Below are 56,438 nucleotides of genomic sequence, written 5' to 3' on the forward strand. Positions count from 1 at the left end.
CTGATCAACCTGCCGCTCTCCGCGATCGCCGCCTGGATGCTGGTGCGCAGCTTCCGCGAGGACTCGGTGCGGCGCAGCCAGGACATCGACTATCTCGGCGCGGGACTGCTGACGCTGGGCGCGGGCGCGCTCATCCTCGGCCTGCTCGAGGGCGGGCAGGCGTGGGCGTGGTCCTCCCCCGCGAGCATCGGCATCTTCGCGGGCGGCGGGCTGGTGCTCGTCCTCTTCGCGCTCGTGGAGCGACGCGCGACGAATCCGATTCTGCCGCTGTGGGTCTTCACCCGCCGGGTAGTGGTGGCGAGCAGCCTGGTGTCGGTGCTGATCGGCGCGGTGCTGATCGGCCTGACCTCCTATGTGCCGACCTTCACCCAGGGCGTGCTCGGTACCGGCGCGCTGGTCGCGGGACTCACCGTCGGCGCGCTCACCCTCGGCTGGCCGCTGGCGGCCTCCCAGGCGGGAAAGGTGTACCTGCGCATCGGCTTTCGCGGCAGCGCGCTGATCGGCAGCGGGCTCGCGACGCTGGGAGCCGCGTCCACTCTGCTCATCGACGAGCACTCCACGCTGTGGCAGATCGCCGCGTCCTGTTTCGTGATCGGCACCGGCATGGGCCTGGTCGCGACGCCGACCCTGATCGCCGCGCAGACCAGCGCGGAATGGCATGAGCGCGGGGTGGTGACCTCGGCCAACATGTTCGCCCGCTCGATCGGCAGCGCCGTGGGCGTCGCGGCGTTCGGCGCGATCGTCAACTCCCGGGTCGGCGAGACCGACCATCCCGCACCGCACGTCCTGGCCTCGGCGGTGCATCTGGTCTTCGTGACCGTGGCGGTGATGGCGGCGGTCATGCTGGTGGCCTCGGCCATGATGCCGAGCCGCCGCACCGACGGCACGATTTGAACTTCGGCGGTCACTCCGCGGCGCGGCGGCCTTCGATCTCGGCCAGAGCGCGATCACGCTGCGCGGCGGGCAAACCGGCCGCCGCCGCGCGCACGGACTCGACGGCGTCCGGGGAGAGCGCGGTCAAGGTGGTGTAGAACTCGGCCCACAGGTCGTTGTCGGCGGTGGCGCGCAGCATGTCCGCGAGTTTCGGCTCCGGCACCAGGCCGACGAAGCGTTCGAGCTGCGCGACTTCGTCGACCAGGAACGCCGTGCGGGTCAGCGCGAGGCCGTCCAGCGCCGCCGCGGTGACGCGCGCCGCGTCGTCGGAGACCGAGGCCATCAGGTCGCCCAGGGTGATCCAGTCGGCGCGCTCGGCGAGTACCTCGGCGACGTCCGCGACCGTGGCCGAGGGCAGCCCGGCGATGATGGTCGCCGCGCGCCGGGCGTCGAGCTGGGCGGCGATGTCGGCGAGGAAGTCGGCGGGCAGGCGTTTGGCCACCTCCACCGCGTGTCCGGGGTCGAGCACCGCCGACATCTTGGCGGCGAGCAGCGCGTTGTGGTGGTGGCCGACCAGCTTCGCGAGGATGGGCGTGGGAATGATCTTGGCGGCGCCCGCGATTCGGCGCAGCCCGACAGACTGGTGGTCGAAGAGCATGTCGGCGATCTGCATACGGAAAAGGCGCAGATCCGTGTCGGGCACCTCGGCCAGATATCCGAGATCGTCTACCGGGACTCGCAACGTCCTGGCCAGCTTGATCAGCTGCGGGTCGGTGGCCGCGGCGGTCACATCCGCACCGCCTTCTTCACCGCGCCGCGCAGCATCCGCGGCACCAGATCGAGCAGGGAGTTCGCCGCCGCCTGAAGGTCGTAGAACTCCTTGTGCTCCGCGCGCTCGACGGTCTCGGCCAACTCCGCCTGACGGTCCGGCGGCAGCGCCGCGATGGCCGGGGGCAAATCACCGTCTATCAGTTCGGCCAGCGTCTTCTGCGCCATCGCTACCTCCGTGCGTCGGACGGAATCGGACTTGCGAACCTTCGATCAACGGTAGCGAACAGGTGCCGAAATACGGATCGCCCCGCGCGGTGCGGGCGCGGAGCGATCGGTCCGATTCAGGACGGACGGCGCCTACTGGCCGACCGAGACCTCTTCCTTCTCGCGGGCGCCGCCGCCGAGCTTCTCCATCACCAGGTAGCCGCCGCACACCAGCACCGCCCACACCGCGCCGACGACGATCGCGGTGCGGCCGCTCTCGGTCCAGAACAGCAGCACCACGACGAGACCGAGGAAGGCGAGCGCCACGATCGAGGTCACCGGCGCTCCGGGCAGCCGGTAGTCGCTGGCGGGCAGCAGGCCGCGGGCGACCTTCGCGCGGTAGAGCAGATGGCAGACCAGGATCATGCCCCAGACGAAGATGATGCCGATGGTCGAGACCGAGGTGATGTAGGCGAATGCCTTGTCCGGCGAGATCACGTTGACCACCACGCCGATGACCATCGCCGCGGCCGAGGCGGTGATGCCGACGTAGGGCACCGAGCGTCCGCTCAGCTCGCCGAACCGGGCGGGCGCTTCCTGGCGCAGCGACAGGCTGCGCAGCATGCGGCCGGTGGAGTAGATCCCGGAGTTGCACGACGAGAGCGCCGCGGTGAGCAGCACGAAGTTGATGATGCCCGCGGCGGCCGGGATGCCGATCTGCTCGAACACCTCCACGAACGGGCTCTTGCCCGCGTGGAAGGACCGCCAGCTCGCCACCGACATGATGACCAGCAGCGCGCCGACGTAGAACAGGCCGATGCGGAAGGGCAGGGTGTTGATCGCCTTGCGCAGCGTGGTGCGCGGGTCGCGCGCCTCGCCCGCGGTCACGCCGACCAGCTCGACGCCGACGTAGGCGAACAGCACGATCTGCAGCACGAGCAGGGACTGGCCGAAGCCGTTCGGGAACACGCCGCCGTCGGCCCACAGGTTGGTCACCGTCGGGTCGGTCGCGCGGCCGATGCCGAAGACCAGCACGCCGATGCCGATGCCGATCATGGCCAGGATCGCGGTGACCTTGATGGCGGAGAACCAGAACTCGCCCTCGCCGAACAGCCGCACCGAGATCATGTTGGCCGCGAACATCACCGCCAGCACCACCAGCGCGGTGATCCACGGTTCGATGTCGAACCAGTACTGCACGTACTTGCCCGCGACGGTGATCTCGGCCATGCAGGTCGCGACCCACACCGCCCAGTAGGTCCAGCCGGTCACGAAACCGGCGAAGCGGCCGAGGAACTCGTGCGCGTACTCGGCGAAGCTGCCGGAGACCGGGCGGTAGGTGAGCAGCTCGCCGAGCGCGCGCATGATCACGAAGATCGCCAAGCCCGCGGCCAGATAGGCCAGGATCAGCGCCGGGCCCGCCTGTTCGATGGCGCCGCCCGCGCCGTAGAACAGGCCGGTGCCGATGGCGCCGCCGATCGCGATCATCTGGATCGTGCGCGGGTTCAGGCCGCGCGAGTAGCCCTCCTCGCCCGGTGCCGCCGAGTCGGAGACCGCCGCGTCCGCTGGTAGCCGACGGTCGGAGCCTGTCATGAATTGCGGTCCTTCCCTCATCCGAAAGATCAGCACGTCACGGTACCGGCGGCCGCCGAGCCGCCGACGGGCACGGTCCGCCCGAAGTCGCTGTTGCCCGCTTGCCCAACCTCTGTCACCATCGATGTCATCAATGATGACAACAGCGGTGACGAGAGGGTGAGGATGCCGGACAACAGCGCTCGACCGACCCGGCTGACCAGGGATCGCATCGTGGCGGCGGCGGTGCGGATCGCGGCGCGCGGGCGTCCCGACGGGCTCACCGGCCGCGCGCTCGGCGAGGAACTCGGCGTCGACCGCTCCGCCGTGTGGCGGCACTTCGCGGACAAGGACGCGCTGCTGCGCGCCGTCGGCGACCGGCTGCTGACCCTCGCCTACGAACAGGTGCCCGGCGGGCTCGATCCCAAGGCTCGGCTGGAGGCGCTGGCCAGGGCGGTCGTGGCGGTCTTCGTGGGGCACCCGTACGTCGGCTCGGCGATCGCCTCGCGCACGACGAGGGGGCCCGGCGAGTTCGCGGTGGTCGACATGATGCTCACGGCGTTGGCCGAGCTCGGCCTCTCCCCCGACGACGTGGTCCGCTACCAGCGCATGCTCGCCGTCAGCGTCTTGTCCTACGCCGGTGTAAGCGCGGGTTACGCGGTGTTGCCGCAGAAGGTCCGCGATGCCGATGAAAGGGCTTGGACGCGTGAGTATTTCGCCCTCGACGCCGAGGAGTATCCGGGCATCGCCGAATACTCCGCGCGGCTGGCCGACGTCGGGCCGGACGCGGTGCTGGACACCATGATCGAGGCTTTCTGGACCGCGGTCGACGCGCGCACCCTGTCGAACACCAACGAGCGGAACGATTCTCATGACTGACCAGCCCACCCCCTCCCGGCTGCGCCGTTACGCGCCGCGGATCGTCCTGGTCCTCGGTGTGCTCGTGGCCGTGGCGATCGGCGCCGTCTTCGCCGCCACGCCGCTGCTGCGCATTCCGGGGCCGACCACGCTCGCGCACCTGCTGAGCGATCCCCCATCCACGCAGGGCGGCCTGTTCGAGAGCCGGACCGTCCCGGCCGCACCGACCCCGCGCCCCTTCCCCGCCGCACCGGCGCCGCTGCCGGACACGGTGCCGTGGAAGGGTTCTCGCGTTCCGGTCGCGGAATTCCTCGCGGCCACCGGCACCAACTCGTTCCTGGTGGTGCGTGACGGCAAGCTGTCCACCGAGTGGTACCGCTCCGGCGTCGGGCCGACGACCAAGCAGTCTTCCTGGTCGGTGGCGAAATCCGTTGTGTCCCTGCTGGTCGGCCGCGCCGTCGAAGCGGGCGAGCTGCGCGAGGAGGACCGGCTCGTCGACATCCTGCCCGAGCTCGCCAACGGCACCGAGTACGACACCATCACCATCCGTCAGCTGCTGGACATGGCCTCCGGCGTCGACGTCTCCGAGAACTACAACCCGTACTGGCCGCTGACCGGCACGGCACGCATGTATCTCACCGAGGACCTGGCCGATTTCGTCAGCGACCACCGCGCCCTGCGGTTCGCACCGGGTAGCCGCGGCGATTACCGCAGTGTGGACACCCAGCTGCTCGGCATGGCGCTGGCCAAGGTCGCAGGCAAGCCGCTCGGTGAGCTTCTCGCCCAACAGATCTGGGCTCCGATCGGCGCCGAGGACGACGCGCTGTGGAATCTCGACAGGGCGGGCGGACAGGAGAAGGCGTTCTGCTGCCTCAACGCCACCGCTCGCGACTTCGCCAAGATCGGTCAGCTGGTGCTCGACGGCGGCCGGGTCGGCGCGACCCAGGTGATCCCGCCGGCGTGGATCGAGCGGATCTCCACGCCCGCGCCGCTGCCCGTCATCGACTGGGGCTACGGCGCGCAGTGGTGGCACCCGACGGGCGCCGAACCCGATCTCATGGCCATCGGCGTCTACGGCCAGTACATCTACGTCGACCCGCCGAGCCGCACGGTCATCGTCAAGCTCAGCGACCACGGCACCACCCAGGACGAAGCGGAGACGATCGCGGTCTTCCGCGCCCTCGCCGCCGCGGGCTGACGCGCCGGAAATATGTCGGTGACGCGGGGCGTTCTGCAGTTGGCCGTCTACTTCGGAGGAGCCGCATGATCGACGTCCCGCTGTCCGTCCTGGACCTCGCGCCCGTGCAGACCGGCGCGAGCCCCGGCGAGGCGCTGGCCGCCACCACGCAACTGGCGCGGCGGACCGAGGCCTTGGGCTATCGACGGTTCTGGGTGGCCGAGCACCACAACATGCCGGGCATCGCCAGCTCCTCGCCGAGCGTGGTCATCGCGCACTTGGCGGCGGCGACAACGGCGATCCGGGTGGGTTCGGGCGGGGTCATGCTGCCCAACCACGCGCCGCTCGTGGTGGCCGAGCAGTTCGGCACCCTCGACGCCCTGCACCCGGGCCGGATCGATCTCGGCATCGGCCGCGCGCCCGGCACCGACCAGGCCACCGCGCTGGCGCTGCGGCGCACCAGCGAGGGACTGTCGGCGGAATCGTTCCCCAGCGAGCTGGCCGATCTGCTGCGGTACTTCCGCGGCGCGGGTCCCGGCGGCATCACCGCGACGCCGGGCCGCGGCGCGGAACCGGAGATCTGGTTGCTCGGTTCCAGCGGGTACAGCGCGCAGGTGGCGGCGGTGCTCGGTGTGCGTTTCGCCTTCGCCCACCACATCAGCCCGAACAACACCGAGGCCGCGCTCGCGCTGTACCGCAACAGCTTCCGGCCCTCCGAGCATCTCGAGCAGCCGTACGCCATGGTGGCCTTCTCGGCGATCTGCGCCGACACCGACGAACAGGCCGACGCCATGGCGCGTCCGCGCGATCTGGCCTTCCTGTCCCTGATGTCCGGGCGGCCGCGGGCGTTGCCCACGCCGGAGGAGGCTGCGGCTTTCCGTCCCTCCGAGCGGGAAAGTCACTTCATCGAACAGCGTCGCGCCGGTCAGGTGATGGGCTCGCCGGAGACGGTGCGCGGTCAACTCGACGATCTGCTGCGGCGCACCGAAGCCGACGAGCTGATGCTCAACACCCTCGTCTACGACATCGAGGACCGCGCCCGCTCCTTCGAGCTGATCGCCAAAGCCGCTGCTGTTTGACGGCTTTCAGTGCAACGGGAAACCGTGACCGGCCAGCGCCTCGCGCAGCCGGTCGCGGCCGTTCAAGCTCCGGGCCGAGGCCAGACGGTCCAGCACGCGCTCGGTCCAGGAGTGCGCGAGCCCCTGCTCGGCGTAGAACTCGGCGATCCGTTCCTCGTACCGCGCGACGTGCTCGCGCTGGTCCGCCAGCTCGTAGGCTTCGTGGTGCAGCACCGCGGCCTGCGGCAAGCGCGGCTTCACCGCGGCCTGCTCGACCGGGTCCGGATGGCCGACCACCAAGCCGAACACCGCGAAAACCTGTGGCGGCAGGCGCAATTCGGCGGCGACCTGTTCGGGCTTGTTGCGCAGCGCACCGATGTAGACGGTGCCGAGCCCGAGCGATTCCGCCGCGACGACCGCGTTCTGCGCGGCGAGTGCGGCATCGATGAAACCGACGTAGCTGGATTCGAGGTAGTCCGCGCCGTCCAGCGGGGCGTCGCGGTCGTCGGCGAGCTGGCGCAGCCTGGCGAAGTCGGCGGTCCACACCAGCAGCACCGGCGCCTGCTCGATGTGCGCCTGCCCGCCCGCCAGCGCGGCAAGGCGTGCCTTGCGCGCTTCGTCGCGGACCGCGATCACGCTCCACACCTGGAGGTTGGACGAGGTCGGCGCGGATTGCGCGGCGGAGATCAGCAGCCGCAGCGTGTCGTCCGACACCGGATCGGGCAGGTAGCGGCGCACCGACCGATGTTCGTGCAGCACCCGCAGGACCGGATTCCACTGGGCGGGTTCGACCGGGGCCGCGTCGCGGTAGCGCTGGCGCAGGGCATCGGTCGGTGTCGGCGCGATCTGGGTCATGCCCTCATCTTGGCGACGGACCGGCTGCGCGTCTGCGGTAACCCTCACTGTGAGCCGAACAGCACCCCGGCACTTCGGAAGGAGGGGTACGGTTGGTAAGGCATACCTAAATACCTACTCTCGGGAGGTTACCTTGGCACGCCCCCGCACTACCCTCACCGTGCTGCGTACCGAATGGCTGACCCCGCATCTGGTCCGCGTCCACTTCGGTGGACCGGGCTTCGCCGCGTTCCAGCCCAGCGAGTGCACCGACTCCTACGTCAAGTTCATCTTCCCGCGCGACGGCGTCGAGGTGCTGCGCACCTACACCGTCCGTTCGGTGGACGTCGAGGCCGGAGTGCTCGCCGCGGACTTCGTCTTCCACGGTTCCGAGGGCATCGCGGGCCCCTGGGCGGCCTCGGTGCAGCCCGGCGAGACCATCGACGCCTACGGTCCCGGCGGGGCGTACTCGCCGCGCGCCGACGCGGACTGGCACCTGCTCGCCGGTGACGAAGCGGCGCTGCCCGCGATCGCGGTCGCGCTGGAGGCGATGGCCGACGATGCCGTCGGCCATGCCTTCGTCGAGGTGTCGGGACCGGACGACGAGCTCGAGCTGGACAAGCCCGGGGGCGTCGAGCTCACCTGGCTGCACCGCGGCGCGCGGCCGACGGGCGAACTGCTCGCCGAAACCGTGCGGGCTACGCCGTGGCGGGACGGCCAGGTCCAGGTGTTCATCCACGGTGAGGCGCAGGCGGTGATGCACGACCTGCGCCGCTACATCCGCAGGGAACGGCAGGTGCCCGCGGAGTGGGCCGCGTCGATCTCGGGCTACTGGCGCAGGGGCCGGACCGAAGAGGGTTTCCGCGAGTGGAAAGCCGATCTGGCCGCCAAGGAGACGGTCGGGTCGGCGCGCGCCTAGTCTCCCCAACCGCTCATGCCAAGGATCGCGTCCCAAGTCAGGTAGGGCAGCTCCGGATGCCGCTGCCGGAGGATTTCGCCCGGCAGCGAGCCGGGCGGCGCCTTGCGCGGATTCGCCAGCGCCTGTGTTTCGACGGAGTCGGCGAGTGCCCGGCTGCCGCCGAGCCTGGGGTAGCGCGCGTGCACCAGGTCGGCGTAGCCGGGTGGAAAATCGGCCGGACTTGCGCCGATGTCCAGGCCGATGCCCTCCACCGCGATCCAGATCTCCGGTCGGCGTCGGCGTCGGTAGACGGGCGAATCGCTGAGGCCCGAGGTGTGCGCGGCGATCGCATCCCACACGTCGTCGACCCGGTCGTCGGTGACGCCGTTGTCCTCCAGGAAGCGGGCGGCGTAGTCCGCGCCGTCGACCTCGAAACGCTGGTCGCCGTTGGCGATCTCACCGAGGCCGATGTCGTGCAGCGCGCAGATCAGATACATCAGCTCCTCGTCGTAGCCGGTTCCGGGCGCGAGACCGTGCTGGGCCGCGACGGCGCGGGAGAACAGAAATCCGCGCACGCTGTGATTGCGCAGGTGCGGCGCCAGCTCGCGGTCGATCAACTCGCTCGCCTTGCGTGCCAGCGGCGTGGACGGCAGCGCGAGCGGATCCGCCTGTGCCAGCGCGTGATCGGCGGACCACGCGAACGCGACGGCCGCCGAAGCGGCGCCGAGGGCGGTGCGACGTGACATGGACATGGGTCTCCCCTGGTTCGATGAAATACGCCGTCGCGCCGCGAAATACGGCGCACGGATGGGGATTCAGCGCGCTGCGGCGCGGAATCTGTTGCGGTAGTCGGTCGGCGTGACGCCGAGCCGTTTGAGGAAGGTGCGTCGCATGGTCTCCTCGGAGCCGAGACCGCTGCGGCGTGCGACGGTCGCCACGCCGTCGTCGCCCGCCTCCAGCAGGCGCTGGGCCGACTCGATCCGGGCCCGCTCCACGTACTGGGCCGGGGTCATGCCGATTTCCTTGCGGAACAGCCTGGTCAGGTGACGTTCGCTCACCGCGGCGCGCGCCGCGAGCGCCGCCAGGCTGTGGTCGGCCGCGGGGTCGGCGACGACGGAATCCACCGCCGCGCGCAGTCCGCCCGCCCGCGGCGTCGCGATGCCGGTGTGCAGGCTGAACTGCGACTGGCCGCCCGGGCGGCGCAGGAAGACCACGAGGTGCTTGGCGATCGAGCGCGCCGCCTCGGCCCCGTGATCCTCCTCGACCAGCGCCAGCGCCATGTCGATGCCCGCGCTCACACCCGCGGAGGTGACGATCCGGCCGTCGCGCACGTAGATCGCGTCCGGTTGCACGGCGACGCGCGGAAATCGTTGCGCCAGTTCGGCACACGCCAGCCAGTGCGTGGTCGCCCGCCGTCCGTCCAGCAGACCCGCCTCGGCGAGCACGAGGGCGCCGGTGCAGACCGACGCCACGCGGCGCGCGCTCGGCGCGGCGGCGCCGACCGATCGCACCAGGGCCGGTGGCAGTGGACCGTCGACCGCGTAGCCCGGCACGAGCAGGGTGTCGGCGTGCGAGGCGAGTTCGTCGATCGAGCCCTCGACTCCGAGCGGCACGCCGACATCGGCGCGCACCGGCGCGCCGTCCGGCGAGGCGAATCGGACCCGATGCCCCGCCCAGTGCAGGACCTGCACGGGTCCGGCGACGTCGAGCAGCAGCACGCCCTCCGCGATCGCCACCACCACGTCGCCCCGGTCCTGTTCCATACAGCCAGTCTGGGCGGGGGCGTGCCTGTCCACAAGGACACGTAACCCTCGGATCCGGACCTAGGCCCTGTCTCGTTCGGCTTCCAGGTGCGGGCCCCGATAGCGTCCGTGCCAGTCGATCCATTCGTCGGCGTGCAGCCATCCCGGCGGTTCGGCGATCTTGTCGCAGCCCCCGCGGTAGATGTCGCCGCACACGAAGGCGATCGGCCGCCCGTCCGCGCACGCTGTCTCCAGCCCATTGCCGAACCGATCGACAACTACCGCATCCGTCACGCCGCCACCCCATCCTCGCGTGACCACACGCCGAAAGCGATTCTCGCGCAGAGGAAGTCGACGCCACCTGCGCCAGCCATCCGGGGTTGAACTCGTCGGCCGAGGCCGAACCCGCCGAATCGGTTCGACCGGCGAACCCTCAGCGATCCACTGCGGCGGGTTCGCCTATCGGGCTCTGCGCGGGGCGATGGACGGTGCGGAAGCCGGGGAGGTGGCGGTCGACGGCGGGGATCATCAGTTGGATCAGCGGGCCGATGCCGAAGGCGTAGACGAGGGTGCCGAGGCCGACGCTGCCGCCGAGGAGCCAGCCGGTGACGAGGACCGTCACCTCGATGGTGGTGCGGATCGTCCGGACGGACCAGCCGGTGCGGCGAACCAGGCCAGTCATCAGGCCATCGCGCGGGCCGGGGCCCATGCCCGCGCCGATGTAGGCGACGGTGGCGGCGGCGTTGAGCACGACGGCCGCGAGCATGGCGGCGATCCGCACCGGCAGTGACTCCCACGTGGGCAACAGCCACAGCCCGACGTCCACCGACAACCCGATCACCACGATGTTGCTGACCGTGCCGAGCCCGGGGCGCTGCCGCAACGGAATCCAGGCGAGCAGAACCACCGCGCCGGTCACCGCGGTCACCGCGCCGAAGCTGAGCGGGACGTGCTCGGCGACGCCCTGATGGAAGACGTCCCACGGGTCGAGCCCGAGCCCGGCGCGCACCATCACCGCCATGGAGAACCCGTACATCCACAATCCGCTGTAGAGCGCGACCAACCGCCGAAAAAGCATTGGCTCAGCATGACGATCACTGGCCTGGAAAAACAGAGCCAGTCGCCAATAACTGGCCCACTATGTGTCCCGTACTACCAGTCCACCAAATCACCCCGCGCGCGCTCCCCGAACTGCCGCGGGTTGGTGTAGGCCGCGCACAGAGCCTGCGCGCCGTCGCCCGGATGTGTGATGCGCCGGGCAGCGCGACACTTCCGGGATCGACTCAGCGGAGCCGGGGCGCCCGGCTCGAGACGCACGCCGATGACCGTTGACGCCAGTCGCTACGGTGCGTCGCGTTGGTCGGTGGTGTCGGAAGTCGCGGCCGGAAGATGCTGCGCGCACACCGCTTCGACGAACTCGCCGACCGTTTGATCGGGCATGCGGCGCGCCAGGTCGGCTTCGGTGATGATGCCGACGAGGCGGCCGCGCTCGGTCACCGGCAGCCGCCGGATCTGGTAGCGCTCCATGAGCGCGAGCGCGTCGCCGATATCCGCACCCGCGTCGATGGTGTGCAGTGCTTCCGCGCCCTGAGCCAGCTCACCGGCCGTCGTGGTCCGCGGGGTCTGGCCGAGGGCTATGCACTTCACGACGATGTCACGATCCGTGACTATGCCGACTGGACGACCTTCCCCGTCGCAGATCGGCAGCGCGCCCACATCCAGTTGGTGCATCCGCTGAGCCGCGGTCTGCATGGTGTCGCGCACGTTGAGACAGGCCACTTCGGAGTGCATGATCATCTGCGCGGTCGTCATCGCAGGTCTCCCTTCTTGCCTCGAGATGTAGACAGGCAGTCCGCAGGTCGCGGTGCCCAGGACCTCGATAGGGCATACCCCCGAATCGGGTACTCACCGGTCGCGGACGGCGATGTTCCGAAGCGGGCATGCGTTTCCCTATGCCGACCAGGCCGTATGCCGGCGCGGGGCGCGCATGGTCGTTTCACATCGAGCGGATCGGAAGCCCGTAGCTGGCTGGTACCCGCGAGCATCCCCGATGATGGTCGACTGGCTTCGCAGTCGGCTCGCAGCGGCCTGATAGGTCCGCGTTCAGTCCCGGTTGGCGGGCGGGTTCAGCTTCGACGCCAGCACCGCCGCCTGGGTACGCCGCTCCACACCCAGCTTCGTCAGCAGCCGCGACACATAGTTCTTCACCGTCTTCTCCGCCAAGAACATTCGTTGCGCGATCTGCCGGTTGGTCAACCCCTCGCCGAGCAACCCCAGCAGAACACGCTCCTGATCGGTCAGCCCCGCCAGCGGACCCGACTTGGCCTCGGCCTCCTCACGCAACTTCGCCATCAAGGCGGCCGCGGCCCGATTGTCCAGCAGCGATTTGCCCGCACCGACATCCCGGATCGCATCCACCAGGTCCGTCGTTCCGATGTCCTTGACCACATAGCCACTGGCACCAGCCAAAATCGCGTCCAGCATGGCCTGCTCGTCGGTGAACGAGGTCAACATCAAACACCGCAACTCCGGCCGCTGATCGAGCAACTCACGACACAACTCGATGCCATTACCGTCGGGCAACCGCACATCCAGCACCGCGACATCCGGCTGCAACGCCGGAATCCGCGCCAATGCCTGGGAGATACTGCCCGCCTCCCCCACAACGTCCATATCGGACTCGGCGCCGATCAAATCGGCCACCCCGCGCCGCACGATGTGGTGATCGTCCACCAAGAACACCTTGATCATGTCCATCCACCTCCACCAGCCATGCTCTCAGCGTACGAAGCTATCCGCCGGATCGGGCCGAAGTTGGACCTCGGTCTGGTGACCGAAGGTCCTCGAGCCAGCCGGGCGTCGGGTCAGACACCTGCCCCGCGCCAGTTCAGCACCTCGAGCGCCACCGCGACGGACACGACGTTGTCGTCCAGTGGTCGCGGGAGGAGCTCTTGGGCACGGGCGAGTCGACGCAACAGCGTGTTGCGGTGCGTGTACAGGCGTGCCGCGGCGCGTGCGGCGTTGCATCGTTCCTGGATGAAGACCAGCACGCTCGCGCGCAGATCCGGATCGGCGAAGGCGAGGTCTCCCAGGGTGTTCCGGACGAATTCGTCGGCGTGGTCGGCGTCCTGGGTGAGCAGGGAAACCATTTGAACTGCCTCGAAACTGACCACGCGTTGCGCTGAATGCAGGCGCGCCACCATGCGCTGGGTGGTCAGCGCGTCCAGGTGGCTGCGCCGGAAACCGTCGAGCCCTTGTCCGAGGGGACCGATGGCGACGCGGACCGCCGGGATCGTCTCCATCGCCGCCTGTAATCGGCTCGGGTCGGGGGCGTGGGGGCCGGGAATCCAGACCCACAGGGTCGCGGCGCTGGCGATCACGGTCAGCGGACGCGAGGCTCCGGCCGCGCGGGCGAGGGCTTCGGCGGCGCGTTCCAGGTCACCCGGATCGGCGGTGGGGTCGGGGTTCCAGACGACGGCCGCGGTGTGGTGCTGATCGAGGTTGTAGCCGAGGCGGGCCTCGGCGCGCTGACGCGTGATAGGGGCGCCGTCGAGGATCAGCGCGACGGTCTCGCGTCGCTCGGCGTGGTTGCCGCGGGTCAGCTCCTCGCGCTCGAGCCGCATCTGGGCCCAAACGGCGGCGATCGTCGTGTCGAGGAACCCGAACACCGACCGGGCGGAAACGTCGAGCAGTTCGCACAACTCCTCGTGGTCGGACGTCGCTTCGAAAGCGAGGGCCATCCACTTCCGCCATGCGGTGTTCTGGCCCATCCGATAGGCGTCCAGCGTCGACTCGTTGAGTCCGCGGCGCACCAGGTCCCGGGCGATACGCAGGGGTTCGGGATCGAGGTTGGGCGACACCGGCATCCCCGGATCGCGGATGTTCGCCGTCACCCAGTGCAGGAGGTTGGCGCGGTTCAGCCGACTCACCGTGGCACGTAGCTCGGGGTCGTCGGCGAACGCTCGCATGTTCACCGCCGACAGCGTCGCGTTGTCCATGTCGGTGATCCACTCCGGTGCGGCGTTCAGGGCGGCCTGAGCGCATCGGCTGATCAACTCACGCACGCGTTCGGACGGTTCTGGCCAGGACATGCGGCCATCGTACGACGTCGTCGATGGTGCGGATAGCACCACATATCGATGAATCTGGTGCTGATCGCCCTTGCGACAGTGAGCCCAGTCACAGGATTCTGTTTGACGGATCACCTACCGAAACAATCACGGAGTTCACCAATGCTTCGCTTTCCCGTCACAGCAGAGTTCGACCACGTCGACGTGTTGGTCGTCGGCGCCGGAATCTCCGGCATCGGCATGGGCCGCTATCTGGCGACCGAGCAACCGGGGCGGACGTTCGCGATCGTCGACGGTCGCGACGCGATCGGTGGGACCTGGGACCTGTTCCGCTATCCGGGCATCCGGTCGGACTCCGATCTGCACACCTTCGGATACGAGTTCAAGCCGTGGACCAGCGACAACGCGATCGCCGACGCGGACGAGATCCTCGACTACCTGCACGAGGCGGTCGCCGAGAACGATCTCGCTCGCCGGATCCACCTGGGGCACAAGGTGTTACGCGCGGACTTCGCGTCCGAGGACGCCCGGTGGACGGTCACCCTGCGGCGCACCAGCGACGGCGAGCAGTTCGACGTCACCTGCGACGTCTTGTTCAGCGCCGCCGGTTACTACGACCATTCCGGCGGGTACACACCGCGATTCGAGGGCACCGAGGACTTCGGCGGTCTGATCGTTCATCCTCAGCAGTGGCCGCGGGATCTCGACTATTCCGGCAAGAAGGTCGTCGTCATCGGTAGCGGCGCGACAGCCGTGACGCTCGTCCCGGCGATGGCCGACCGCGCCGCCCACGTCACGATGCTGCAGCGCTCCCCGTCCTATGTCGTGCCGGTCCCGCGCCGCGACCCGATCGCCAACGCATTGCGACGCCTGCTTCCGGACGCCGTCGCCTACCGGATCACGCGCCGGATGAACACCGCCCGCCAGTCGCTGATCTACCACGGCAGCCGCCGCTACCCGGCCCTGGTCCGGCGCCTGATCCGCGGTCTCAACGCCCGCGCCCTGCCCGCCGGGTACGCGGTCGACACGCACTTCAGCCCGACCTACGACCCGTGGGATCAGCGGATGTGCATGGTCCCCGACTCCGACCTGTTCACGGCGATCTCGCGGGGCGAGGCGTCGGTCGTCACCGATCGCATCGCGCGGTTCACCCCGCGGGGACTTCTGCTCGAGTCGGGCACCGAACTCGAGGCCGACGTCGTCGTCACGGCCACCGGCCTGCGATTGCTGGCATTCGGCGGGATCGAGCTCCATGTCGACGGACGACAGATCGACATCCACGACAGCCTCATCTACAAGGGCATGATGCTCGCAGGCGTCCCGAACTTCGCCTTCGCCATCGGGTACACCAACGCGTCGTGGACGCTGAAAGTCGACCTGGTCTGTGACCATCTGTGCCGGATGCTCGCCCACATGGATCGCCACGGCTACACCGCCGTCACCCCGCTCGGGGACCCGGCCACGCCGCGGCGACCGCTGTTCGACATGGCCGCCGGCTACATGCAACGCTCGGTGCGGCTGTTCCCGCAGCACGGCTCGGACGGACCGTGGAAGCTCGCGCCCAGCTACGCCGCCGATCGCGCCCGGTTGCGCAACGCTCCGGTGGAGCATCCGGCATTGCGTTTCACCACGGCACGCGCCGCGGCGGACGGCCCGGCCACCGAGGCGGCAGCGATCGCATGAGCACGCCCGCCTATCTCACCGTCGACGGTCTGCGCAACCGCGTCCGCGTCGACGGCGATCCCGACCACCCGCCCGTTCTCTTGCTGCACGGCATCGGGCGCAGTCTGGAGGATTGGGCGCCCCAATTCCAGCGGTTGGGCGGTGCCCACCGGGTGATCGCGGTCGATCTCCCCGGCTTCGGATTCTCCGACCGTCCACATGAGCCCATGACGCTACCGGTGCTCGCACGCGGGGTGGCCGACCTGCTCGACACCTGGGGTGAGCGGCGGCCGGTGCACGTCATCGGGAATTCGCTCGGTGGTGCGGTCGCGTTGCGGCTGCTCGCGTCTCGCCCCGAACGCGTGGCGAGCCTGGTTCTCGTCGACAGCGCGGCCTTCGGCTCGGAGGTCACCGCCCTGCTCAGACTTCTGGCCCTGCCGCGCATCGGCAGGATCGCCACTCGCCGCACGACCCGCGCCGCCGCCGTCTTGACCGAACGCGCCATCTTCGCCGATCCGTCGTTGGCGACCAGGGAGCGAATCGACCACGCCCTCGCCATAGCCCGCCAACACGACCGTGGCACCGTCATGCACGAGACGGCGCATGCGCTCGCGACCGGTCGGGGAGTCAGAGCCGAGTGGCGAGCCGAGCTGATGGCGGAGGTGGCCGCGCATCCCCGCCCCACCATGATCGTCTGGGGAGATCGCGATCGGATCCTTCCCGCGCATCACCTGACAGCGGCCCGCCGATTGATCCCGCACGCCGAGACCTTCCTGTTCGAGGGAATCGGCCACATGCCGCAGATCGAGTGCCCGGACGAGTTCGCCGCACTGGTGCTGGACTTCCTCGCCCGCACTACCAATCGCTGACCGCACCCGATCCCGCCGACCAGGCCCGGTAGCGCCGCTCCACCGCAGTGAAATCACAACCAATCAACCGAAGGGAATACCTATGTCCGTTCTCGACGAAGTCGCGGTGCTCGGCGCCGGAGTACTCGGCGGGCAGATAGCCTGGCACTCGGCCTTCAAAGGGAAAACCGTTGTCGTCTACGACATTTCCCAGGAGGCGCTGGACCGATGCCGGGTCGCTCATGAGCAGTACGCGGCGATCTACCTCGCCGAGGTCGGCGCGTCGGAGAGCGACATCGCCGACACTCGCGCGCGGCTGACCTACACGACCAGCCTCGCCTCGGCGGTGTCCGCCAAGGATCTGGTGATCGAAGCCGTCCCCGAGATCCCCGAAGTCAAGACCCAGGTGTATCGCGATATGGCGGGTTTGCTGGATCAGCACACGCTCATCGCTACGAACTCCTCGACCCTGCTGCCACGCGATTTCGCCGAGGCCACCGGCCGTCCCGACAAGTACTGCGCGCTGCACTTCGCCAATCTGATCTGGGCACTCAATGTCGCCGAGGTCATGGCGCACCCCGGCACGGCCGACAGCACACTGGTCGCGATCACCGAATACGCGATCGAGATCGGGATGCTGCCGATACCGGTCGGCAAGGAACAGAACGGCTACGTCCTCAACACCTGGTTCGTGCCACTGCTGCACGCCGCACAAACGTTGGTCACCAACGGCGTCGCCACCCCGGAAGACGTCGACCGATCGTTCCTGATCGCGAATCCGGGAGCTTCGCGCGGCCCGATGGCGATGCTCGACGTTGTCGGCATGAAGACCGCGCACGACGTGATGCGCTATTGGGGCGGCGTACACGGCGATCGGCAAATGATCGCCAACGCCGACTATCTCGCGCAGAACTTCCTCGACCGGGGCCTGCTCGGCATACAGACCGGCCGGGGTTACTACAGCTACCCCGACCCCGCCTACAGCGATCCCGGATTTCTTGCCGTCCCCGACATCTCCGACGCCGTCGAAATCGCCACTCGCGCTCGGCTCACCTAGCAGCGACGTCAGGACGGCTGCGGCGACCAGCCAACCCCATCACCTCGTCCCGACCCATTCTCGATCGAGAGGTACTCCGACAATGTCGACGAAGACAGTGCCAACCCTCGCACCAGCCGGTGAGCGCGTCGTACGCCCCGATCCGGTTCGCCGAGTCCCTCGAAAACGTGGGCCGCACGGCACGAGGAAGGTGAACGGCGTGACGGGCAGAAACCTGGCGAGTGTAGTCGCCGTCCTCGCTCTGCTCGTCGGCATGCTTTCCGCGTGCGGCAAGAGTGACAGCACCGAGTCGGGCGAGCGCTCCGCTGCCGAGTTCGCGGCGGTGGCTGTCGATGCCTACACCTACGCGTACCCGCTGGTGACGATGGAGTACACCCGACGGGGGTTCACCAACGTCGCGTCTCCCGACGGCAGCCACGCCCCGCAGGGGCAATTCGTCCGCAAACGCGAATATCCGGACGCGCAATTCCGGGGTGTCACCGCCCCCAACGCCGACACCCTGTACACCACGGCATGGTTCGATGTAGCCAAGGAACCGTGGATTGTCAGCGTGCCCGATATGGGTGACCGTTACTACCTGTTGCCGATGCTCGACGGCTGGACCAACGTGTTCGCCTCTCCGGGCAGCCGCACCACCGGCACCAGGGCCCAAACCTTCGCGATCACGGGGCCGAACTGGAAAGGCACCCTGCCCGCCGGTGTCACCGCGTACAAGTCGCCGACCGACATGGTGTGGCTACTCGGTCGTATCTACTCCACCGGCACCCCCGAGGACTACGCGGCCGTGCATGCGTTGCAGGATCGGATCACCGCGGTGCCGCTGTCGTCCTACGGGCAGCCGTACACTCCGCCGCTCGGCACGGTCGACCCGGCGGTCGACATGAAGACCGCCGTCCGCGATCAAGTCAACGCGCTGGACGGGGCGTCCTTCTTCGAACTGTTCGCCGACCTGCTCGCGACCAACCCGCCGTCCTCCGACGACGCCGCGATGCTCGCCACACTGGGCGAACTGGGCATCGTGCCCGGCCGGGACTTCGACGCCACCACACTCGATCCGGCGGTGACCAAAGCCATCGCCGACGCACCGCAATCCGCGCAGGCCAGAATCATGGCCTGGACGAAGGACGGCGTGGCCGCCGGTGACATCTCGTTCCAGAACGGCTGGCTGTTCACCACCGAAACCGGCCAGTACGGCACGAACTACGTCCACCGCGCCTACATCACCGCCATCGGACTGGGTGCCAATCTGCCACAAGACGCCATCTATCCCGTGTCGGAGGGACCGAGCCCGACGCAGACGTACAGCGGCGCCAACAAATACGTCATGCACTTCGACAAGGGACAACTGCCGCCTGCCAAGGGCTTCTGGTCGCTGACGATGTACGACGCCAACTACTTCTTCGTCGCCAATCCGCTCAACCGATACACCTCGAGCGCGCGCGACCCGCTGAAGGTGAATCCGGACGGTTCGGTCGACCTGTACATCCAGGCCGACTCCCCGGGTGCGGACAAGGAATCGAACTGGCTCCCGGCGCCCAAGGATCGGTTCAACCTCATGTTGCGGATGTTCTGGCCGACAGAGAATTCGCCGTCACTGCTCGACGGAAGCTGGAAAATTCCGGCGGTCGTCCAAGTCGCCGCGTAATCGCTCGCCATACACATCCCCTCGGTAGCTGGATCCTCTACCGGCACCGAGGGGGTACACCCAGAACTTCCTTTCGGCCCGCATCCCACGCGGGCCGACGCTCAACCCTGCCCGAAACCGCAGAAAGAACAATAAAAGCAATGCGGGCAGTCGGCGTCGGTACAACTCGCTCGCCAACAGCGGAGCAGAGTGAAGTGAACGGTAGAGACGCGACGAGCCTGGACGATTCGAGGCAATCGTGATTCCCGGCGCGGGGCCGGAGTCACTAGGGTCCTTGGTCGTAGCGGTTCGAGAGTGCGGCCGGACGGCCGGGGAGGAGTACTACCGATGGGGAATCCGATACCGCCGGGCCAGCCGGGTGGGTACGGGCCGCAGGGCCAGTCGAATCCGTATCAGGCACACGTGAATCCGCAGCAGAGTCAACCGCATCCCTACGTTGGTCAGCCGTATCCCTACGGCGCACCGCCGCCCGGCGCACCCGCTCCGGTGCCGCACGTACCCGGTTACGGTCCACCGGGCCGACCGGCAAGCGGCGGCGCGATGGAGCGGGTCGCGGGCGGTCTGCTGCTGGTCACCGCGTTGCTCGCCATCGTCTTCCGCGTAACCAACGCGTTCTCCTCGAGTTCACGTTTCTTCTGGTCCGACATCATGCTCGTGCTGATGATCCTGCTCGCGATCCTCACCGGTATCTGCGCGCTCGCCGGGATGGGCGCGCGCTATCCCGTGCTGCGCGCGCTCGCGGCGGTGGCCGCGGGCATGCTCCTGTCCGGCACGGTGGAAGCGACTCTCAACGCCGCACAATTCGAATTCCTCTTCGAGGACACCGTCTGGTTGTCCATCCCGTGCGCGCTCGCCGCCTTCGCCGCCACCCTCGCGACGGTGATCGCCGCCGCGACGTCGCGAACGCCGCCCACACCCGGAATCCCCGGCGGCCAGGGACCGCACCAGTACCCGCCCCCGCGCTAGCGTCAGTATCCGGTGTCGCGGCGACGGAACCCGGCGAATCCGGCGACCAGTCCCGCCGCGGCCACCGAGGTGATCGCCAGTATCGGTGCGGCGGTGACCGTTTCGAGTGGCGCCTTCGGAATGTGTGTGAACGGCGATGCCTTGTCGAACCAGGCGGGTAGGTCGAAGGCCGCAGTGAACAGGAGGGCCACCGCGCAGTAGGCGAAGACCGTCCACGCCAGCGGGACAGCCGCCTTCGGCAACCAGCCGCAGCCGATCGTCGCGATCGCGACGATCGTCCAGACCGCGGGCAGGTAGACCAGCGCCGCCCCGGTCATCCGTAGCGGCTGGACGGCGTCGGCGATCGTCAGACCGTAGGACAGCCCGACGCCGAAGCCACCGCAGGCCAGCACGAATCCACCGCCGACCGTCGCGACGGTGAGGTGGCTGGTCAGCCAGTGCGCTCGGCTCACCGGTGCGGCCAGGATCGGCTCCGCGCGGCCCGCGGTCTCCTCCCCGCGGGCACGCAGCACACTGGTGATGCCGAACGCGGCGGCGAGCAGCGCGATGATCGAAACCGCAAGGGACAGATAGGAATCCACCGCTTCGGTCGCGCCGCCAGGAAGATACGCGGCGATTTCGGGGTTGTCGGTGAGATAGTCCTCGATACTCTCGGCGAACGAACCGTAGGCCGTGCCCAGCGCGAAAACACCTACCGTCCATCCCGCCAGTGACCCGCGTTGCAGCCGCCACGCCAAACCGAGCGGTGACCGCAGCGCCCAGGAGGCACTCGCACGCCCCGTGCCGTAGGGCAGTAGGCCCGCGCCGAAATCACGCCGGTCGAGCAGCAGGAACGCGACAGCGGTGAGTATCGCGGTCGCGGCGGCGAACAGCAATACCGTCCACCACCGGTCGCCCGCGTACGGGTAACTGCGCTGGCCCCATCCGATAGGCGAAGTCCAGGAGGCCACACCATTGCCGACATCGCCCACGGCACGCGCCACATACGCGGCCGCCAGAGCGAGCCCGACCGCCCCGTAAACACTGCGCGGGTTCTCGAATACCTGCGCGGCGACGGCGGTGACAGCGGCGAAGGTGACACCGACCCCCGCGGTGACGACCCCGAGCAGCAGCGACCCAGCAACCGGGAGCCCGGTCCCCGCCGCGGCGGCGAAGACCACCAGCGCCACGGCGATATCGGCCAGCCCGGCCACACCGAGCGCGGCGACCGGCGGCGCCCAGCGTCCCACCGGCGCCGAACGCAGCAGTTCCGCCCGCCCGGTCTCCTCCTCGGAGCGAGTGTGCCTTCCGATGAGAAACATGTTCAGCAACGCGACCACGACCGCCAGGTAAGCGAAGATCTCGAACACGATTTCCCCGCCGATCGTGTCCAGCAGCCGGGTCGGCCCGGCCATGGCGATGGTGGCCGCGCTGCCGCTCATCGTCTCGCGCAGCTGAGCGAGCTTCTGTGGCGTGTCGTAGAAGCGCTGACTGGCCAGGGACTGAAAGGCGAGGAGCGCGCCAACGCCGAGCAGCCAGCACGGCAGCGACAGTCGCTCGCGCCAGAGCGCGAACCGCACCAACGTCCCCACACCGGAGATGTTCCTCTGCGGTGTCGCGGAGGCGGTCACGGCTCGTCCTTCCCAGGCTGCACCGGGGCGGGGCCGTAGTGACGCAAGAAGATGTCCTCCACGGTGGGTGGCGTGCTGGTGAGACTGCGCACGCCCAGCTCGGCGAGTATCCGCATCACCGTCTCGAGGTGCGCGGCGTCGACGGCGAGCTTGGTCCGGGTGCCGTTGCGAACCAGATCGTGCACACCCCGCACCGCCTCCAGATCCGTTGCCGCCCTAATGGTCTCGACAGTGATGATGGTGCGGGTCAAATGCCGGAGTTCGGACAGCGTGCCGGATTCCACCGTGCGCCCGCGGCGGATGATGCTCACCCGATCACACAACGCCTCCACCTCCGCGAGAATGTGGCTGGACAGCAGCACGGTCCGGCCCTCGTTCTTCGTCTCGGCGATACAACGCTGGAACTCGGCCTCTTTCAGCGGGTCCAGGCCGACGGTCGGTTCGTCGAGCAGCAGCAATTCCGCATCCGAAGCCAACGCCGCGACGAGCGCGACCTTCTGCCGGTTGCCTTTGGAATAGGCACGCGCCTTCTGCCGGGGATCGAGATCGAACCTGTCCAGCAGTTCGGCACGACGCCGCGGGTCGATACCGCCGCGCAGGCGCCCCATCAAATCGATGACCTCGCCACCGGTGATCCCCGGCCACAAGACGACCTCCCCGGGCACATAAGCCAGGCGAGCGTGCAACGCGACCGCGTCGGTCCACGGATCGCCACCGAGCATGCGCACCCTCCCCGAGTCCGCGCGCAACAGCCCCAACAGGATCCGGATCGTGGTCGTCTTGCCCGAACCGTTCGGCCCGAGAAACCCGTGAATTTCACCGGTGCGCACGGTCAGGTCCAAGCCGTCGAGAGCTTTGGCCGCACCGAACGATTTCGTCAAGGCTGTGATCGAGATAGCGGCCTCGGTCATAGCGACATCCGCATCGGTCGCGGCGCCGACAGAGACACGGTCTTGCGCAAAGTCAGCGGCATCAGGTCGAAGTGCATCGCCGTCCTCCCGGTGCGGGCCTCGCGTAGGAACACAATTCTGCCCGTTTCGAGGCCCCGCCGACCCGAATCGATCCGGGCGCCCCCGCAAAGGCAGCAGTTCCCTCCGGAATCAGTGTTCTGTCGTGTCGTCCGGTGTCGTGGGTCGCGGGTTACCGGCGCCGTTCACCGATACCACGGGCAGCGGTACCGACCACCGGATGACGGTACCGCCGCCGGAGGCTTTGTCGGCGCTGAAGCTGCCGCCTTCGCGGGTCCGGGCGGCCATGTTCGCCAGGCCGCTGCGGCGGGAGAGTTCGTCGGGCAGGCCGATGCCGTTGTCGGTGACTTCCAGGACGACGTCGTCGCCGATGGCGATCTTGACCGACACCGCCGTGGCTCGGGCGTGGCGCACCACATTGCTCAACGCCTCGCGCAGCACCGCTTCCAGGTCGTCGAACATAGCGGGGGTCAGGACCGATACCGGTCCGGCCATGCGGATGGAGGTGCGCAGGTCGGTGTCGGCGGTCATTTCCGCGACCACGGCATGCAGGCGTTTACGCAGGACCGGCGCCTCGGCAGCGGTGCTGGAGTGCAGGTCGAAGATCGAGTGGCGAATGTCCTGGACGATGGTTTGGACATCGTTGATGGTGTCGGTGAGGCGGGCTTTGATCTCTGGCGTGCGGGCGCGAGCCACGGTGCCTTGCAGGGAGAGCCCGACGGCGAAGAGCCGCTGGATGACGTGGTCGTGCAGGTCGCGGGCGATGCGGTCGCGTTCGGAGACCACGTCGAGTTCGCGCATGCGGCGCTGGGTGTTGGCCAGCTCCAACGCCAGCGCGGCCTGGTCGGCGAAGCCGCTCATCATCGAATGCCCCGCCGCGTCGAGTGCGGGCACCTCGGCCGAACGCAGGATGGTCAGCACGCCGATGACCGACTGCCCCGCCCGCAGCGGCAAGGTCAGCACGGCACCGTACTTTCCTGGCGAATCGAGCTCCGCGACACCGCCGGGTCCCTCGGCGGGCACGTACTGCTCGTCACGGAACGCCGCGCCCGTGCGGGACCCGTGCACCGGGATCCGCTGTCCGACGAGCTGCTGGGCGTCGAGCCCGGCCGCCGACACGACCACCAGTTCGCCGACGTCCTCCGAGGGCATGTCCGGGTCCTCGGGCAAGGCGAGATAGGCACACGCCGACGCGGTCACCGTCAACGCGCGTGCGGTGATCAGTTCGAGGACTTCGTCGGGGTCTCCGCCGGCCAGCACGACCGTCGCCACATCCTGCGTCGCTTCCAACCATTGCTGGCGGATCCGCGATGCCTCGTAGAGGCGGGCGTTGGCGATGGCGATGCCCGCCGCGGCCGCCAACGCCTGCACGACGACCTCGTCGTCCTCGGTGAACTCCAGGCCACCGGCCTTCTCGGTGAGATACAGGTTGCCGAAGATCTCGTCACGGACCTGGACCGGGACGCCGAGGAAGGTCTTCATCGGCGGGTGATGAGCGGGGAAGCCCACCGAGGACGGATGGGCGGACATGTCCGCCAACCGGATCGGTTTGGGCTGTTCGAACAACAACCCCAGCACCCCGTGCCCGCGCGGCAGATCACCGATCAGCACGCGCGTGCGGTCATCGATGCCTTCGTAGACGAACTCCGCCAGCTGGTGGGAGTTCTTGTCGGTCTCGCGGACACCGAGCGCACCGTAGCGGGCATCGACCAACTCGATCGCGGCGTGCACGATCGTGCGCAGCGTGTTGTCCAGGTCCAAGCCCGCGGTGACCACCAGCATCGCCTCGATGAGCCGGTCCATCTGATCACGCACACCCACGATCTCCGCGATGCGCTCCTGGACCTCACCCAGCAGCTCCCGCAGCCGTGATTGGGCCAGGGCTCCGATGACGGGAGACCTGTCGTCGGAGCCGTCGTCGGCCGATGGACCTCGCATACCCAGCATTCTGGCACCCCCGCACCACCGCGATGGCGCGATACCCACCACCGCCTACGCCGGGGCGGCCGCCCAGCTGTCCGGCCCGAAGACTTCGTAGTGGATGTTCCCTGCGGCGACGCCCTTGCCCAGTAGCGCCTCGCGCATGCCGAGCATGAAAGGCAGTGGCCCGCAGAGGTATACGTGGGTGTCCTCGGCGATGGTGATCTCGCCGAGGTCGGCGCGGCCTTCCCGGAGTCCGTCTTCGGGGCGGCGGGCGCCGAGGTCCTCGTACCACCGGTGCATGACCGCGAACGGCAGCCGGTCGACCAGCTCGGCCAGCTCGGCGCGGTGGGCGTGGCTGGCGGGCGCGCGATCGGCGTGGATCACCGAGATCGAGCGCGGGTCGGCGGTGTCGGCGAGGTGGCTGAGCATGCCCATCATCGGGGTGCATCCGATACCCGCCGAGATCAGCAGCAGCGGCGCGTCGTCGTCTTGCAGGACGAGATCACCGAACGGGGTGGTGACGTCGAGCACGTCGCCTTCGAAGACGTTGCGGTACAAGAAGTTCGACACTTCACCGGCCGGGGCGACCGAGCCGTCCGGCAGAGTGTGCGCGTCGACCCGCTTGACGGTGATGCGCCAGTCCCCGCTCGACGGCGCGGAGGACAGGCTGTACTGACGGATCTGACGCGCACCGTCCGCCAGGTGAACGCCCACCGACAAGTACTGCCCTGGCGAAAAGGACGGCAGCGGCGCGCCATCGAGGGAGGTGAGCACGAAAGAGACCGCGTCGGCCGACTCGTGGCGACGCTCGCGCACACGCACCTGCCGCCACACGTCACCGTCGGCGACACCCGCGGCCCGGTACAGCCCGGCTTCCATCGCGATCAGCGTCTCGGCCATCAGCCAGTACACCTCGTCCCACGCCGCGGCGACCTCGGCGGTGACAGCGTCACCGAGAACCTCCACGATGGCCTCGAACAGATACTTGTGCACGATCTGGTACTGCGCGGGCTGAATTCCCAAGGAGGCGTGCTTGTTCGCGATCCGCGACAAGATCAGGTCGACACGAGCCTGATCGGGTTCCAGTTGCAGCGCGGCGAAGGCCGCGATGGCGCCGGCGAGCGCCTTCTGCTGCCCGCCCTGCTTCTGGTTGCCGCGATTGAACAGGTCGCGTTCGAGTTCGGGATGGGCGGCGAACATCTTGCGGTAGAACAGCGTCGTGATGTCCTCGATAGCGGCGCCCACCGCGGGCAGGGTGGCGCGGATGGTCTCCGTCGTGGTCGCCGAGAGCATGTCATTCTCCATTCGTTGCAGAAATCTCGGAGCTCGTCTCGCCCACCCGAGGTAGAGCGAGAAGTACTGTGCGCGTGGGAGTTCGGGTGAGGTCTTCGATGGTGAGGGCGTCGAGGGACTCGAAGAAGGCTTCCTGGGCACGGCGCAACGCCGAGCGCAGCAGGCAGCCCGCCCGCAGCGGACACGGATGGGCACCCTCGCATTCGACGACTTCACCCTCGCCTTCGAGACGACGCACCAGCCAGCCGACCGAAGCGGTGCGCCCGAGCTCGGTGATGGCCAGACCGCCGCTGCGCCCGCGGCGCGCGTCCACGACCCCGAGTTCGCCGAGCCGGGTGATCACTTTCGCCACGTGGGCGTAGGACACCGCCAGCTCGTCGGCGATCTCGCGGCTACCGGGACGATCACCATCGCCGACCACCGCGAGTCGCATGACGACTCGCAGTCCGAGGTCGGTGAACCGGGTGAGTTGCATGCCCCGAACCTACGATAATTCGCATCCCGGATACCAATTTTGTGAGCGGGATAACCAGGGGGTTCCCGGCGCTGTAGTGCGAGTCGCACTCGTGTGCCGCCGGTCGGGTAGCGGGGTGATCGGGAGGGCGCGCAGCAGCCATAGTGCTTAGAGGATGGTCTTGCGTGGCTGTGGGTGACCAGAGCCGGGATGCCTCACCGCGAAGGACTTTGTGCCCGGATGGCCGTCAGCCCCAGTGGCACGGCTTCGAGGGCATCGCGAAAGGTCGCGAGCGCGCCGGGTAGCTAGCGGCAGGGACCTTCGACAGCTGAGCCCCCGGCCGGGTCAGCCCCGAGGTGTGGCGCCGGTCCGATCTCGCGGATCTTGTTCTCCGTGGATCGAAAGACCAAGGGCGGTCGGGAGTTCGGTCACGACGGCGAGCCCCGCGACGACGATCGCGGCTCCGACGACGAGCAGCGCGACCCGGAGGTCGAATGCGCCGGTCAGTGCGCCCGCGATCGCGGGACCAGCCATGAGCCCGGCGCCGTAGGCGAGGTTGAACAAGGTGTAGGCGCCACCGAGGGCGGGTGGCTGGGTCTGCTGTCCTTGGAACCCGATCAGGGTCGTGCCCGGCGCCGAGAGCAACGCCGTTGCCGCTCCGAGCAGGATCATCGCGACGATCACCTGCCATCGCTGGGCGCCGACCGCCAGCAGCGCCAAGCCCGCGATGGCGACGAGGATGCCGGTGGTGACGAGCAAGCGGGCGTCGATCTTGCCGATCAGCGCACCGACGATCGGGTTGAGGGTGGCGCCGACGAGGACGGTCAGCCCGAACAACAGACCGATGCCCACCGGGCCGGTGTCGAAGGATCGGGTCAGGTGCAGCGGGAGCACCGGCTCGATCGCGGCGATCATCGCGGCACTGATCAGCACCACCACGACGACCGGAATCGTGCCGGGTACCCGCAGCACCGCCAGCGGCCCGGTGGGATCGTCCGTCCCGACATGATCGACCCGGACGAAGACCACGCGCGCGATACCGTCGACGACCGCGAGTCCAGCGGCGAGCAAGAACGGAACAACGGTGCCGAAGTGCTCGACCAGCAGCCCGCCGACCGGGGGCCCGGCGAGGATGCCGACGCTGATCATGCTCATCGCCGCGCCCATCACCGGTCCGCGTTTGGCCAACGGCACCGTGGCGGCGATCAGCGACAGGCTCGCCACCCATGCCATGCCCGCGGCCAACCCTTGCAACGTGCGGCCGACGAGCAGCAACCAGAACGGCGCGCCGAACGCGAAAAGCACTGTGGCAGCGGCCAGCCCGAACAAGCCGATCAACAGCGGCATACGCGGACCGTGCCGGTCGACGAGCGCTCCGGCCACCGGTGTGGCCAACAGCATCGCGGCGGCGTAGCTGGCGAACAGCAACCCGGTCGCCGCCGGGCCGGCGTCCACGGTCGCCGACAACAGCGGCAATACCGGGATCGCCAGGCCGTAGATGAACATATCGGTGAACAGAGCAAGGCACGCGACGATCACCGCCGCGGTCGAAGAATTATCGCTCGGACGAGCAGACACTGAAGTTGCCTTCCTGCAACGCGACCCGCTTCCGGCGGGTCGCTCGAATCCGGCGCGCGGATGCGGCCGGATGGGTATGGGTCCGGTCGGTTCAGGCCACCAGACCGTGGACGCAGGCGGTGGCCAGCCCGTGCGCGCCCGCGGCGTCGGCGGGCAGCGACTCGGGTTGGGTCGCCGCGGTCATCGTCAATCCGTGGATCAGGGTCACGAGCGCGATCACCGCGACATCGGCGGTGACGCCGGGGCGAAAGACCGTGTCGGTCAACGCCTCCCGGATTCCGTCCTCCCACGCCGACATCCCGCGCCGCTTGGCCGCCAGCCCCGCTTCGAGCGCGACCGCCTGGGGCGCCACGATCGTGGACACGATCGCCAACCGCCGGAACCGGTCGTCACCGGTCAACGCGAGCACATAACCGGACACGAATCCGACCAGCCGCTCCGCTCCCGGGATGTCGGCGACGGCGAGCGCTCCCAACAACGGCGCGGCGGCATCGGCCCAGCCTTCGTCCAGCGCCGCCGTCAGCAACGACACCTTGTCGGGAAAGTGGTGATGAACAGCGCCGCGGGTCACCCCCGCCCGCGCTCCGACGCCGACGAATGTCGTTCGCTCCCAACCGAGCTCGGCGAACGACGCCAAGCCCGCCGCCAGAATGCTCGCCCGCGTCTCCCGTGCTTCGACCACCGATCGCTTCATGGGATACATGTAAGCATGTATGTATAACTTGTCAAGAGCTTCACCGTGTGGTCCCGGTGGGCGCGGGTTGGCTGCTGCCTGTGGCGGTAGCGTCGGGAGGATGAGCAGCCTGGAGGTGGCAGTCGTCGGATACGGCTTGGCCGGTGCGGTGTTCCATGCGCCGCTGATCGCCGCGGAACCCCGGATGCGGGTGGCGGCGGTGGTCACCGGGTCGGCGGAACGCGCCGAGCAGGCCCGCCGCGCGCACGACGGGGTGCGGGTCCTCCCCGATGTCGACGCGCTGTTCGAGGACATCCGCGGCATCGACCTGGTGGTCGTCGCGACGCCCAACCGCACCCATGCGCCGCTGGCCGCGCGGGCGTTGGACGCGGGGATTCCGGTGGTGGTGGACAAGCCGTTCGCCGTCACCGTCGACGAGGCCGAGGAGGTGGTGGCGCACGCCGAACGGGTGGGTGTCGCGCTGTCGGTCTTCCAGAATCGGCGCTGGGACGGCGATTTCCGGACGGTCCGCGAGCTGGTCGAGAGCGGCGGGCTCGGCGCGGTGCGGCGCTTCGAGTCTCGGTTCGAGCGGTGGCGTCCGGTGCCGAAGGGCGGCTGGCGTGAGATCGGCACCGCCGCCGATGGCGCGGGAATTCTCTTCGATCTCGGCAGTCACCTGGTCGATCAGGCGCTGACGCTGTTCGGCCCGGTCCGCTCGGTGTACGGCGAGCTGGATCGTCGCCGCCCCGGCATCCAGACCGACGACGACGTCTTCCTCGCGCTGACCCACGAGAACGGTGTTCGCTCGCACCTGTGGATGAGCGCGGTCGCGCCCCAGCTCGGTCCGCGCTTCCGGGTGCTCGGCGCGGACGCCGGATACGTCACCTACGGTCTCGACCCGCAGGAAGACGCGTTGCGCGCGGGTCGCGACCCGCGCGAGGACGATTGGGGCACGGTCGAATCCGAGCGGTGGGGATTGCTCGGCGCCGAACCGGATCTCGCACCGCACCCGACGCTGGCGGGCGACTACCCGGCCTTCTACGCCGAGATGGCCGCCGCGATCCTGGACGGCGCGCCGGTCCCCGTCGACCCGCGCGACGCCGTCGCGGCGCTTCGGGTGCTCGCGGCGGCCCGCCGATCGGCCGAGTCCGGGACCGCGCGACTCCTCTGAACACCGCCGAGGGGCATTCGTCCCCGATGCGGTCGCGGCGCGCGACCGATAGGGTGCGGCGGTGAACACCGCCGAACTGGTCGACCGCGGCGCCTCCATCGCGGATCGACTCACCACCACGCAGACCCCACCACCTTGGCAATTGGTCGTCGTCACGGGGGTGGCGGCGCTGGTGCTCGTCGGCTACGGACCGCTGTGGCGGCTCACCCGCAACGTCGTCACCATCGCGCACGAGGGCGGGCACGCGTTGAGCGCGCTGCTCACCGGCCGCAGGCTCAACAGCATCACGCTGCACTCCGACACCTCGGGGCTGACCGTCTCCAGCGGAAAACCTTACGGCCCCGGCATGATTCTCACCGCCATGGCGGGCTACCCCGCGCCGCCGCTGCTCGGATTGGGTTTCGCCGCGCTGCTCGGCGCGGATCGCATCACGCTGATGCTGTGGACCTCCATCGCGCTGCTCGCCGCCGTGCTCATCAAGGTCCGCAACATCTACGGGCTTTTCACGGTCTTCGCGGTGGGCGCGATGGTGTTCGCGGTGTCCTGGTTCGGCACCGACACGGTGCAGGCCGCGTTCGCCTATCTCGCCGCGTGGTTCCTGCTGCTCGCCGGTCTTCGTCCGGTCATCGAGATGCAGCGCGGGCGAGTGCACCGCTGGCGACAGCCGGGGAACGTCGACTCCGATGCCGATCAGCTGGCCCGGCTCACCCACCTTCCCGGGCTGCTGTGGGTGCTGTTCTTCGGAATGGTCGCGGTCGCCGCGCTGGTCGTGGGCGGTGGGCTGATGCTGTCGGACGCGACGGGGATCTGTCTGCCGGTGGTGTCGGGAGAATGCGCGCCGCCCGCCGTGCGCTAGGCGGGCCGACCGCTGTCCAGGACCGCGATCGTCTCCCGGACCAGGTCCGCGGGCGCGCGGGTCGCGTCGACGACGATGCCGCGCTCGTCGGCGGCGAGCGGTTCCAGGGCGGCGAGCTGGGAGTCGAGCAGGCTCGGCGGCATGAAATGGTCGCGGCGCGTGGACATCCGGCGGGCCAGCTCCTCGCGGGTCGCCGTCAGGTGCAGGAACAGAACGTCGGGCGCGGCCGCCCGCATCCGATCCCGATAATCGCGCTTCAGCGCCGAGCAGCTGACTACGCCGCCGCGGCCCGACTGTTCGGCCAGCCAGGCGGCGATGCGGTCCAGCCAGGGGGCGCGGTCGACGTCGGTGAGCGGTTCGCCCGCCCGCATCTTGGCGACGTTGGCGGGCGGGTGGAAGTCGTCGCCCTCGGCGAACTCGACGCGCAACGCGTGCGCGAGCCGGTCACCGACGGTCGACTTGCCGGATCCGGCGACGCCCATGACGACGACGCGCGGGGCTCGGGCTTCGGTCACGAATGTCCTCCTCGACGACGCGGCGGCTCGCAGCCGACCCTAGTGGCATCGACCACTCCCGGAGGGCCGCGGTCCGAGGTGCGCACATGCCTCGGGCACGATGGATGCCATGAAACTGCGCATCTTCACCGAGCCGCAGCAGGGCGCGGACTACGACACCCTGCTGAACGTCGCGAAAGCTGCGGAGGACTTGGAGTTCGACGCGTTCTTCCGCTCCGACCACTATCTGGCGATGGGCGACTCCGACGGTCTGCCCGGTCCCACCGACGCCTGGATCACCCTCGCCGGTCTGGCCAGGGAGACCCGCCGGATCCGCCTCGGCACGCTGGTCACCGCTGCCACCTTCCGGCTGCCCGGCCCGCTGGCGATCCAGGTCGCGCAGGTGGATCAGATGTCCGGCGGCCGAGTCGAGCTCGGGCTCGGCAGCGGCTGGTTCGCCGAGGAACACGCCGCCTACGGCATTCCGTTCCCGTCGGACAAGTTCGCGCGCTTCGAAGAACAGCTCGCGATCGTCACCGGTCTCTGGGCGACCAAGCCCGGTGACACTTTCAGCTTCGAGGGCAAGCACTACCAGCTCACCGACTCCCCCGCGCTGCCCAAGCCGGTGCAGGATCCGGTGCCGGTGCTCATCGGCGGCCACGGCGCCACCCGCACGCCGCGGCTGGCCGCCCAGTACGCGAGCGAGTTCAACATGCCGTTCGCCTCGCTGGAGGACAGCGCCCGCCAGTTCGAGCGGGTCCGCGCCGCGGCGGAGACCTACGGGCGGCGCGCCGACGAGCTGGTGTATTCCAACGCGCTGGTTGTCTGCGTCGGCGCGAGCGATGCCGAGGTGGCCCGCCGCGCTGCGGCCATCGGCCGCGAGGTGGACGAGCTGAAGACCAACGGTCTGGCGGGCTCGCCCGACGAGGTGGTCGACAAGATCGGCCGCTACGCCGAGATCGGCGCGGGCCGAATCTATCTACAGATCCTGGATCTCGACGACCTGGCGCACCTGGAACTCATCGCGGACAAGGTCAAGTCCCAGCTCTGATACCCGCGCGGCGCGGCTGCCCGTCGAAATGGGGTCGCCGCGTCGTTCGGGTTGCCGGGTGACGGTCGGTAGCCTTTCGATGTTCGACCATTCGAAGGGAACCGACTTCGCGATGCAACCGCTCGGCATGGACGATCCGCGACGGATCGGCGACTACCGGCTCCTCGGCGTGCTCGGCGCAGGTGGAATGGGCCGGGTCTATCTCGGGCGCAACGCGGGCGGGCGCACCGTCGCGGTGAAGGTGATCCGACCGGATCTGGTGGGCGGCGACGAATTCCGCACCCGGTTCCGGCGCGAGGTCGCGGCGGCACGGCGGGTCGGCGGACAGTTCACCGCACCGGTGCTCGACGCCGACGTGGACGCCGACCCGCCCTGGCTGGCAACGGGATACGTCGCGGGGTTCGCGCTGTCGGAGGCAGTGGAACGGTTCGGCACTTTCACCGAGCCCACTCTGCTGGTGCTGGCCCGCGGCCTGGCCGAAGCGCTGATCGCGGTGCACGAGGCCGGGGTGGTCCATCGCGATCTGAAGCCTTCCAACGTGCTGCTCGCGGTGGACGGGCCGAAGGTGATCGATTTCGGTATCGCGCGCGCCGTCGAGGACACCGCGCTCACCACCACCGGAAAGGTCATCGGCTCACCGGGTTTCATGTGCCCGGAGCAGGTGACCGGCGAACCGGTCGGTCCGGCGAGCGATGTCTTCGCGCTCGGCGGCGTGCTGGCCTTCGCGGCCGCCGGACACGGGCCGTTCGGCACGGGCGAGACGGTGCACATGCTGTGGCGCATCGTGTACGAGGACCCGCGGCTCGACGCCGTGCCGGAGCGGGTCCGGCCGCTCGTCGCGGCTTGCCTCACAAAGGATCCCGCCGCCCGGCCGACGCCGCGGCAGCTGCTGGACGAATTGGCCGCGCTCGGTGTGCCGGAGCGGGCCGGGTGGTTGCCTCCTCCGGTGCTGGAAGAGGTGAGCGTGCGCGCGGTGCGGTTGCTCGATCTGGATTCCGGGCCGGTGCAGTTGGGTGAGTGGTCGCAGACCGCACTGTCGTCGGAAGGCGGGCAAGGTTTCGGCGGCTGGCGGCAAGGGGATTCGGTCGTGCGCGGGGATGCGTCGTCGGCCGGCTCGTATCCGCAAGCCCCTGGGAGTCGACAGCCTTGGCAGTATTCCGGACCGAGCGACGCCGCTCCTGCGCAGTGGCAGCACCCGGCAACGCCTGCGCCGCAGTGGCAGCGCATGGATTCGTCACCGCATCGAGTACACGGGGATCACGCGGAATCTCGGTCGCACCAAGGTTGGCAGCACGCCGCCTCACGACCGGGGCCCGCTCCGGCACAGAGTTCGATTCCGCACCGGCAGCACACAGGCGCCAATTCGGGAGGCGCGCGGGTTGGCCGCCGCGGTCCACTGCTGGCCGGACTGTTGGTGGTTTGCGTGGTGGTCGCGATCGGCGCGTTCGTCATCGGTGGTCAGCTGCGCGGGAACTCCGACACCGGCGGTGGCGGCACGACCACGGTCGCAAGCGGAACCACCGAGGCGGGGGCCTCCGTATCGAATGTGCCCACGGCCTTCGTCGGCGCCTGGCGCGGCAGCGCCGCGGACGGCCTCATCACCTTCGACATCGAATTGACCATCAAGGAAGGCGAAGTCGGCGCGGAGGTCGCCACCTCGTCGAACACCGGCAAGGTGTCCCGGCAGCGCTGCGGGCGGATCGAACGACTCACCGCCGCCACCGAAACTCAGCTCACCTTCGTCGCGCGGCTCAGCGCCGACAGTCCCACCGACTGCGTCGACGACGGCTCCATCTCGACGGTGCGGCTGCAATCGGACGGTTCGCTGTCCTACAGCACGCCCGGCGTGTTCGGCGGCACCATCGCGGGCACGCTGCACAAGGGCTGACGCAATCCGCTTCGGTGGGCTGTTTCGGTTAGGCTTTGGGCTGCTCCAGCTTTGACGGAGGACGGATGAATTCGCCGAGCACGCGTGTCGTCGACCGGATCGTTCCCTTGCGCGCCTTGGTGTTCGCGCTGGCGCTCGTCGCCGCATTGGTGGCGGGCCTGCCAACGCCGTCGGCCGCGCACGCGTACTCGCTCGACACCGCCTGCGGCACACCGTTGTCCGCCGACGCGATCGACACCATCATCGAACTCTCCGACACGACCGCGTTGACCGGTACGTCCATGCAACGGCTGGAAGCGGCGGTCGACAACCATCACCGCATCGCCGAGATCCTCGTCGAACACGGGGACCGGCGCGGACTGCTCGCGCTGGGACTCGACATCGTCGAGCAGTCCGCGGTGATGCCGCTGCAACGCGACCCCGCCGCCTTCGACGATCGCGAGTGGGCGCACAACATCAGCCTCGACCTGCTGTCCCGCTTCCTGCGCGCCGTACACGCCGAATTCACCGGCGCCGCAGCGGAACCGCAGTGGGCGCACTACTTCGCGCTGACCAAGCAGTGCCACCTGTCCGCGGCCCGGGTGGCGATGGCGGGCTACAACGCCCACCTCACCGTCGACCTCTCACTCTCCGTCGCCGCGGTGCGCGGCACCACCGCCAACGGCCCCGACTACTTCCGCATCGTCGACGCGATCGCGACGAACGGCTTCCTCCTCGTCGACGCGACCAAGGCGACCTACGGCGGCGACCTCGGCCCACTCTGGCGCTTCTACTTCCTCGGCGAAGGTCTCGACGCCGTGCTCGGCGCGGGCGTGGCGACCGTCCCCCTTCTTCGCCTCGCCGACGCCGGCGCCAACGTCGTCATCTTCGGCAACGGCCTCGCCCTCCAAGACCCCGCCCTCGCCCCTACCGTCCGCACCGAGATGGACCTCCTCTGGCGCACCGCCGACACCGCCTTCGAAGTCCTCGCTGCCCTCGACGCCCTTTGACCAGACCGAAAGCCGGTCTCGTACAAGGTCCACACACTTCGCGGTGGTTGCCGAGCAGTGCGGCGAGTCCGTCGGCTACCGCGACGGGGCCGTGGTCGGCGCAGAGTCCCAACGGCGGAGCGCACCGGGATCGGCGGCGAACTCGTCGACCGTCGACAGTGCACGTCCCTCGAGGAGATCCAGTTCGAACGAGCCGGGTTCCGCCCCGGTCAGAGTCGAAATCATCTGGCGGGCAATCCGCTTGATGGACGACTTCTCGGTGACCAGGGTCCAGCGGTCCAGAGCAGGAACATGCACGATCCAGCGGGTGCCGCAGCAGTGCACCTTGACCAGGTAGCTGCGCATGAGTCCTCCTCGACCACTTGGGCGTTTCCAGTTGGATCGCATCCGTGCGGGTCGGATCGCCCGGCACCCTGCTTGCACAGGACGTTAGACACCTCGCAGGCAGCGAGACCAGGAGTGTGCTCGAGTTTGCAAAAATTCGGTTTTCGCTGGACAGCGCGCTTCACCGGGTGGATCGTGAACCACGCATGAGAAGACTCGTGCACAGAACTGAGCAGGGGGTCGACACAATGCGCCTACAGTTCCTCGGCAAAGGCGGATCGGACAGCGGGGGTTGTCCGTCCTTGTTCGCGACGGACCGGGAGTCATATCTCGTGCAGGGATGGCAGACGAACCAGGACGGCACCGTCGAAATCCCGCATCTGCTGACCGGTTTCGCGCAGCCGGACACGTTCATCGGTGCGACCATGACCGATACCGGGCGGGGCACGTTCCTCCTCTCCGGCAGGCCGATCACCGAGACCGAGACGCTGGCCCAACTCGACCTGGCCGAGGACGAGACGGCCATCGAGGTGCCCAAGCTGGGAAGGACGTTCTACGGTGCGACTGCGGCCCACAGATGAACCGGAGCTGTGGCAGAAACTGTTCCGCGAGGTCGAGCGGGACGCGTTCCATCTGGAGGTCCGGGACACGTACGCCGTGCCGGACGAGTCCGAGAGGTTGCGCCGGTTTCTCGACGGCGAGCCGCCGGTGGATCCGCGTACTCCATGGCAGGACCTCATGCGGGAAACCACCGGCCGCGGCGTCTCGGTGAGCCGGGTCCGTGTCGTCACCGTCCCGCACTCGGAGTATCAGCGTTGGCTGTTGTCGGTGACCGTGCACAATGTCGATGCGGGGGAAGACATTCGGTACCTCCCCCGCCACGTCGCCGGAGAAGTGCCCCCGGATGATTGGTGGCTGATGGATGGCGAACGCGTCGTCTACAACCTGACGGACGCGGCAGGAGCGCCGGCCGGTCTCGGCGTGACCACCGATCCGCGGATCGTCGAGTACTGCCAAGGCGTGCGTAGGCGACTGTGGGCGCAAGCGATCCCGTACCAGGAGTATGCCGACCGGTGACGAACAGCGTGCACGACGCGCGGGAAGCTCTCGGAGCGCGGCTTCGGGAGCTTCGCCGTACAGCGGGGCTCACCAACCGGCGGCTCGCGACCCTGTCCGGGTGGCACGAGTCCAAGGTTTCCAAGATCGAGTTCGGCCGGATCAGCCCGTCCGACGACGACATCCGTGCCTACTGCCAGTTCTGCGACGCCGCTGATCAACTCCCGGATCTGCTGGCCACCCTGCACGACATCGACGTCGCCTATCTCGAGTGGCGCAAGATTCTCAGCACCGGAACCAAGCGGCGACAGCACGCGGCGGTGAGGATGGCGGAGGCGTCTCGAATGATGCGCATCTTCCAGCCGCACATCGTCCCCGGCATCTTGCAAACCGCGGAGTACGCCGAGGCCGTATTGAGCAAATACATCGACTTCTTCCGTGTCCCGGACGATCTCGACGAAGGCGTATCCAAGCGCCTGGAGCGACAGCAGCTTCTGTACAAGGGAGACCGCCGGTTCCACATCCTCGTCGCCGAGCAGGCGTTGTCGACCACGGTCGGCGGTGATTCGGTGATGGTCGGCCAGTTGGACCGGCTTTCGGCGGTCATCGGCCTGCCTCGCGTGCTGCTCGGCATCATCCCGGCAAACGCCGAATTGCCCATGCAGGTGACGAATTTCGTCATGTTCGACGAGCGAATGGTGCTGGCGGAGGCGATTACCGCGGAGTTGACGATCACGCAGCCGCGCGAGATCGCGATCTACGCCCGGATGTTCGCGGAGCTGGCCGCACTGTCGGTGACCGGCGAAGGGGCGCGACGGTTGATCTACGGCGCGCTGGAAAAACGGCAGGCTCGGCTCTAGCCTCTGCGCGAGACTACGGAGTACGGCTCTTCGATCCCGCGTGGCGTAGCGGGCGTCGCCGCGAGGTCGGGGCAGGATGAGGGCGGCGTTCTCCGAGCGGTCCTGCCTCGGGGGCGACGCGCATCAGCGGAGAATGGACTCGATTCGGTGGGTGATGGTCGACGACCATGCCCACCGGGCGGACAGGGAGCAACGAGTGATGGGACCTGTGCGAACGAATCGGCGGGCGGCGGTCTGCGCCGCGCTGCTCGTCCTGGCGGCGGTGAGCGGGTGTGGAGGGGAGCGTTCCGAAACGGACCGGGAGTCTTCGCCGGTCGTCACGACCACCGTCGCGAGCAGTCCGTCGGGGGTGCCCGATCTCGCCGCTCCCGAGGAAGTGGCGCAAGGGATCGACGTCCCGTGGGGGCTGGCATTTCTGCCCGACGGCGCCGCGCTGGTCGCCGAGCGCGACACCGCGAAGATCATGCGGGTGGTTCCCGGCCGGGCGCCGGAAGAGGTGTACGAGGTGCCCGGCGTTGTCGCGCGCGGAGAAGGCGGTCTGCTCGGCCTCGCAGTGTCGCCGCGGTACTCCGAGGACCGCTACGTCTACGCCTATTTCACCGCGGACACGGACAACCGGATCGTGCGCTTCCGGCTCGACGGTGCACCGGAGGTCGTCTTCGAGGGAATCGCGAAGGCGGGCAACCACAATGGTGGGCGGATCGCGTTCGGCCCAGACGGCATGCTGTACGTCGGCACCGGCGACGCGGCGCGCAGCGCGCTGTCGCAGGATCCCGCCTCGCCGAACGGCAAGATTCTGCGTCTGACGCCCGAAGGCGAACCGGCGCCGGGCAATCCGAACCCGGGCTCACCGGTCTACAGCCTCGGTCACCGCAACGTGCAGGGCCTCGCCTGGGATCGCGCGGGACGGTTGTTCGCCGCCGAGTTCGGCCAGAATCGTTTGGACGAGGTCAATCTCATCGAACCGAACCGCAATTACGGCTGGCCCGCGGTCGAGGGTGGTGGCGGCGCGGGACGCGGCTACGTCGACCCTGTGGTCACCTGGACCACGGCGGAGGCGTCCCCGTCCGGTATCGCGATCGCGGGCGAGACCCTGTACGCCGCGGCGCTGCGCGGCGAAAGGCTGTGGACCGTACCGCTGGTGAACGGCTCGGTCGGCGAGCCGCGCGCGATGTTCGAGGAGCGCTACGGCCGACTGCGCACCGTCGAGGTCGCCGCGGACGGAGCGCTGTGGATGACCACCTCGAACACCGACGGCCGCGGCGACGCGCGCGGAGGCGACGATCGCATCCTGCGCTTCCCCGCTCGCTGAATTCAGTCGTTGCCCGGCAACGGAATTCGCAACCCCTCGACGTCCGCTACGGACCGCGCACGCTCGTACCCCGCGTCCACGTGCCGCAGCACACCCATCGCCGGATCGTTGGTGAGCACCCGCTCGAGCTTCTGTGCGGCCAGCTCGGTGCCGTCCGCCACGCACACCTGCCCGGCGTGGATCGACCGGCCGATGCCGACGCCGCCGCCGTGGTGGATGGACACCCAGCTGGCGCCGGAGGCGGTGTTCACCAACGCGTTCAGCAGCGGCCAGTCCGCGATGGCGTCGGAACCGTCCGACATCGCCTCGGTTTCGCGATAGGGCGAGGCGACGCTGCCCGCGTCGAGATGGTCGCGCCCGATCACGATCGGTGCGCTCAACTCACCGGCGGCCACCATCTCGTTGAACCGCAGACCCGCACGGTGCCGCTCGCCATAGCCGAGCCAGCAGATCCGCGCGGGCAGCCCTTGGAACGCGACGCGTTCACCGGCCCGGGCGATCCACCGGCGCAGGGATTCGTTGTGCGGGAACAGATCCAGGATCGCGCGATCGGTGGCGGCGATGTCGGCGGGATCGCCGGACAGCGCGGCCCAGCGGAACGGCCCCTTGCCCGCGCAGAACAGCGGCCGAATGTAGGCGGGCACGAAACCCGGGTAGTCGAAGGCTCTGGCGCAGCCCCCGAGCCGCGCCTCGCCGCGCAGCGAGTTGCCGTAGTCGAAGACCTCCGCGCCACGGTCCAGGAAGCCCACCATGGCGTCGACGTGTTCGACCATGGATTCCCTTGCGCGCTCGGTGAATTCGTCCGGCTTGCGGGCCGCGTAACCGGGCCAGTCGGCCAGCTCGACTCCGCGGGGCAGGTAGGACAACGGATCGTGCGCCGAGGTCTGGTCGGTGACGATGTCGGCGGGCAGGTCCGCCGCGGCCAGGCGCGGCAGCACCTCCGCCGCGTTGCCGATCAGCCCGACGGACAACGCCTTTCGCTGCGACCGGGCCGCCGTCACCCGGCGGATCGCGTCGTCGACATCGTCCGCGATCTCGTCCAGGTAGCGGTCCTTCAGCCGCCGCCGCGCCCGCGCCGGATCGCATTCGACGATCAATGCCGCACCGCCGTTCATGGTGACGGCCAGCGGTTGCGCACCGCCCATTCCGCCGAGGCCGGCGCTGAGCGTCAGCGTGCCCGCGAGCGTGCCGCCGAACCGCTTGTCGGCGATGGCGGCGAAGGTTTCGTAGGTGCCCTGCAAGATGCCCTGGGTACCGATGTAGATCCAGGAACCGGCCGTCATCTGCCCGTACATGGTCAGCCCCAGCGCCTCGAGCCTGCGGAATTCCGGCCAGGTCGCCCAGTCCCCCACGAGGTTCGAGTTGGCGATCAGCACCCGGGGCGCCCATTCGTGCGTGCGCACTACCCCGACCGGCTTGCCCGACTGGACCAGCAGCGTCTCGTCGGGCGCGAGGGTGGTCAGGGTGCGGGTGATGGCGTCGAAACTGGCCCAGTCCCTGGCCGCCTTCCCGGTGCCGCCGTAGACGACCAGGTCTTGCGGGCGTTCGGCGACCTCGGGGTCGAGGTTGTTGTGCAGCATGCGCAGCGCGGCCTCGGTCTGCCAGGTGCGGGCCGTCAGGCGGGTGCCGCGCGCCGCCCGCACGGTCGGGTGCTCCGTCGTCATCACTGCCTCCGTTCGCCGGGCGCCGGGTCCGCGGCCACCTGCGGTGCGACCGCCCGCAGCAGCGCACCCTCGCGGATCAAGTCCGCGGCGGCCGCGATCTCGGGAGCCAGATGCCGGTCCGGGCCCGGCCCCTCGACTCTGGTGCGCAACAGCGCGACGGCGGCGGCGGTGGCGGGCGCCGGGCGCAGCGGGGCGCGCAGATCGAGGGCGCGGGCCGCGGTGAGGTACTCGACCGCGAGGACGGTGGTCAGCCCGTTCACCGCGACGCGCAACTTGCGTCCGGCCGACCAGCCCATCGACACATGGTCCTCCTGCATGGCGCTGCTAGGTATGGAATCCACCGAGGCGGGCACCGCGATCCGCTTCAGTTCGGCGACCACGGCCGCCTGGGTGTACTGGGCGATCATGTGCCCGGAGTCGACGCCGGGGTCTGCGGCGAGGAACGCCGGAAGTCCGTGGGAGCGAGCGACATCCAGCATGCGATCGGTGCGGCGTTCGGCCATGCTCGCGACGTCGGCGACCGGAATGGCCAGGAAGTCGAGCACGTAGGCCAACGGCGCGCCGTGGAAATTGCCGTTGGATTCCAGGCGGCCGTCGGCCAGCACGACCGGATTGTCGATGGTGGCGGCGAGTTCTCGGTCGGCCACCGTCTCCGCGTGCGCGACGGTGTCACGGGCCGCGCCGTGCACCTGCGGCGCGCAGCGCAGCGAATAGGCGTCCTGCACCCGATGGCATTCCCGGTGACTGGCCACGATCTCGGAACCGGCGAGCGCGGCCCGCATGCGCGCCGCCGCGTACGCCTGACCCGGATGGGGGCGCAGCGCTTGCAGGTCGCCCGCGAAGACGCGATCGGTGCCGAGCAGCGCCTCCACGCTCATCGCGGCGGTGATATCGGCGACGTCGAGCAGTCGGTGCAGGTCGGCCAGCGCGAGCACCAGCATGCCGAGCATGCCGTCGGTGCCGTTGGTGAGGGCGAGTCCTTCCTTCTCCGCCAGGATCACGGGCGTTATTCCGTTGTCGTGCAACGCTTTTTCCGCGTCCACCAGGTTTCCCTCGGCATCGGTCACGGTGCCTTCGCCCATCAGCGTGAGCGCGACGGCGGCCAGTGGCGCGAGATCGCCGGAGCAGCCGAGCGAGCCGAACTCGTGCACCACGGGCGTGATCCCCGCATTGAGCAGAGCGGCCAGCGTGTGCGCGGTCTCCGGATGGGCTCCGGTGTGGCCGGAGGCCAGGGTGCGCAGCCGCAGCACCATCTGCGCGCGCACCACCTCCCGTTCGACCGCGTCGCCCGCGCCCGCCGCGTGGGAGCGGATCAGCGATCGCTGCAACGCGGCGCGGCGCGACGGGGGGATGTGGCGGATCGCCAGCGCACCGAATCCGGTGGACACGCCGTAGGTCGGGGTCGAGGCCTCGGCCAAGGCGTCGACGTGCTGACGGGCGGCGATCAGCCGCCGCTCGGCGGCCGCGCTCAGGCTCACCCGAGCGCCGTCGCGCGCGACCGCGACGACCTGCGCCCTGGTCAGCGGCCCGTCGATCACCACGGTCGGCAGCTGCGCGATATCCGGCATGGTTTCCATTCCACAACCGCGACGGCCGGTGGAGAATGAGGCCACGCCGGATTCGGTCTGATATCCCAGACAAGCCGAGGAGGCACCGTGGGCGCGAGCAGCGACATTCCCGCACTGCGCCGCGGGCTCGCGGTGCTTCGGCTACTCGCGGGCAGACCCGGTCCGGTGTCGGCGGCCGCCATCGCGCGCGAGCTCGGGTTGCCCCGCTCGTCCACCTATCACCTGCTCGCCGAGCTCGCCCAGGCCCGCTTCGTCACGCACCTGCCCGCCGAGCGCCGCTACGGACTCGGCATCGCCGCGTTCGAGCTCGGCGCCGCCTATCTCCGGCACGATCCGCTGGAGCGCCTCGCCGGTCCGCTGCTGCGCGAACTCGTCGAGCAGGTCGGGCACAACGCGCATCTGGGCGTGCTACACGGCAACGAGCTGTTGTACCTCGTCAAGGAGCGCCCGGCACGGCCGGAAACCCTGGTCACCGACGTCGGGGTCCGGCTGCCCGCGCACCTGACCGCCTCGGGTCGCGCCATCCTCGCGCACCTGCCCGCCGCGCACGTGCGCGCTCTCTTCCCCACCGCCGCGTCCTTCGTGACCCGCACCGACCGCGGTCCGGCCGGTCTCGCCGCGTTGCGCCGTGTCCTCGCCGAGGAACGCCGTCGCGGCTGGGCCTGCGAGGACGGCCACGTCACCCCCGGCTTCGCCTCCGTCGCCTACCCCGTCTTCGATCACGATCACCACCCCATCGCCGCCGTCAGCGTGACCCTTCGCCACCGGTGCGCCCGGCGCCCCTGCGACGCCGACTGGACCGCGCTGGCCGCCCGCGTCCGCGCCACCGCCGACACCCTGACCCGCCGAATCGGCGGCCGCACCGAATAGCCCGCGTCATCGTCGGCCGTGCACGGCCGTCGGCACGATCGTAGCGAAGAGAGCCAGCGTCTCGCGGACGAATTCACCTCGGGGGCAACCCAGTTCGCGCAGCGCGGGACCGTGGTCGTGGACGACGACGAGGGTCGCTCCGACCAGCACGGTCCACCAGAAGGCGCGCACCGCGAGGCGAGTCGGCAGACGCGCGTCCGCGAACGCCGCGCGCAGCCGCTGGGTGTGGAAGGGCACGTGCCGACGTTCGTCGTCCAGGATCAGCGTGGCGACGCGGGTGGTGAGCGGATCGTCGGATCCGTCGCGCAGCGCCCGGTAGTACTGCACCGCGACGACTTCGGCGACCATCAGCACCATCAGTTCCAGACGCAGACCCAGCGCTCGGCGCAGCCGCACGAACACGGCGTCGGTCCAGTGGTGCGCGATGGTCGGTCGGCCCGCAGCACGGAGCAGGTGGGCGAGCAGCCGGGCGTGGTTGCGTTCCTCCTCGACGAACAACCGGACCGCCGCGGTGTACACCGGATCGCCGGCGCGTTCGGCTTTCGCGACCAGGTCCGCGCCGTCCCCGCTCTCGCCGACCTGGAATCGCTGCACACTGCGCACGATCGCGGGATGCAGGCGGGCTCCGCGACTCCAGTCCGGGTCGCCCGCCGCCGCTCTCGCGCGCGCCTTGGCCTCGAATTCCCCCACCCACCGGGCGAATTCGTTCGTTCCGAGCTGTTCGATCACCATGCAGGCAACCCTACGAACGAGTTGCGCCGATTCCCGGTCGAGCCGGTGGAGATTCGGTGTGGATGCCGACCGTCACGGCTTGCGGCCGACGCCGCCCCACGCCGAGGCGCCGCGCACGCCCTCGGCGGCGGCGTCGGTGCGCCAGTGGTTGATCGGCACCACGCCGGGATCGACGAGCTCCAGACCGTCGAAAATGCCGGTGATCTCGGCGGAGCTGCGCGGGAAGTACGGCACCCCACCGGTTTTGGCGTAGTTCTCGCACATCCGCACGTACGCCTTGTCGTCGGTGGCTCCGTCGCAGAGCGCGAGGTAGCTGCCCGAGGGCACACCGTCCATCATGGTGTTCACCACGCGCCGCACCTGGTCGTAGCTGCGCGCGTGCCCGAGCACGCCGATGTACATGATCGCGATCGGCTTGCTGAAGTTCAGCACGTGACGCGCGTCGGCCAGGATCGCCTCGGGGTCGTTGAAATCGGCCTCGAGATAAGTGGTCACGCCCTCGTCGGTGGTGTTGACCAGCAGCGCCCTGGCGTGCGCGAGGACGAGCGGATCGTTGTCCACGTAGACGATCCTGGAGTCGGGGGCAGCGGACTGTGCCACTTCGTGCGTGTTCTGCATGATGGGCAGCCCGGTGCCGATGTCGAGGAACTGACGGACGCCCGCTTCCGCCGCCAGATACCGCACCACCCGGATCAGGAACTGCCTCGATTGCATCGCCAGCGTCCTGATCTCGGGATACCCCGCGACACCGGCTTCGCCGGCTAGCCGATCCGCCTCGTAGTAGTCCCGGCCACCCAGCCAGTAGTTCCAGATTCGCGCCGAATGCGGGACGTCGGTACGGATGGGGCGCTTGTCTGCCATGGTGGCTCCTGAGCAAAAAACGGCTGCGTCGCGGTGACTGTACAGCCGATGGTGTTGCGGTATCCGATGGTTCGCTGATGTGCGGCCGGGACCGGTGATCGCGGGCAGCTGGGCGAGGGTCGCTGGAAAATATCCGGCAGACGCGCCCGGGCGTGTCACGACTCGAGGACGGCCCGCGCGGCATTGTGCCCGGGGATGCCGCTGACGCCGCCGCCGCGCACCGCGCCCGAGCCGCACAGAAACACGTTGTGCACCCCGGTCGCGACGCCCCAGCGTCCGGCCGGATCCGTCGCGCTCTCGTCCTCCCGATAGGGAAAAGCCAGATCGCGGTGGAAGATATGGCCGCCGGGCAGCCCGACCTCGCGCTCCAGATCGAGCGGGGACTTCACCTCCAGGCAGGGCGCGCCGTCGGCGTCCTGCGCCAGGCACTCGGCGATGGGCTCGGCCAGCACCCGGTCCAGTTGCGCGAGCACGCTTTTCGTCGCGGCGGCACGGGCAGCGTCCGGGTTGTCACGGAAAAGCCGTGCGGGAGTGTGCAATCCGAAGAGCGTGAGCGTGTGCATGCCGTGGGCCGCGATGTCGGCGGACAGGATCGACGGGTCGGTCAGGGTATGGCAGTAGATCTCCGATGGCGGCGCCGATGGCATCCGCCCAGCCTCCGCTTCACGGTAGGACTTCTCCAGTCCCGCATACGATTCGGCGATGTGGAAGGTACCGGCGAAGGCCTCGGCGGGATCGACCGCGGTGTCCCGTAGGCGCGGCAGTCGCCGCAGCACCATGTTCACCTTCATTTGGGAGCCTTCGGGTTTCGGCTCCTCCGGTGCGCCGAGCAGGCGCGCCAGCTCCTGCGGCGCGGCGTTCACCAGGACGTGCCGCGCGCCGACCGCACCGCCCTCGTAGCGCACCTCCGCGGCGACGCCGTCGCTGTCGACGCCGGTCACCGCGCAGTTCGTAACCAGTTCGGCGCCCGCGGCGCGCGCCGCGTCCGCCAGCGCGTCGGTGAGCGCGCCCATGCCGCCCACCGGCACATCCCAGTCGCCGGTGCCGCCGCCGATCACGTGGTAGAGGAAGCAGCGGTTCTGCCGCAGCGAGGGGTCGTGCGCGTGGGCGAAGGTGCCGATCAGCGCGTCGGTGAACACCACGCCGCGCACGGTGTCGTCGGCGAAGGTCGCCTCGATCGTCTCGCCGAGCGGCCGTTCGAAGACCGCGTCCCACAGCGCGTCGTCCGCGACGACGCGCCGCAGTTCGGTCCGGGTCGGCAGCGGTTCGGTCAGGGTGGGAAACACCCGCCGCGCCATCCGTCCGGTGCTCGCGTAGAACCGCTGCCACGCCTCGAAATCGCGGTCGGAGCCGGTGAGACGTTCGAACCTCGCCCTGGTGCGCGCCTCGGATCCGGTGTCGACGAGCAGCCCCCCGTCGCCCACCGGCGTATAGGAGGCGATCCGCCTGCGGCGGGTCTGGAACCGCAGGCCCAGATCGCGCACGATGCTCGCGGGCAGCAGACTGACCAAATACGAATACCGAGATACCCGAGCGTCGACACCGGGGAACGGGCGTTCCGACACCGCCGCGCCGCCCGTGTGCGACTGCCGCTCGAGCAACAGCACCGAGCGGCCTGCTCGCGCCAGGTACGCGGCGGCGACCAAGCCGTTGTGGCCGCCGCCGACGATGACGACATCGTAGGAAGAGCGCGTCGGTGTCATCCGTCCTCGATACCACGGCCGCGCCGCGAGCAGCCGCCCCGACGCGCCGCCGGGGCGCTCCTCACGGGTTCCCACGGACCCGGGCGCAGCGTCGCCCAGCGGCAGATTAGCAGCCCCTACCGACAACTTCATCGATACCGAAACCGGTTGCGGGACAGAGGTTGTCGCTGTTCACAAGATCGACAAGCGGGCCCCGAACTTGTCGGTGGGTTCGCGTAGGTTTTCGGTCATGGAGAGAAACGGGAGGGAACGCGATGGACTCGGGTGACCGCGAGTGGGAGCGGGCGGCGGTGGTGCAGACGCTGCCCGTCGTGGCGCCGCGCAAACTGGCCAAGGTGCCCTTCGTCGAGATGGCGGACGGGCGGTTGCAGGGCGTGGTGTCGAGCGGATCGGATATCGCGCGGGTGTACGTCTCGTCGGTGTCGGCGAAGACGCACGGACTCAGCTGTAGCACCAACAACAATCGGCCGTGCGGCGGACTGCGCGGACCCTTTCCGTGCAAGCACATCGACGCGCTGCTGGACGAGGCTGTGGTGCAGTACGGCGCCGGGCAGGTGGCCCGCTACCTGGGCCTAGAGATCGCCGAGGGCGCGAGCCTGCGCGCCGCGCTGAACTGCGCGCACGAACCCGCGCCCGCCGCCGTCGTATTCAGCCGCTTCCTGCGCCATCTCGCGTATCTGGAGCTGCCCGGCGCCACGGCGCCGATCCCCGAGTTGCAGTGGTTTCCCGCGACGGGGGTGAGCCGCTGATGCTCGGCGTGCATTTGGCCGAACTGCTCGAGCCGCCGGCGGGTGTGCCGGAAACGCTCGATGTGGTGACCGGATTCGACACCGCGCTGGTGCACGGATTCGCGCGGCTCACCGACGAACACACGGCCGCGCTGGCGAGCCTCGCCGCCGCGCTCGGCGGATCCCCGCTCGGACCGTCGATCGCCGAGGCGGTCGCGAAACTCGGCGCGGGCTCGATCGGTCCCGAGGAGCTGTCCGCGCTGGCGGGCGGACGCGCCGCGTTGCTCGGCGCCGTACACGACGCGCTGCTGGACCGGGTGGACACCGCGCTGGGGCGCGAACGCGCCGCGTGGGAGCAGCCCGAGGCGCCGCACACGCCGCACAACCTGGCGGCGGGCACTCGTTCCTGGTTGCAGGAGGTCGCCATCACCGGTTGGCGCGGCGTCGACCACGACCTCGTCTCGGCCGCCGATCAGACGGTCGAAGCGTTGCTCGCCGAACCGGCCTTACGCAGGCTCGCCGTCCTGCTCGACGGCCTGACGGCCGAGCTGCGCGCCGGCTCTCCGGTGGCGACGCTGGACCGGCTGCCCGCCCGGCGCTGGGCGGACCTGTGGGCGCGCGCGCTGCTGTTGTCCTGGCGCACAAGCGGTTTCGCCGAGACTGCCGCGGTCTCCGGGCGGCTGCTTCCGCTGGGCGTCGACGTGCACGAGCACGGCACCGCGGTGCAGGCTCAGCTGTACGCGCTGCTGGAGACGGCGGGCGGGCAGACGCGGCGGGTGCGGGTCAGCATCGCCGCGGCCAAGGTCGACACGATCGTCGGGCCCGCGATCTGGCAGCTGTTTCCCGAGCATCCGCAGCTGCTGAAAGCGATGGCCGAGCGGCTCGGTCTCGACATCGACGGCATGCCGATGACCGCGAGCGGCGACCTGATCTGGCACGACGAGTCGGCCCGCCTCGGCGCGAGCGCCGATCCGTTCGCCACGGCACGCATCGGTCTGGCGAGCGCGCTGGCCCCGGCCACTCCCCCGCTGGATCGCGATCCGGTGCACCTGTCCGAGCCGGTCCTGGTGGAGGGCTACAAGGTCGAGGACGGCGCACTCGAGCTGGACGGGCACCGGCTCGTCCTCGAACTCGACCGGCTGCCGACCTGCGGCCCGCTGACGCCCGCCGCGGTGAACGGCTCATCGACCTGCCTCGGCCTGCTGCGCTGGGACGCCGGGCGCTGGTCGCTGCGGCCGCTCGCCGTGCGCAAGAAGACCAAAGGCGTGGAGGTCGACGTGCACGGCGGCGACTGGGCCTGCGGCGTGACGGACCCGAAAGCGGCCAAGTCACAAGCGAAGTCGGGCGACGCGGTCGCGGTGCTCAGGGAACGAGCGGGACGGCTGCTGAGAAAATGACCGACAGCAACGAGACTCGACGGCAGATCCTCTACTGGCGCCTGCTCGCGGGCATTTTCGACAGCGAGGCGCAGCCCGCGCTGGAGACGTCGAGCGTGGCGATCGTCGACGACCTCGGCCTGCCCGCGGTGCTGCTCGACCCCGGTGTCTCGATCGACAACGTGGTGCAGCGGTTCCCCGATCTGGGGGCCGAATTCGACGGGCTCGGCGCCCACGTGCGGGCGGCCGAATCGGCGGACGGCGCACTGGAATCGGCCGAGCAGGACGCGGACGAGACTCCGGTGCGGCCCGAGGAGACCGAGGCCGATCCGACCATCGGCTCCGGCGAAGTGCGTTCGGCCGCTCTGATATCCAAGCTGTTGCTGAACGTCTTCGCGACCGGCGGCGGCACGGTCAGCGCGACCCAGCTGGCGGGCTGGCAGCGCGATGCGGGCTGGTTGCGGCGCATGCTCGGCGAGGACTGCGGCGCAGATGTGCGCGCCGTGCTCGGCGACCTCGAGGCCGACCTGGTCTCGCGGATGCGGCTGCGCGAGGTGCTCGCCGATCCCGCGCTTTCGGCGCAACTGACGCCGAGCATGTCGCTGATCGAACAGCTGCTGCGCGACAAGACGAACCTGTCGGGCGTCGCGCTGGCCAACGCCAAGTCGCTCATCCGCCGCTACGTCGACCAGGTCGCGGAGGTGCTGCGCACCCAGGTGCAGCAGACCACCGCGGGCACCGTCGATCGCTCGGTGCCGCCGAAACGCATCCTGCGCAATCTGGATGTCGATCGCACGATCTGGAAGAACCTCACCAACTGGAATCCGGAGGACGAGCGCCTCTACGTGGATCGGCTGTTCTATCGGCAAACCGCCAAGCGCACCGTGCCCGCCCGGATGATCGTGGTGGTCGACCAGTCCGGTTCGATGGTCGACTCGATGGTGAACTGCACCATCCTGGCCTCGATCTTCGCCGGATTGCCCAAGGTCGACGTGCACCTCATCGCCTACGACACCCGCGCCATCGACCTGACGCCGTGGGTGCACGACCCGTTCGAGGTGCTGCTGCGCACCAACCTCGGCGGCGGCAACGACGGCCCCGTCGCCATGGCGATGGCCCAGCCGAAGATCGTCGACCCGACCAACACCGTGCTGGTGTGGATTTCGGACTTCTACGAGTTCGACCGCTCCCAGCCGCTGTACGAGAGCATGCAGGCCGTGCACCGCAACGGCGTGAAGCTCATCCCCGTCGGCTCGGTGAACAGCTCCGGCCAGCAGAGCGTGAATCCCTGGTTCCGGGAACGCTTCAAGGCCATGGGCACACCGGTGATCTCGGGCCGCATCCAAAAACTCGTGTTCGAACTCAAGAACTTTCTCGACTAGGAGACCTCGCAAAAATGACCGACACCGCGCTGCGCGCCCCCGCCGAAATCAAGTACGCCGAGGAGCTGGACTGGCTCGAGTCGATCGACGACGGCCCCAAGCCTTTCGCTTGGCGCCTGAGCCCGAAGATGGTGCGGCTGTTCATCCTCGGCTCCGAGCGCGCCGACGGCCTGGACCGCCAGATCGACCAGAAGTGGTTCGGCGACCGCAGTTTCGTCGAGCGCAGCATCGTCACCCTGGCCTCCGACCGCGGGCTGCTGCTGATCGGTGATCCCGGTACCGGTAAGAGCTGGTTGGCCGAGCTGCTCTCCGCCGCCATCAGCCGCAACTCCACGCTCGTCGTGCAGGGCACCGCGGGCACCACCGAGGACCACATCAAGTACTCGTGGAACATCTCCATGGTCATCGCCAAGGGCCAGTCCAGGGAGTCGATGATCCCGTCCCCGATCATGACCGCGATGGAGCAGGGCGTGATCGGCCGCTTCGAGGAGCTGACCCGCTCCACCAGCGACGTGCAGGACGCGCTCATCTCGATCCTGTCCGAGAAGTACGTCTCCATCCCCGAACTCGACGACGACAACGTCGTGTTCGCCAAGCCTGGCTTCTCCATCATCGCCACCGCCAACAGCCGCGACCGCGGTGTGAACGACCTCTCCTCGGCGCTGAAGCGGCGCTTCAACTTCGTGCGCATCCCGGTGGTGACCAACAAGCGCAGCGAGGCCGAGATCGTGCGTTTCCGCACTGCCGAGCTGCTGCGCAGGCACGAGATCGAGCTGGAGCTGCCGCCCACGCTGCTCGACATCCTGCTCGACAGCTTCGCCGATCTTCGCTCCGCGGCCGCCGCCGCGACCAGCGACGACGAGAAGCTGGAGTCGGCGCTGTCGACCGCCGAACAGATCGGCGTGCTGGAAGACGCGATCCTGCACAGCCAGTTCTTCGGCGACCGCACACTGCGCGCGGAGACCCTCGCCGGGTCGCTGGTCGGCTCGTTGGCCCGGCGGGCGCCGGAGGACCTGGCGATCCTCAACAAGTTCTGGCACGGCGTGGTGGAACCGCGCAGCAAGGACGCGGGCGGCGACTGGTCGCAGTTCCTCGAGGGCGGCCGGGCGGCGATCGCGAGGCTCTCGTGACCGGAGCGTTCGGCGCGCTGCGCGAACAATTGGCCACGGCCGCGGAGCGATTCGCGGCCGAGCCGGGCGCGGTCGCGGAGATCCTCGCGGGCATCGTCGACGACGTCGACCGCGCGCTCGCGGTCGAACTCGAGATCTTCCCGGTCTGCCACCATTCGCCCGCCTCGGGGCTGGCGATGCTGCGGCGGCTGCACGAGAAGCGGCCCAAGGTCGTCTACCTGGAGCTGTGCGAGGACCTGCGCCCGATCCTGGACGAGCTGCGCAACTGCAGGCTGCCGGTCGCGGTGCAGGCGTGGGCCGGTGAACTCGACGGATTCCCGGCCGCGTGGGCGCCGCTGTCGGTGGTCGCGCCGATCACCGAGGCGTCGGCGGAGTACCAGGCCATCGCCTACGCGCTCGACACCCCCGGCGTCGAGCTCGTGCTCGTCGACCGTTCCTCCGACCACGTCTTCCAGTGGGCGCCCGACCGCGACGCACCGAAGGGCGACGCACCCGCCGACGAAACGCCGGAGCCCGCCGAGGGCGGGGCACTGCACGGAGACGCGGTCGGCATCGAAATAGGCGATCTGCGACCGGGTTTCGCCGAACTCGAGGAGCACCTGCTGCACCACGGGAAGGTGCGGCACTGGTCGGAGTGGTGGGATCAGTACGTCGAGCAACCGCTGGCCGGCGCCGACTACGACACCTACCGCCAAGTCATGGTGCTGATCGGCAGCCTGTTCCGTCGCCTGCGCCGCACCGGCGTCGAGGAGGACGAGAACCGTGAGCGCTACATGTGGACGCGGATGCGCGAACACCTGGACGCGACCGGCGTCGACCCGGCCGACTGCCTGTACGTGTGCGGGGCGTTCCACGCGGCAAGTCACGTCGAGCAGTTCGGGCTGCCCGCCGACGCGGCGCCCTACGAGATCACGCCGCGATCGAACACCACCTGGCAGTACGGGCTGATCCCGTCCAGCCACTCGGCCATCGAGGAGCAGTTCGGGCTGGCCTCGGGGTCGGTGTCGATCGCGGCGGCGACCTGGTCGAAGGGACTGCGGCGCGGCGGTGTGAAGCCGTTCCAGCTCGCGGGCCAGAAATCCACGAGCAAGAAGACGAGCAAGCGCACCCCGCCGGTGGTGACGGCCGCCGCCGTGACCGACCAGCTGACGGGGTTCCTGTCCACGCCGCCGCGGCTGGACTCGCTCGACGAGGCCGAGCTGCTCGACTGGTCGGTCGACATCGTCCGGCTGGCTCGGCGCAACGGCTATCTGGCCAGCACCGCCGACGCGATCGCGGTGTTCGAGACCTCGATCCTGTTGGCGGGCATGCGCAATCGCGCCCGCCCGACGCCGTACGACTTCCAGGACGCGGCGATCACCTGCATCGAGAAGGACCACGTGCCGGGTCGCCGGGACGTGCGCAGGCTGTGCGAGATCCTGCTCGGCGGTGACCGTATCGGTCAGGTGGGCTACGCGGCGCTGCCGCCGCTCGCCCGCGACGTGCTCGACCGGCTCGCGCCGCTGGGGATCGACACCAGCAAGCGCACCGTGCAGCGTTCGCTGCTGGACCTGCGCGCCGACCCGCACCTGCGGCCGTGCTCGGATCTGCTGTGGATCCTGCGCAGGCTGCTGCCTTCGGACGCGGTGCGGCCGATCATGGGGTCGCGGGCGCTCGGCGAGAGCTCCATTCAGGAGAGCTGGGATCTGGCGCTCGGCAAGCACCAGCGCGCCCTTGTCGAGCTCGGCTACGAGGGCGTGACCATCGAGCAGGTGCTCGAGCAGCGGCTGCGCATGGCGGTGTCCGCCGCGGACGCCACCGCCGCGGTGGCGCTGGCGGCGGTGGAAGACGCCTTGGTGTTCCTGAACTCGCCGCGCCTGGCCGACGAGCTGGGTCACCGCGCCGTCGAACTGCTCGCCGCCGAACGCTCGGTCGACGACGCGCCCGAGGTGCTGCGCCGAATCCGGCTGCTGCTCAATTACTTCCGGTCGACCACCGACGGTCTGCCGGAGTGGTGCGGCCGGTTCGTCACCGCGGGCTACGCGCACTACTGCACGCTGCTGCCGACCGCGTTCACCGACGAGAACACCGGAGTGCGGCCGGTCGCGGCCATGCTCGGCTTCCTGTTCGGCATGGAGAACCTGGCGCTTTCGCTCGGCTGCGACCACACCCAGCTCGAACTCGCGGTGTTGCAGTCACATCCGGAGGCGCCCGCCAAGGTCGCGCTGCTGTGGGCGACGCGCATGCAGCTCGGTCTGCTGACGCTGCCGGAACTGCGCACCCGCTGCGACGACATGCTGGCCAACCCGCTCGTGGTCCCCGCCTTCCCGCACTACCTGAGCGGTTTCGTGCAAGCCATGGATCCGGTGCCGTCCTTGAAACCCTTTGTGGTGGAGCTGCTCTCGAAGGCGTTCGGCCGCCTGCCGGACAGCGTGCTGCTGCCCTGGCTGCCGAAGCTGATCACCACCCTGCGCGGCCAGGCCGGTGAACTGATTCCGGCGCTCACCAGGGAGGCCGGTCGCACGTTCCCGTCCGGTCTCGCGGCGGTGGACCGCTGGACTCCGCCGTGGACGGGCACACCGCAGCCGACCGCCGCGCCAGTCGCCGCAGTGGCGGGCGGACCGGCCGGCGATCTGCTGTTCGCCCATCCGGCGAGCTGCGACGCGCTGGCCACGCTGCTCGGCCACGGCGGCGAGTGGCAGCGTCCGGCGGCAGCTCCGCACACCGAGGTCGCGGCACTCGTGACCCGGCACCCGGACTCCGCGGTAGCGCTCGCCGCGCTGGTGCCAACGGCAGCTGGCTGATTCGCGACGGAAGACCACAGCGGCGTCCGGCACCGTTCAGCAGCGGCGCCGGACGCCGCGGTCGCGGGCGCTGGTGGCCCGGCACCAGATCGGCGGCGCTAACCGAAATTGCGCTCGAACCACTCGAGCAACTCGGCTTCCGACCTCGGGCCTTGGTCGGGGTCGTCCTTGCTCAGCGCGCACACGTCGACGACGAGCCGGAATTCGTCGTGCATCGCCATCAAGCACTCTCGGGTGCCGAGCACCGCGTTCTCGTCGGTGTAGCAGAAGAGGCGGCCGACGGGGCCGGAAGCCTTGCGCCACACGTCGTCCGCGCCGCCGCTGCTGCCACCGCACGCGTGACCGCGCGTCTGCCCCAGTGCCGCTTGATATCCCAGGCTCATCGAGCGGTGGTCGGGGAAGCCGAGGAACGTCGGCGAGGGCACACCGCGAGGACTGCCGCAGCCGACGACCGCCTCCACCGTGCCACCGGGCGTGTCGACGTGTTTGCACGTCGAGGGCCCGAAATCGCCGGTCAGGTGGTCGAGGACGCGACGGTCGGCGGGGGTGAAGAAGTCCGGGTCGACGGCCTTGTCCTTCGGCAGGAAGTGGAAGAGGTGGTGGGAGGCGACGTAATCGCGCTCGGCCTGCGCCTCGGGGCCGTCCCACACGTAGATCCCCAGCGCGAGCTGATCCTCGTCGGCCACGGCCAGCACCGGCTTGGGCGTCGCGGGATCCTCGACCCGACTGGTCAGGCACGCGTCGCGCCCGGCGGGCTTGCCGTCCACCACCAGGGGGCCGTCTACGCCCGGCGGATCGCCGGGGCAGTTGGTGGCGTCGTAAGCCTCGACCACGTAGTTCTGGTAATAGTCCCGCAACCACTCGAGGCTGCTGAACCGGAACAGCCGGGCGGTGGGCGTGCCGGTGCGATCGTTGGCGTCGCAGTAGACGACCGCCTCGGTGCCGACGTCCGGTTCGCGGTGCGCGCAGTTCGCGCGCTTGTAGCCGATCAATCCGGCGCTCGCCACCAGCTCGACGTCCGCCGGTCGCAAGGCGGCGTCATCGGCGACCGCGGTGCCCTCGGCGGGCCGCCCCGACACCACCCAGGCGGCCAAAACCGTTGCCGCCGCGAGAATTACGGCGGCGACAAGAGCCGGAACCGCCATCCGATCCGCGACCCGCCGCAGCGTCCGCTCCGGCGGCCCGGACGCCCCCGCGCCACCATCCTCCGCAGGTGACGGCCGTTTCGGCGGACCCGCCGCCGAGTCGCCGGTCTCGTCCGTTGCCCCCACGCCGCCCGCCCCGCGCACCCCGGAACTCCGCGCGGAGCCTTCCACCGCGTCCCCCAGATCGGTCGCGAATGGACGCGGAGTCGCCGCCGTATCAGCGAGAACTTCCATCGACGCTTCGCCGGTCGGAGGTGCGAACGCAGCAGGCGATTTCTCGATCCTCCCCGTACTCGTCGCCGTAGCACCTTCTGGCACAGAAACTTCCGCGCTGGTGACGGTGTCCGCCGCTTCGCTCGGCGGCGCAGCACCCTTCGAACCAAGCAACGCTGCCCGCGCCGCGGCCGCGAACTCCCCCGCGCTGCCATAGCGCGCGGCGGGCTCCTTCGCCAGCGCCCGAGCGATCACCGCGTCCATGGCGCGCGGAATCGCGGGGCGCAACCGACTGGGCCGCGGCGGCGATTCCACCAGGTGCGCCCGCATGACCTCGCCATCGGTGTCGGCAGGGAACGGCCGAGTGCCGGTGAGACATTCGTAGAGCACACAGCCGAGCGCGTAGATGTCCGCGGCCGGGGTGACCACACGCGAGGTGAACCGCTCCGGCGACATGTAGTGGAAGGACCCGATCGCCGAACCGGCGCCCGTCAGCCCCTCGGCGGTGCTGGAATGCGCGATGCCGAAATCGACGAGATAGGCGAACCCGTCGGGCGTGGTGAGGATGTTGTCCGGCTTGATGTCGCGGTGCACCAGGTCGTCGGCGTGCGCGGCGTCCAGGGCGGCCGCCACCTGTCTGATCAGCTCGACGGCGTCGTGCGGGTCCAGCGGCGCGCTGGCCCGCAGCAGCGCGCGCAGATTCTCGCCCTCGACGAGGCGCATATCGATGTAGAGGTGCCCGTCGATCTCCCCGTAGTCGTGGATCGGGATGACGTGCGGTTCCTTGAGCCGGGCCGCGGCGTGCGACTCGCGCCGGAACCGCTCGCGGTAGACGGGGTCCTCGGCCAGCCGCTCGGGCAGCACCTTGATGGCGACGACACGGTCCTTGCCGCTGTCGTAGGCCTCGAACACCTCGCCCATGCCGCCGCGGCCGATCAGCCGGACCAGCCGGTACGGCCCGAATTCCGAACCGGCCTCGAGTGGTCTGCGCTGGGTCGTCATATCGATCCTCCGTGACGCGAACCGCCTCCCGGACGGTGGCGCGGCCCTGGCCGCGTGGTACTCGGATCAGCCGCCGAACACCGCGCACCCGTGCCCGATGTGCATGCCGGTGCCGACGGACACCGCGGTGGCCGCGGTGATGGCATGGTCGGGAACCTGCGCCACGCTGATCGTGTGCACGCCCGGCGTCGCCGGCACCCACTTCAGCAACGCGACCCCGCCGGTCGGCGCCACCGTGGCGAGCGGAATCCCGTTGTCGTAGAAGGACACCGGCGAGACGGCGTCGGTCACGAAGGCCTGGATCGTGTAGCCGCAGCCGGTTCCGAAATTGGTCGCGAGGCCGAAACCCAGGTCGGGTAGGACTGCGATCCGCGTGGCGGTGGCGTGCGCGCCGGGCGCGGCAGCCAATGCGATCGCGGCGGCGCCCGCGCAGGCGCTCGCCACCACGGTGGCGCGAACCCGCCGCCGTCGAGCATTCCGGTCAACGTGCATTCTTTACCCCTTCCGGGACGCCGACCCCTCCGATGGTATCGCTACCGACCCGAC

The 56,438-nt window shown here is 69.3% G+C and carries 53 protein-coding genes (2 of these 53 only partly in view); 25 read left to right on the forward strand and 28 right to left on the reverse strand.

Going from position 1 to position 56,438, the window contains the following annotated elements; translation table 11 throughout:
• On the forward strand, positions 1–894 hold the 3' portion of the coding sequence (locus ABZV58_RS26660) for an MDR family MFS transporter (protein WP_355002894.1). It extends 522 nt beyond the left edge of the window; only the last 894 of its 1,416 coding nucleotides appear in the window; its start codon lies off the left edge, out of view; the stop codon is at positions 892–894.
• A 10-nt stretch (positions 895–904) separates the two neighbouring features.
• Here ABZV58_RS26660 and ABZV58_RS26665 read toward each other — a convergent pair whose 3' ends face one another.
• From ABZV58_RS26665 to ABZV58_RS26675, 3 genes are all read right to left on the reverse strand, one after another.
• Positions 905–1,663 carry a hypothetical protein gene (locus ABZV58_RS26665; protein WP_355002895.1) on the reverse strand — a complete coding sequence of 253 codons (759 nt, stop codon included), beginning with the start codon at positions 1,661–1,663 and terminating at the stop codon, positions 905–907.
• Positions 1,660–1,869 (reverse strand): hypothetical protein, encoded by a 210-nt coding sequence (locus tag ABZV58_RS26670; protein WP_355002896.1) that lies wholly within the window; start codon positions 1,867–1,869, stop codon positions 1,660–1,662. The genes ABZV58_RS26665 and ABZV58_RS26670 overlap by 4 nt, the downstream gene beginning before the upstream one ends.
• A gap of 132 nt (positions 1,870–2,001) precedes the next feature.
• The gene (locus ABZV58_RS26675) at positions 2,002–3,441 is read right to left on the reverse strand and encodes an amino acid permease (RefSeq protein WP_355002897.1); all 1,440 of its coding nucleotides are present in this window, start codon (positions 3,439–3,441) and stop codon (positions 2,002–2,004) included.
• Positions 3,442–3,606: 165 nt separating this feature from the next.
• Between ABZV58_RS26675 and ABZV58_RS26680 the strand changes: the two genes are divergently transcribed.
• The 3 genes from ABZV58_RS26680 (at position 3,607) to ABZV58_RS26690 (ending at position 6,534) form a co-directional block, all read left to right on the forward strand.
• Positions 3,607–4,299 carry a TetR family transcriptional regulator gene (locus ABZV58_RS26680; protein WP_355002898.1) on the forward strand — a complete coding sequence of 231 codons (693 nt, stop codon included), beginning with the start codon at positions 3,607–3,609 and terminating at the stop codon, positions 4,297–4,299.
• On the forward strand, positions 4,292–5,476 hold the full coding sequence (locus ABZV58_RS26685; RefSeq protein ID WP_355002899.1) for a serine hydrolase: 1,185 nt from the start codon (positions 4,292–4,294) through the stop codon (positions 5,474–5,476). The genes ABZV58_RS26680 and ABZV58_RS26685 overlap by 8 nt, the downstream gene beginning before the upstream one ends.
• 65 nt (positions 5,477–5,541) lie before the next feature.
• Complete coding sequence (locus ABZV58_RS26690; protein WP_355002900.1) at positions 5,542–6,534, forward strand: LLM class flavin-dependent oxidoreductase; 993 nt, start codon at positions 5,542–5,544, stop codon at positions 6,532–6,534.
• Between the two features lie 6 nt (positions 6,535–6,540).
• Here ABZV58_RS26690 and ABZV58_RS26695 read toward each other — a convergent pair whose 3' ends face one another.
• Positions 6,541–7,368 carry an NADPH-dependent oxidoreductase gene (locus ABZV58_RS26695; RefSeq protein ID WP_355002901.1) on the reverse strand — a complete coding sequence of 276 codons (828 nt, stop codon included), beginning with the start codon at positions 7,366–7,368 and terminating at the stop codon, positions 6,541–6,543.
• 133 nt (positions 7,369–7,501) lie between these two features.
• Here ABZV58_RS26695 and ABZV58_RS26700 point away from each other — a divergent pair, with 133 nt between their 5' ends.
• Positions 7,502–8,266, forward strand: coding sequence for a siderophore-interacting protein (locus ABZV58_RS26700; protein ID WP_355002902.1), 765 nt, complete (start codon positions 7,502–7,504; stop codon positions 8,264–8,266).
• Here ABZV58_RS26700 and ABZV58_RS26705 read toward each other — a convergent pair.
• The 7 genes from ABZV58_RS26705 to ABZV58_RS26735 form a co-directional block, all read right to left on the reverse strand.
• Positions 8,263–8,997: an HD domain-containing protein gene (locus tag ABZV58_RS26705; RefSeq protein WP_355002903.1), complete on the reverse strand. Its 735-nt coding sequence runs from the start codon at positions 8,995–8,997 to the stop codon at positions 8,263–8,265. The genes ABZV58_RS26700 and ABZV58_RS26705 overlap by 4 nt on opposite strands.
• Before the next feature lie 63 nt (positions 8,998–9,060).
• Positions 9,061–10,008, reverse strand: coding sequence for a DJ-1/PfpI family protein (locus ABZV58_RS26710; protein ID WP_355002904.1), 948 nt, complete (start codon positions 10,006–10,008; stop codon positions 9,061–9,063).
• 60 nt (positions 10,009–10,068) lie between these two features.
• Positions 10,069–10,281, reverse strand: coding sequence for a hypothetical protein (locus tag ABZV58_RS26715; protein WP_355002905.1), 213 nt, complete (start codon positions 10,279–10,281; stop codon positions 10,069–10,071).
• Between the two features lie 139 nt (positions 10,282–10,420).
• Positions 10,421–11,065 carry a hypothetical protein gene (locus tag ABZV58_RS26720; RefSeq protein WP_355002906.1) on the reverse strand — a complete coding sequence of 215 codons (645 nt, stop codon included), beginning with the start codon at positions 11,063–11,065 and terminating at the stop codon, positions 10,421–10,423.
• Positions 11,066–11,328: 263 nt separating this feature from the next.
• On the reverse strand, positions 11,329–11,799 hold the full coding sequence (locus tag ABZV58_RS26725; protein WP_355002907.1) for a CBS domain-containing protein: 471 nt from the start codon (positions 11,797–11,799) through the stop codon (positions 11,329–11,331).
• A 291-nt stretch (positions 11,800–12,090) separates the two neighbouring features.
• Positions 12,091–12,738 carry a response regulator transcription factor gene (locus ABZV58_RS26730; RefSeq protein WP_355002908.1) on the reverse strand — a complete coding sequence of 216 codons (648 nt, stop codon included), beginning with the start codon at positions 12,736–12,738 and terminating at the stop codon, positions 12,091–12,093.
• A 113-nt stretch (positions 12,739–12,851) separates the two neighbouring features.
• A complete protein-coding gene (locus ABZV58_RS26735; RefSeq protein ID WP_355002909.1) occupies positions 12,852–14,078 on the reverse strand; it encodes a PucR family transcriptional regulator in 1,227 nt (408 codons plus the stop codon).
• A 141-nt stretch (positions 14,079–14,219) separates the two neighbouring features.
• Between ABZV58_RS26735 and ABZV58_RS26740 the strand changes: the two genes are divergently transcribed.
• The 5 genes from ABZV58_RS26740 to ABZV58_RS26760 all read left to right on the forward strand — a co-directional run bounded on the left by ABZV58_RS26740 (position 14,220) and on the right by ABZV58_RS26760 (position 20,235).
• On the forward strand, positions 14,220–15,740 hold the full coding sequence (locus ABZV58_RS26740; protein ID WP_355002910.1) for an NAD(P)/FAD-dependent oxidoreductase: 1,521 nt from the start codon (positions 14,220–14,222) through the stop codon (positions 15,738–15,740).
• The gene (locus ABZV58_RS26745; RefSeq protein ID WP_355002911.1) at positions 15,737–16,588 is read left to right on the forward strand and encodes an alpha/beta fold hydrolase; all 852 of its coding nucleotides are present in this window, start codon (positions 15,737–15,739) and stop codon (positions 16,586–16,588) included. The genes ABZV58_RS26740 and ABZV58_RS26745 overlap by 4 nt, the downstream gene beginning before the upstream one ends.
• 82 nt (positions 16,589–16,670) lie before the next feature.
• Entirely contained in the window at positions 16,671–17,624 is a 954-nt protein-coding gene (locus ABZV58_RS26750; RefSeq protein ID WP_355002912.1) for a 3-hydroxyacyl-CoA dehydrogenase, read from the forward strand.
• 82 nt (positions 17,625–17,706) lie between these two features.
• Positions 17,707–19,269 carry a DUF1254 domain-containing protein gene (locus ABZV58_RS26755; protein WP_355002913.1) on the forward strand — a complete coding sequence of 521 codons (1,563 nt, stop codon included), beginning with the start codon at positions 17,707–17,709 and terminating at the stop codon, positions 19,267–19,269.
• A 327-nt stretch (positions 19,270–19,596) separates the two neighbouring features.
• Positions 19,597–20,235, forward strand: coding sequence for a hypothetical protein (locus tag ABZV58_RS26760; RefSeq protein WP_355002914.1), 639 nt, complete (start codon positions 19,597–19,599; stop codon positions 20,233–20,235).
• A 2-nt stretch (positions 20,236–20,237) separates the two neighbouring features.
• Here ABZV58_RS26760 and ABZV58_RS26765 read toward each other — a convergent pair whose 3' ends face one another.
• The 7 genes from ABZV58_RS26765 to ABZV58_RS26795 form a co-directional block, all read right to left on the reverse strand.
• Positions 20,238–21,845, reverse strand: a complete 1,608-nt coding sequence (locus tag ABZV58_RS26765) for an ABC transporter permease (RefSeq protein ID WP_355002915.1) — start codon at positions 21,843–21,845, stop codon at positions 20,238–20,240.
• A complete protein-coding gene (locus tag ABZV58_RS26770; protein WP_355002916.1) occupies positions 21,842–22,756 on the reverse strand; it encodes an ABC transporter ATP-binding protein in 915 nt (304 codons plus the stop codon). The genes ABZV58_RS26765 and ABZV58_RS26770 overlap by 4 nt, the downstream gene beginning before the upstream one ends.
• 189 nt (positions 22,757–22,945) lie before the next feature.
• Positions 22,946–24,751, reverse strand: coding sequence for a GAF domain-containing sensor histidine kinase (locus ABZV58_RS26775; protein ID WP_355002917.1), 1,806 nt, complete (start codon positions 24,749–24,751; stop codon positions 22,946–22,948).
• Between the two features lie 54 nt (positions 24,752–24,805).
• Entirely contained in the window at positions 24,806–26,029 is a 1,224-nt protein-coding gene (locus tag ABZV58_RS26780; RefSeq protein WP_355002918.1) for a globin domain-containing protein, read from the reverse strand.
• A gap of 1 nt (position 26,030) precedes the next feature.
• The gene (locus ABZV58_RS26785) at positions 26,031–26,504 is read right to left on the reverse strand and encodes an Rrf2 family transcriptional regulator (protein WP_355002919.1); all 474 of its coding nucleotides are present in this window, start codon (positions 26,502–26,504) and stop codon (positions 26,031–26,033) included.
• Positions 26,505–26,828: 324 nt separating this feature from the next.
• Positions 26,829–28,061, reverse strand: a complete 1,233-nt coding sequence (locus ABZV58_RS26790; RefSeq protein ID WP_355002920.1) for an MFS transporter — start codon at positions 28,059–28,061, stop codon at positions 26,829–26,831.
• Between the two features lie 91 nt (positions 28,062–28,152).
• Complete coding sequence (locus tag ABZV58_RS26795; protein WP_355002921.1) at positions 28,153–28,755, reverse strand: TetR/AcrR family transcriptional regulator; 603 nt, start codon at positions 28,753–28,755, stop codon at positions 28,153–28,155.
• Positions 28,756–28,855: 100 nt separating this feature from the next.
• On the opposite strand from ABZV58_RS26795, the gene ABZV58_RS26800 reads away from it, so the two are divergent.
• The gene (locus ABZV58_RS26800; protein WP_355002922.1) at positions 28,856–29,905 is read left to right on the forward strand and encodes a Gfo/Idh/MocA family oxidoreductase; all 1,050 of its coding nucleotides are present in this window, start codon (positions 28,856–28,858) and stop codon (positions 29,903–29,905) included.
• 61 nt (positions 29,906–29,966) lie between these two features.
• Positions 29,967–30,761 (forward strand): M50 family metallopeptidase, encoded by a 795-nt coding sequence (locus ABZV58_RS26805; protein WP_355002923.1) that lies wholly within the window; start codon positions 29,967–29,969, stop codon positions 30,759–30,761.
• Here the strand turns inward: ABZV58_RS26805 and ABZV58_RS26810 are convergent.
• Positions 30,758–31,243 (reverse strand): gluconokinase, encoded by a 486-nt coding sequence (locus tag ABZV58_RS26810; protein WP_355003091.1) that lies wholly within the window; start codon positions 31,241–31,243, stop codon positions 30,758–30,760. The genes ABZV58_RS26805 and ABZV58_RS26810 overlap by 4 nt on opposite strands.
• A gap of 142 nt (positions 31,244–31,385) precedes the next feature.
• Between ABZV58_RS26810 and ABZV58_RS26815 the strand changes: the two genes are divergently transcribed.
• From ABZV58_RS26815 to ABZV58_RS26825, 3 genes are all read left to right on the forward strand, one after another.
• Positions 31,386–32,306 carry an LLM class F420-dependent oxidoreductase gene (locus ABZV58_RS26815; RefSeq protein ID WP_355002924.1) on the forward strand — a complete coding sequence of 307 codons (921 nt, stop codon included), beginning with the start codon at positions 31,386–31,388 and terminating at the stop codon, positions 32,304–32,306.
• 79 nt (positions 32,307–32,385) lie between these two features.
• Positions 32,386–34,194 carry a protein kinase gene (locus ABZV58_RS26820; RefSeq protein WP_355002925.1) on the forward strand — a complete coding sequence of 603 codons (1,809 nt, stop codon included), beginning with the start codon at positions 32,386–32,388 and terminating at the stop codon, positions 34,192–34,194.
• Between the two features lie 65 nt (positions 34,195–34,259).
• Positions 34,260–35,183: a DUF5995 family protein gene (locus ABZV58_RS26825; protein WP_355002926.1), complete on the forward strand. Its 924-nt coding sequence runs from the start codon at positions 34,260–34,262 to the stop codon at positions 35,181–35,183.
• Between the two features lie 75 nt (positions 35,184–35,258).
• On the opposite strand, the gene ABZV58_RS26830 is transcribed toward ABZV58_RS26825, so the two are convergent.
• Complete coding sequence (locus ABZV58_RS26830; protein WP_355002927.1) at positions 35,259–35,528, reverse strand: hypothetical protein; 270 nt, start codon at positions 35,526–35,528, stop codon at positions 35,259–35,261.
• A gap of 311 nt (positions 35,529–35,839) precedes the next feature.
• On the opposite strand from ABZV58_RS26830, the gene ABZV58_RS26835 reads away from it, so the two are divergent.
• The 4 genes from ABZV58_RS26835 to ABZV58_RS26850 all read left to right on the forward strand — a co-directional run bounded on the left by ABZV58_RS26835 (position 35,840) and on the right by ABZV58_RS26850 (position 38,735).
• On the forward strand, positions 35,840–36,088 hold the full coding sequence (locus tag ABZV58_RS26835; protein ID WP_355002928.1) for a hypothetical protein: 249 nt from the start codon (positions 35,840–35,842) through the stop codon (positions 36,086–36,088).
• Positions 36,066–36,584 (forward strand): DUF6879 family protein, encoded by a 519-nt coding sequence (locus ABZV58_RS26840; RefSeq protein ID WP_355002929.1) that lies wholly within the window; start codon positions 36,066–36,068, stop codon positions 36,582–36,584. The genes ABZV58_RS26835 and ABZV58_RS26840 overlap by 23 nt, the downstream gene beginning before the upstream one ends.
• Positions 36,581–37,423 (forward strand): helix-turn-helix transcriptional regulator, encoded by an 843-nt coding sequence (locus tag ABZV58_RS26845; protein WP_355002930.1) that lies wholly within the window; start codon positions 36,581–36,583, stop codon positions 37,421–37,423. The genes ABZV58_RS26840 and ABZV58_RS26845 overlap by 4 nt, the downstream gene beginning before the upstream one ends.
• A 199-nt stretch (positions 37,424–37,622) precedes the next feature.
• Complete coding sequence (locus ABZV58_RS26850; protein ID WP_355002931.1) at positions 37,623–38,735, forward strand: PQQ-dependent sugar dehydrogenase; 1,113 nt, start codon at positions 37,623–37,625, stop codon at positions 38,733–38,735.
• 2 nt (positions 38,736–38,737) lie between these two features.
• Here ABZV58_RS26850 and hutU read toward each other — a convergent pair whose 3' ends face one another.
• Both hutU and hutH read right to left on the reverse strand, forming a co-directional pair.
• On the reverse strand, positions 38,738–40,399 hold the full coding sequence (hutU, locus tag ABZV58_RS26855; RefSeq protein WP_355002932.1) for a urocanate hydratase: 1,662 nt from the start codon (positions 40,397–40,399) through the stop codon (positions 38,738–38,740).
• Positions 40,399–41,967: a histidine ammonia-lyase gene (gene hutH, locus ABZV58_RS26860; RefSeq protein WP_355003092.1), complete on the reverse strand. Its 1,569-nt coding sequence runs from the start codon at positions 41,965–41,967 to the stop codon at positions 40,399–40,401. Before hutH ends, hutU begins: the two co-directional genes overlap by 1 nt.
• Before the next feature lie 87 nt (positions 41,968–42,054).
• On the opposite strand from hutH, the gene ABZV58_RS26865 reads away from it, so the two are divergent.
• Complete coding sequence (locus tag ABZV58_RS26865) at positions 42,055–42,837, forward strand: IclR family transcriptional regulator (RefSeq protein WP_355002933.1); 783 nt, start codon at positions 42,055–42,057, stop codon at positions 42,835–42,837.
• A gap of 6 nt (positions 42,838–42,843) precedes the next feature.
• Here ABZV58_RS26865 and ABZV58_RS26870 read toward each other — a convergent pair whose 3' ends face one another.
• From ABZV58_RS26870 to ABZV58_RS26880, 3 genes are all read right to left on the reverse strand, one after another.
• Complete coding sequence (locus ABZV58_RS26870; protein WP_355002934.1) at positions 42,844–43,569, reverse strand: ferritin-like domain-containing protein; 726 nt, start codon at positions 43,567–43,569, stop codon at positions 42,844–42,846.
• A gap of 72 nt (positions 43,570–43,641) precedes the next feature.
• On the reverse strand, positions 43,642–44,430 hold the full coding sequence (locus tag ABZV58_RS26875; RefSeq protein WP_355002935.1) for an SAM-dependent methyltransferase: 789 nt from the start codon (positions 44,428–44,430) through the stop codon (positions 43,642–43,644).
• Between the two features lie 155 nt (positions 44,431–44,585).
• Complete coding sequence (locus tag ABZV58_RS26880) at positions 44,586–46,133, reverse strand: NAD(P)/FAD-dependent oxidoreductase (protein WP_355002936.1); 1,548 nt, start codon at positions 46,131–46,133, stop codon at positions 44,586–44,588.
• A 254-nt stretch (positions 46,134–46,387) separates the two neighbouring features.
• Here ABZV58_RS26880 and ABZV58_RS26885 point away from each other — a divergent pair, with 254 nt between their 5' ends.
• Genes ABZV58_RS26885 through ABZV58_RS26905 form a run of 5 tightly spaced genes read left to right on the forward strand, consistent with a single transcriptional unit; the run spans position 46,388 to position 53,532 of the window.
• On the forward strand, positions 46,388–46,882 hold the full coding sequence (locus ABZV58_RS26885; RefSeq protein WP_355002937.1) for a hypothetical protein: 495 nt from the start codon (positions 46,388–46,390) through the stop codon (positions 46,880–46,882).
• Positions 46,882–48,258 carry a hypothetical protein gene (locus ABZV58_RS26890; RefSeq protein ID WP_355002938.1) on the forward strand — a complete coding sequence of 459 codons (1,377 nt, stop codon included), beginning with the start codon at positions 46,882–46,884 and terminating at the stop codon, positions 48,256–48,258. The genes ABZV58_RS26885 and ABZV58_RS26890 overlap by 1 nt, the downstream gene beginning before the upstream one ends.
• The gene (locus ABZV58_RS26895; protein ID WP_355002939.1) at positions 48,255–49,619 is read left to right on the forward strand and encodes a VWA domain-containing protein; all 1,365 of its coding nucleotides are present in this window, start codon (positions 48,255–48,257) and stop codon (positions 49,617–49,619) included. Before ABZV58_RS26890 ends, ABZV58_RS26895 begins: the two co-directional genes overlap by 4 nt.
• Before the next feature lie 14 nt (positions 49,620–49,633).
• Positions 49,634–50,749, forward strand: coding sequence for an AAA family ATPase (locus ABZV58_RS26900; RefSeq protein WP_355002940.1), 1,116 nt, complete (start codon positions 49,634–49,636; stop codon positions 50,747–50,749).
• Positions 50,746–53,532, forward strand: a complete 2,787-nt coding sequence (locus tag ABZV58_RS26905; protein ID WP_355002941.1) for a DUF5682 family protein — start codon at positions 50,746–50,748, stop codon at positions 53,530–53,532. The genes ABZV58_RS26900 and ABZV58_RS26905 overlap by 4 nt, the downstream gene beginning before the upstream one ends.
• Before the next feature lie 98 nt (positions 53,533–53,630).
• Here the strand turns inward: ABZV58_RS26905 and ABZV58_RS26910 are convergent, their stop codons facing one another.
• The 3 genes from ABZV58_RS26910 to ABZV58_RS26920 all read right to left on the reverse strand — a co-directional run.
• Positions 53,631–55,892 carry a protein kinase gene (locus ABZV58_RS26910; RefSeq protein WP_355002942.1) on the reverse strand — a complete coding sequence of 754 codons (2,262 nt, stop codon included), beginning with the start codon at positions 55,890–55,892 and terminating at the stop codon, positions 53,631–53,633.
• A gap of 66 nt (positions 55,893–55,958) precedes the next feature.
• Positions 55,959–56,384: a hypothetical protein gene (locus tag ABZV58_RS26915; protein ID WP_355002943.1), complete on the reverse strand. Its 426-nt coding sequence runs from the start codon at positions 56,382–56,384 to the stop codon at positions 55,959–55,961.
• A 41-nt stretch (positions 56,385–56,425) separates the two neighbouring features.
• A protein-coding gene (locus tag ABZV58_RS26920; protein WP_355002944.1) for a TetR/AcrR family transcriptional regulator crosses the window boundary here: on the reverse strand, positions 56,426–56,438 show its 3' end. It continues 608 nt past the right edge of the window; 13 of the gene's 621 nt are visible here — the last part of the coding sequence; its start codon lies off the right edge, out of view — the gene reads right to left on this strand; the stop codon is at positions 56,426–56,428.

This window comes from Nocardia sp. NPDC004654 (assembly GCF_040609595.1).
In the GTDB taxonomy this organism is placed as follows: domain Bacteria; phylum Actinomycetota; class Actinomycetes; order Mycobacteriales; family Mycobacteriaceae; genus Nocardia.

Excerpts from the sequence above, each read along its gene's own strand:
- hutH (WP_355003092.1), bottom strand. The coding sequence starts at position 41,967 with ATGCCGGATATCGCGCAGCTGCCGACCGTGGTGATCGACGGGCCGCTG.
- ABZV58_RS26690 (WP_355002900.1), top strand. The coding sequence starts at position 5,542 with ATGATCGACGTCCCGCTGTCCGTCCTGGACCTCGCGCCCGTGCAGACC.
- ABZV58_RS26825 (WP_355002926.1), top strand. The coding sequence starts at position 34,260 with ATGAATTCGCCGAGCACGCGTGTCGTCGACCGGATCGTTCCCTTGCGC.
- ABZV58_RS26780 (WP_355002918.1), bottom strand. The coding sequence starts at position 26,029 with ATGCTCTCGGCGACCACGACGGAGACCATCCGCGCCACCCTGCCCGCG.
- ABZV58_RS26885 (WP_355002937.1), top strand. The coding sequence starts at position 46,388 with ATGGACTCGGGTGACCGCGAGTGGGAGCGGGCGGCGGTGGTGCAGACG.
- ABZV58_RS26680 (WP_355002898.1), top strand. The coding sequence starts at position 3,607 with ATGCCGGACAACAGCGCTCGACCGACCCGGCTGACCAGGGATCGCATC.
- ABZV58_RS26850 (WP_355002931.1), top strand. The coding sequence starts at position 37,623 with ATGGGACCTGTGCGAACGAATCGGCGGGCGGCGGTCTGCGCCGCGCTG.
- ABZV58_RS26685 (WP_355002899.1), top strand. The coding sequence starts at position 4,292 with ATGACTGACCAGCCCACCCCCTCCCGGCTGCGCCGTTACGCGCCGCGG.
- ABZV58_RS26735 (WP_355002909.1), bottom strand. The coding sequence starts at position 14,078 with ATGTCCTGGCCAGAACCGTCCGAACGCGTGCGTGAGTTGATCAGCCGA.
- ABZV58_RS26755 (WP_355002913.1), top strand. The coding sequence starts at position 17,707 with ATGTCGACGAAGACAGTGCCAACCCTCGCACCAGCCGGTGAGCGCGTC.
- ABZV58_RS26875 (WP_355002935.1), bottom strand. The coding sequence starts at position 44,430 with ATGGCAGACAAGCGCCCCATCCGTACCGACGTCCCGCATTCGGCGCGA.
- ABZV58_RS26915 (WP_355002943.1), bottom strand. The coding sequence starts at position 56,384 with ATGCACGTTGACCGGAATGCTCGACGGCGGCGGGTTCGCGCCACCGTG.
- ABZV58_RS26675 (WP_355002897.1), bottom strand. The coding sequence starts at position 3,441 with ATGACAGGCTCCGACCGTCGGCTACCAGCGGACGCGGCGGTCTCCGAC.
- ABZV58_RS26775 (WP_355002917.1), bottom strand. The coding sequence starts at position 24,751 with ATGCGAGGTCCATCGGCCGACGACGGCTCCGACGACAGGTCTCCCGTC.
- ABZV58_RS26895 (WP_355002939.1), top strand. The coding sequence starts at position 48,255 with ATGACCGACAGCAACGAGACTCGACGGCAGATCCTCTACTGGCGCCTG.
- ABZV58_RS26760 (WP_355002914.1), top strand. The coding sequence starts at position 19,597 with ATGGGGAATCCGATACCGCCGGGCCAGCCGGGTGGGTACGGGCCGCAG.
- ABZV58_RS26770 (WP_355002916.1), bottom strand. The coding sequence starts at position 22,756 with ATGACCGAGGCCGCTATCTCGATCACAGCCTTGACGAAATCGTTCGGT.
- ABZV58_RS26750 (WP_355002912.1), top strand. The coding sequence starts at position 16,671 with ATGTCCGTTCTCGACGAAGTCGCGGTGCTCGGCGCCGGAGTACTCGGC.
- ABZV58_RS26785 (WP_355002919.1), bottom strand. The coding sequence starts at position 26,504 with ATGCAACTCACCCGGTTCACCGACCTCGGACTGCGAGTCGTCATGCGA.
- ABZV58_RS26745 (WP_355002911.1), top strand. The coding sequence starts at position 15,737 with ATGAGCACGCCCGCCTATCTCACCGTCGACGGTCTGCGCAACCGCGTC.
- ABZV58_RS26800 (WP_355002922.1), top strand. The coding sequence starts at position 28,856 with ATGAGCAGCCTGGAGGTGGCAGTCGTCGGATACGGCTTGGCCGGTGCG.
- ABZV58_RS26900 (WP_355002940.1), top strand. The coding sequence starts at position 49,634 with ATGACCGACACCGCGCTGCGCGCCCCCGCCGAAATCAAGTACGCCGAG.
- ABZV58_RS26830 (WP_355002927.1), bottom strand. The coding sequence starts at position 35,528 with ATGCGCAGCTACCTGGTCAAGGTGCACTGCTGCGGCACCCGCTGGATC.
- ABZV58_RS26695 (WP_355002901.1), bottom strand. The coding sequence starts at position 7,368 with ATGACCCAGATCGCGCCGACACCGACCGATGCCCTGCGCCAGCGCTAC.
- ABZV58_RS26795 (WP_355002921.1), bottom strand. The coding sequence starts at position 28,755 with ATGAAGCGATCGGTGGTCGAAGCACGGGAGACGCGGGCGAGCATTCTG.
- ABZV58_RS26820 (WP_355002925.1), top strand. The coding sequence starts at position 32,386 with ATGTTCGACCATTCGAAGGGAACCGACTTCGCGATGCAACCGCTCGGC.
- ABZV58_RS26810 (WP_355003091.1), bottom strand. The coding sequence starts at position 31,243 with ATGGGCGTCGCCGGATCCGGCAAGTCGACCGTCGGTGACCGGCTCGCG.
- ABZV58_RS26880 (WP_355002936.1), bottom strand. The coding sequence starts at position 46,133 with ATGACACCGACGCGCTCTTCCTACGATGTCGTCATCGTCGGCGGCGGC.
- ABZV58_RS26870 (WP_355002934.1), bottom strand. The coding sequence starts at position 43,569 with ATGGTGATCGAACAGCTCGGAACGAACGAATTCGCCCGGTGGGTGGGG.
- ABZV58_RS26815 (WP_355002924.1), top strand. The coding sequence starts at position 31,386 with ATGAAACTGCGCATCTTCACCGAGCCGCAGCAGGGCGCGGACTACGAC.
- ABZV58_RS26670 (WP_355002896.1), bottom strand. The coding sequence starts at position 1,869 with ATGGCGCAGAAGACGCTGGCCGAACTGATAGACGGTGATTTGCCCCCG.
- ABZV58_RS26710 (WP_355002904.1), bottom strand. The coding sequence starts at position 10,008 with ATGGAACAGGACCGGGGCGACGTGGTGGTGGCGATCGCGGAGGGCGTG.
- ABZV58_RS26730 (WP_355002908.1), bottom strand. The coding sequence starts at position 12,738 with ATGATCAAGGTGTTCTTGGTGGACGATCACCACATCGTGCGGCGCGGG.
- ABZV58_RS26725 (WP_355002907.1), bottom strand. The coding sequence starts at position 11,799 with ATGACGACCGCGCAGATGATCATGCACTCCGAAGTGGCCTGTCTCAAC.
- ABZV58_RS26705 (WP_355002903.1), bottom strand. The coding sequence starts at position 8,997 with ATGTCCATGTCACGTCGCACCGCCCTCGGCGCCGCTTCGGCGGCCGTC.
- ABZV58_RS26720 (WP_355002906.1), bottom strand. The coding sequence starts at position 11,065 with ATGCTTTTTCGGCGGTTGGTCGCGCTCTACAGCGGATTGTGGATGTAC.
- hutU (WP_355002932.1), bottom strand. The coding sequence starts at position 40,399 with ATGACGACGGAGCACCCGACCGTGCGGGCGGCGCGCGGCACCCGCCTG.
- ABZV58_RS26740 (WP_355002910.1), top strand. The coding sequence starts at position 14,220 with ATGCTTCGCTTTCCCGTCACAGCAGAGTTCGACCACGTCGACGTGTTG.
- ABZV58_RS26910 (WP_355002942.1), bottom strand. The coding sequence starts at position 55,892 with ATGACGACCCAGCGCAGACCACTCGAGGCCGGTTCGGAATTCGGGCCG.
- ABZV58_RS26890 (WP_355002938.1), top strand. The coding sequence starts at position 46,882 with ATGCTCGGCGTGCATTTGGCCGAACTGCTCGAGCCGCCGGCGGGTGTG.